This is a genomic window from Mesorhizobium sp. M1329 (assembly GCF_040318035.1).
Classification (GTDB): domain Bacteria; phylum Pseudomonadota; class Alphaproteobacteria; order Rhizobiales; family Rhizobiaceae; genus Mesorhizobium.
In genome coordinates this window covers 114,145-170,784 of record NZ_JAMYLN010000008.1, presented here as the reverse complement: position 1 = coordinate 170,784, position 56,640 = coordinate 114,145, and the positions used below count along the sequence as shown (strand labels likewise).

Sequence of the window (56,640 nt, the reverse complement as noted above, 5' to 3'; positions counted from 1 at the left end):
CAAGGTCAGATGATAGCGACTCTCGAAGTGCGCGACCTTGCCCTCGAAGGCCGCGCGCCGTTCCTCATCGACCAGCCATGAGGCAGCATCGGGAAAAGCCGAGCTCGGATAGCCCAGCGCTTCAACGCGCTCGGCCTCGAAAAACAACCCCCATCCGGAGCCCAACCTTCGTAGCGCATTGTTGGCTCGTGCGCAGATGCCGACCAACTCGGCTTCGGTCGCGCTTTCAAGGTCGGGGCCACGGAACCGGAAGGTTCGCTGGAAGCTACCGTCTTTATTGAGCACGATGCCGGGCGCCACCAAAGCGGCCCAGGGCAGATGATCGGCCAGCCGATCGGCTTTGCCGCGATACTCCGAAAGGTTCAGCATGCAAGCCACCCTTTCAGGCGAAGATGACGGACAAGCACGCTGGCGAAGTCCGGATCGCGGCGAGCGGCAAAGACCGCGAGCGTGTGGCCGGCGATCCAGAGCGCCAGTCCGGCGATCCACTGCTGCAGGCCAAGTCCGATGGCGGCGGCCACCGTGCCGTTGAGGATCGCCACCGCTCGCGGCGCGCCGCCCAGCAGGATCGGCTCAGTCAATGCCCTGTGAACGGGGACTTCGAAACCCTCGATATGCTGCTCTCCGGTGGCCATCAGACGAGTGCCCCGCCGCCGAAGGAGAAGAAGGAGAGAAAGAAGCTCGATGCCGCGAAGGCGATCGACAGGCCGAAGACAATCTGGATCAGCCGGCGAAAACCGCCTGCCGTGTCGCCGAAAGCAAGGGTCAGGCCGGTGGTGATGATGATGATCACCGCGACGATCTTGGCGACCGGTCCCTGGACCGACTCAAGGATCTGCTGCAGCGGCTGTTCCCAAGGCATGCCGGAGCCCGCTGCGTGGGCCGGGACGGTGAGAAGAAACGCGAGCGCGGTGGACGAAAGGAAGCGAAGCTTCTTGAGCATGAGGTGACCTTTCAAAACTGCTGGAGTTGCGGAAGCGTGAGCGGGGTGAGGGCGTAATCACCGCTGCTGTCGAGACCGGTGACCTCAGCGATCGCGTCAATGCGGCGCGAGGATCCGCGCCCAGCGATGAAGACGATCAGATCTACCGCATCAGCGATGAGGCGGCGGGGAACGGTGACGACGGCTTCCTGGGCGAGCTGCTCGATACGGTAGAGAGCGGAGCGCGCCGAATTGGCGTGAACCGTCGCGATGCCGCCGGGATGCCCGGTGTTCCATGCCTTCAGCATGTCCAGGGCTTCCGCGCCCCTGACTTCGCCCACGATGATGCGGTCGGGTCTGAGCCGCAGGGTCGAGCGCACGAGATCGGCGAGCGTGACCGACCCCCGCCTCGTCCTCAAGGCAACGCAATCCTTCGCCGCGCATTGCAGTTCGCGCGTGTCCTCGATCAGGATCACCCGCTCGTCGCAATCGGCGGCTTGTGCCAGCAGCGCATTGGCAAGTGTTGTCTTGCCCGACGACGTGCCGCCGGCGACCAGGATGTTGCGCCGCTCGCGGACCGCCTTCTTCAGCGCATCGGCCTGCAGCGGCAGCATGACCCGGTCGGCGACATAGTCGGCCAACGTGTAGAGTTTCGCCGCAGCCTTTCGGATGGCGAAGCATGGCCCCAGCACGACAGGCGGCAGCAGACCCTCGAAGCGCTCGCCCGATGGCAATTCGGCGCTGACAATCGGATTGTCCGCATGCGCCTCGGCGCGCACGTGGGAGGCGACCAGGCGGATGATGCGTTCGGCCTCAGAAGGATGCATGTGCACGCCGGTGTCGACCCGGCCTTCACCCAACCGGTCGAGCCGCAGCGCACCGTCGGGATTGACCATCACCTCAATGACGGTCGGATCGGCAAGGGCTTCGGTGATCGCCGGACCCATGGCGGTGCGCAGCATGGCGCGGCGGCGATGGTCGGCTTCCGGATGAGAACTCATCCTTCCCCTCCCCTGCGATCGTCGGTGCCAAGTGACCGTTTCCCGGAAGCGATTTGGCGGCCGACCTGTTCGACGAATTTCTCGAAGCGCTCCTGGGCAATCGCTTGCGTGGCCTTGTCCGGCACCGGCGTGTGAGCATGAAGCGTGATCGAAAAGCGGATGAAGAGCGCCAGGCTCTCCAGGATCATCTCGACATCGCGCCTGACATGTCCGAGGTCACGGGAAAGACGGTCGAGCCTCTTGCCGTAGCGGTGGTCGAGTTCATTCTCCCCACGCCGCTCGATAAAGGCCTCGACCGCGTGCGCCACAATGGCCGATTTGGTGGTCGATGGATTGCGGCTGAGGTTCTCCAGCTTCTCGCTCAACTCGGGTCCAAGCAAAAACTGGTGACGAATGCGGTGGGGCTTCATGCTGCTTGTTCCCTCTGACCGGCGCTGATGCACCGGCGACGGGAACGAGCATCGTCGAGATCCTCGAAATCGCTTACGGCCGTTATCTACGCTGAGATGCGCCCGCGTATGGCGCGCCGTTCAGAAGCCGGGCACGATGTCCTTGTCGTCGCCCATTCCCTCATTGAGGCCGTACGCACGTGCTGCGGTGGAAATCCGATCCATGACGCGCTTGTCGGCGAGCGTCTCGCAGTCATCGTCTGCGGGCGTGAACAGATCGCCATGATCAGGCTCCTGGGCGACGAGGGTCCGTTCTTCGGGCAGGCCCGGATGGCGCTGCTGCTGGACACCTCCGTCTTCGATTGCCGCGCCGGCACTGTCGTCGTCGCCAGCAAGACGCCGATCCAGGCCGCGCACCTGTCCGCTCCAATCGTCCGGGCGCGACGTGGGCCGATCCGCGTAGGCACCGTCGCGCAGCACCGGCGAAGGCAGCACTCGCTCCGTGAAATTCGGATCCTGGTAATAACGCAACTTCTTGGCGCGAATCGGCGGCAATCCCGAAACCAGGATTAGTTCGTCAGCCTGCGGCAACTGCATCACCTCACCCGGCGTCAGCAGGGGGCGAGCGGTCTCTTGGCGGCTTACCATGACGTGGGACAACCAGGGCGCCAACCGATGGCCGGCATAGTTGCGCATCGATCTGAGTTCCGTCGCGGTACCGAGCGCGTCCGAGATGCGTTTGGCCGTGCGCTCGTCATTTGAGGAAAAGGCAATCCGCACATGGCAATTGTCGAGAATGGCGTTGTTCTCGCCATAGGCCTTGGAGATTTGGTTCAACGATTGCGCTATCAGATAAGCGCGGATGCCGTAGCCTGCCATGAAGGCGAGCGCAGTCTCGAAGAAGTCGAGCCGACCGAGCGCCGGAAATTCATCCAGCATCATCAGGAGCTGATGCTTGCGGCTCTTCTTTGGATCGCCCTCCAGGCGCTCGGTCAGCCGCCGGCCGATTTGATTGAGCACCAATCGCACCAGGGGCTTAGTGCGCGAGATATCCGACGGCGGCACGACAAGATACAGCGACATCGGTCGCTCGGCATCCACAAGGTCGGCAATGCGCCAGTCGCAGGCCGATGTTGCCGCGGCCACCGTTGGATCACGATAGAGCCCGAGAAACGACATGGCGGTCGAGAGAACGCCTGAGCGCTCGTTCTCTGACTTGTTCAGCACCTCACGAGCCGCCGAGGCCACGACCGGATGGACCTGGGGCTTGTCCACCGTGCCGAGGTGGTTTGTGGTCATCATCCGCTGCAGTGTCGCAGCGAATGAGCGTTGCGGGTCCGACAGGAAGGTGGCGACACGGGCCAGTGTCTTTTCCTCTTCGGCGTAGAGCACGTGCAAGATGGCGCCAACTAGGAGTGAATGACTGGTCTTCTCCCAATGGTTCCGCCGCTCCAGCGCGCCTTCCGGATCGACGAGAATGTCGGCGATATTCTGAACGTCGCGGACCTCATCTGGACCTTTGCGCACTTCCAGCAGCGGGTTGTACCGCGCCGATCTCGGATCGGTCGGATTGAACAAGAGACAGTGCGAGAACTTCGACCTCCAGCCAGAGGTCAGCTGCCAGTTCTCGCCTTTGATGTCGTGAATGACGGCCGAGCCGGTCCAGGAAAGAAGGGTTGGAACAACGAGTCCGACGCCCTTGCCCGAACGTGTCGGCGCAAAGGCCATGACGTGTTCTGGTCCGTCATGGCGCAGATAGCGATAATTCAGTCCGCCAAGGAAAACGCCGGCCGGCTGAAACAGCCCCGCCTTCTCGATTTCCAGCTTCATGGCCCATCGTGAGGACCCATAGGTGGTGACCAACCCCCGCTGCCGTGCGCGCCAGAGGGACCCAGCTATCGCGGCGGCACAGCCCAGGAACCCGCTGGCTCCGGCAAGTATGCCAGCCTTGTCGAAGACTTCAGGCGCATAGGCGTCAAATTGGAACCACCATTCGAACAGTTTCCACGGCTGGTAGATCGGCCAGCCGACTGTCACAAACCATGGCGCGCCCAGTGGCGGCTGATAGGAGAGCATGTGGGCGCACCATTGGGTTGCAGTCCACACGCCAAGAATGACAATTGCGAATACGACAGCGATCTGCCCAATCAGCAACTTCGTGGGTGTCAATGGCTTGCTCCGCTCTTCTGGCCAGACGGACCAAACATCGCGCCGAGCGATGAGAATTCGAACGGCCGCTACGTGCGACTAGGTGCGATGACAAGGTTGATAGGCATTGTTCAGCTGCGAACAGCGAAAATCCGCCGCAGCAACCGACCGGCGGTGCCAGGTACGCGGGTTGGTCGCAGAAGATGTTGGGGCTTCAGGCGCGGGCACATTGAAGATGTGCTGACAGACAAACCTTTGGAGCCGACACGTTTGTGCGAGTAGCGAGCTGAAGGGCTCGGCGAGAAGTCGTCGTTCTCAATCGGGCGACGGGGATACATCGGCGAAGACGGCATAAGGGAGGATGCGCCAGACCGAGCCGACGGCAAGGTCGTAGCCAAGGCCTTGGAGCGCATAGCGCCTGGCCGGGAGGCCGCCGCCAGTCAGGCTTACGCGGCGCGTCGTTGAGCGAGGTGAAGACCCGAACGGGCTCGACGAGGGTCCACGGCGGTCACAATGTTGTGGTGGTGATCGCAGTAGACGCGATCCGGCGAAGTTGGCCCAGCACAAAAACGATAACCGCCAGGTACAGAAGCGTCTTCGCTCACCGGGAAGCGGCACTGATAGAGGCCTAGCTGAATGAGGGGGACGTCTCTCGAAGTTGGTCTGATATTTTCAGGATTTTCAGGCATGATGGTTTCCTAGTTCGTAGCAATTACCAGCTGACGGCCGCAGTGCGACCCGTCGGGACGAGCTTCTCTCGTTTTGGAGGGCTATGGATCACCATATGGTGTTGGTAGCACCGTCAATGAAGCCCGACGCCCTGCTTCTGAAGCCAATAGTTTGCGACTTAAGGCCACACGCGCGAACGCATTGGCAATCTACCATCGTGTCCCCGAGGCACCCGGCCGCCGGGGTTTGTCGGCGGCGGGGTCGCACTGGCTTGTGGGCCCTAGGCCCACTCGCGGCGCTCGCACTCGATCTCGGTGCGGGTTTCCCGTGTCTCATCGCCCTGTCAGCGCCTTGCAAATGAGCGAAACCAAGCTGTCGCGCGCTCGCTCGTGGAGTGCGCCTTTCGGCCGCCATGCAAGGAAATCATCAACGCTCATCCAATCAGCCGGGTTTGTGTCGGCGTCTGGCTGGCTGAATTCCACATACAAATGCAGTTCGTCCGGCACGAAGACGACCCTCCATAATCCTTTGATGTCATTGGCAAGGTTGTAGGCGAGGACGGTCATGGCGGGGCACTCCTTTCGCCGTGGAGCGTGCCTATCTCACGGGAAAATTCCATCACCAGAAGTTAGTATTGACGCTCGCGCTTTCTCAGAAATCCAACGTCCGCATGATGCCGAAAGGTGCAGCCAGCTTTTTGTGTATCTCGATTCGGAACACGGGAGCGCCACGAAAGTTCGGTGCACGCAGCGAATCCTCCCCCTCCAGGTATTGCTGCAGATCGGTATCCCGATCGGCCCGCGCTCCCCGCAAGGCGCGGGCCTCGGGCTGTGGTGCTCATGCCGTCCACCTCGATACGCAAAACGGAATACGATCCTGACAGAAGAATCCTCTCTGTCTGGTTTGTGGCCAGCCGTAAACGGTACGAGTTTGAGGGGGTACCGCCGGAAACCTTTGCCGCGTTCCGGGCCGCGTTCGCCAAGGGCCGCTATTTCAACGACCACATCCGCAACAATTTCCGCTACCGTCTGGTTGCGAGCGATAGCGACCCGGGATGACCTGACCTGCCGGCGGGTCAGTCGTCCTATCGCTCCAACCGGCGGTTGGTGGACGCGTTGCCGCTGTGGCGCTTAGGGTTGGTTACGGTCCGCGCTCACCTGGCAAGCCCAACCCCCCGCATCCCCCCGCCTGGTGCAAAGCGTTTGATCGGTCCCGCCGTTCTGGCAGTGCGGCGGGACTTTTTTGCGGTCCAGGTGGAGCATCGGCGCGCCGGGAAGGCGCGGTGCACGCAGCACCTTTTCTCATCCAACGTCGCTGGCGCGCTGAAGGGTTTCAGGGTCGATCTGCCGCCGGAGCTCAACTGCTGGACTATTGCTCGACCGGAAGCGGCTCGTGCTGCGGCTCAGCGTGGTGGAAGACCTGTCCAAGATCGCGCGCGTCGAACGTTTGGCCGCAGACTGGGCAGCAGACAAAGTGCTTCGACTCGTCCTCGACTGGCCCGTCATGCGGCCTGCCCTCATAGCCTGTTGCGATGTTGTCTGTTCTAATCCGCGGCATCTGCAAGTGCCTTTCGTCGTTTTGGCGGCCGATACTTCTGCACCAAGACCGGACCTTCTCACGGTCGACCCTGACCAATGGCCCGAGGTCGATCGTCACAGTGTCCTGGTCGATCCGCGTGACCTCGCCTTTCAGGTCGATTTGCCGGCTTCGGTTCACCTTGGTGTGGTCGATGATGGATGTGGGAAGTCGTCACCTGGGATAGAGACGGCTTACGCAGTCCTCTGTTATCCGCCTTCGAACCGTGGCAGCAATCGCCACCTGGTCACCAATGCCCATTTCGCGAGCCTTGGATTGAGTCTGGAGCGGGCAGTGTCTTCTTCAAGAGGCCTCTAATATACGCCCGTCATCCTGAGGCTGACCTAGAACCAGAGTTACAAAAGTTGAACTTCATCGGGGAACACTGCTTCTGTCTGCCTGTTCGATTTGCCAGGCGCATCCCGCGCATTCAGACAGGAGAAAGAAGATGAAACGCATCCTTTTGGCTTCGGCCGTGCTGGCGGTGTCGGCCGGGCTTTCCGTTGCCCAGACGACCAGTGGAACTTCGAGCGGAACGTCGACGAGCGGAACCTCGATGACCGGCACCTCGACCACGACAACCATGCCCAGCACGACGGATCAGGGCACCGGCACGACGAGCAGCGGCACCAACATGTCCGGCGATCAAGGCACCGACACGACCACCACCAGCGGCACCACAAATTCGAACTCGGCCAGAGACTGCGCGCCCGGCCAGCAGACTGGCAGCGCTCAGCAAGCGGCGCCAGGTCAGCAGGACACCACAGCCAAGACCGCCGCGCCGGGCCAGGTGAAAAAGACCGACGAAGGTTGCTGATTGGCACATCGGCTCAGGTTGGAATCACCAGCGTGTGGCTGGCTGGTCTCCCCCGACCACCGGCTAAGATAAACTCGGCTGGCGAGCAAGTTGCCGCCAGCCGAGCATCAGTCCAGGAACGTTTGCGCTTGCTTGTGCTTTCAGTGGGGCACGCCTAGCTTCTGTTTGCTTTCGATCAGATAGCGTCGCTGGCGTCTTCGGACTACCGGTGAAGCAAGTCCGATGTGCGCCTATCGCGACCCCGCTTCACCTGCCGTCCAGCCGTTCGCGCATTCGCGATCGTCGCTCTCGGCAACAGGCGGCGCGCGCGGCCAGGACGTGTCGCATGTGCGCGCTGTCGAAGGAGGCGCCCAGCAACATTGCGCGTGAAGGCACGCGGGCATCCGATCGATCGTTAACCTTTCTCTGCAATGAGCGCCTTGTCGCCTCCGGCTCTTACGCATTATGGAGATCACATGTTGGTCCCGGCACCCGATGCCGGGAGCAGGTCTGCTTCGGAGTGTCGTGACAGAACTGGGCGACATGGTTGCGGTGGAGTAGGCGCCGTCGCCCTGGATGAACAACAACTGTCGCATGCGGTGCATACGTTGTCGAAGCTTTCGGTCGGCCGCGGCCGCATCGACGACGACCACAACGGCATCAAGTCGTTGCTGAAAGCCCGCAAGGTATCGTCAAGACATAGCGTGCCGGCGAAGATCCGCCCTCGCGACAGGGATTCGTCAGGCCGATCGGTCGGCAACGCGACCGGCCAGATGAGCGAGAGCTTACCCTCGGTGCTGGTCTCGACCCGGCTCGTATAGAGGCCTGAAGGGACATCTCCCAAACGATCATCGACGGTCGTCGATCACTGCCGACTACGAGTCGAGGTCGTATGGCTCGTGGCCTAGCTCGTTGTGATGAAGCGCCTCTGCCATACACCTGATGTCGAACGCTGGCCGCACGCCGGCCAGAGGACGAAATACTCCTCCTCCCGAAGTGGCGATGCATCGTGGTTTTGGGGGATGACGATGTCATTGTATTCGTCGGGCATTGGGTCCTCCGGCAACGCCGCCCGCCATGCTGGAACGCCTGCCGGCAGGATTTGTTTCAAAGTTACTGCGCTTAAGAAGAGGGCCGGAACGGGTGAAGCACAATGTCGGTAAGCGCAAGGCGACGGCGCCCGAAACTCATCACGTGAGCTGAACGACTGCTTTTGCCAACTCGATGCTCGAAACCTGCCGATCTGCTTAGGCCGGTTCCGGACATTCGTGACCGGCCTCATAAGTCATAAGAAGCGCCCACCACCTACGGGACTCAAGCCGACATTCCCCGAGCCTTTCGCCAGGCACGGACTCTTTGCCAACCGCACATTTGAAGCCTATGCTTCCCACATCGGCCGCCAGCGCGTCGGACGCAGCCGACAGTAAGAGGTACGTGCTCTTGCCCGCATGGGAGAGAGAGCCATGCCCCAATCCCTTCTTCGCAACCATGTATTGAAAACCCTCTCCTCGGAGGATTTCGCGCTTTTGAGGCCGTCACTGCATCACGTCGAACTCAACATCAAAGACCAGCTGGAAGTCTCTTATCAGCCGATCGAGCGTGTGTATTTTCCAGAGATGGGCATCGCGTCGGTGGTCGCTACGATGACCGGAGGGCGGCAAAGCGAGGTCGGCATCGTCGGCCACGACGGCATGACAGGAGTTGCCGTTATTCTCGGCCAGGATAAGTCGCCCAATGAAACCTATATCCAAGTCGCAGGTAATGGCTGGATCCTCCCGGTTGAAGCTCTTCGCTCTGCGATTGCGGAGAGCCAATCCCTTCGCGAGTCACTGCTTCGCTATGCCCACGCGTTCCTCATCCAGTCGTCCCGGACGGCACTGGTCAACGGCCACTCCAAAATCGAGGAGCGCTTGGCCCGCTGGTTGCTGATGGTCCAAGACCGCGTCGAAGGAAATAAGATCTACCTGACGCATGAATTCCTGGCGACAATGCTTGGTGCCCAGCGCCCCGGCGTTACCACGGCCCTCCAAATGCTTGAATATCGGGGGCTGGTTCACGCCAAGCGCGGCGAGATCACGATTATCGACCGCGTTGGAATGATACGACTCACGCATGGTGCTTACGGGGAGGAGGAGCAAAGTCACTTCGGCCTAGCCTCCGCCTAACTGTCCTAAATCAGACAAACCCTTGCAAGCTACCGAATTCGTGCCGTAAATCGTGTGGGTCAGGGTTCAGGGAGGAATTCTCGATGACCACCACTTTTGACACAGTCACGGTTGAAAGAGCCGCCGAAGCCTATGTTCTCTCCAGAGGCAAGGCCCACTTCCTTTCGATAGCACAGGCAATCCGCGCCATCCGAACACTCATGCCCGCATGCAGGGCCACCGACCGCGAGCTGGAGGAGCTCTTGGCGGCAGCATCCATTATTCACGGTGTGCCAGTCGCGTTCGACTTAAAAACAGCCGTGGCCGCAGAACCACGGCTCCATTCATAGGGCCGGTGATGCCTGCGCTCGCGCAGACGCCTACCTTATCGGACGTTCGCCAAGCGATTGTCCGCCACCTGATCGACAACATCGGCAGCCCGAGCATTTCGATATCCGAGGTTAGCCACACCGTGAGGAGAATGCTTCCCTTTTGCGAACTCACGGACTGGCAACTTGGCGATCTCATTGCGCGAAGCGCGATCGATGCGGGATTCGCGATTGAATCCGACGGGGTGGGTCCCGAAAACGCATGTCGAGGCTCAATAGCGGAACAGCCGCTTTAGCCATGTGGCTCCCAATCACGGACGGTCAGGTTGTGGCCCACGTACAGCCGCCAGGCGGCAACGCGCCTGATATCGCACTTCGAGATCAACTCGGCCGCTTCCTGTTAGCCGAACTTGCAAGCGGCCCCGCTAACAATCGTGGTTGCGCCTTTAGGGCATCGTGGTTCAGACCGCTGGCGGATTAGAACTCATGTTGGCTTTGCGATCGGCTCATCGCTGCCGACAATCGGTGACCTATATAAAGAGGCATGTCCAAGCTCCGAAAAATCAATACAACAGCGAAGCTGATTGGAGAGTGGCCTTTAACGCCGGCTGCAACGTTTGGATCGTCCGTCAGAGCGAGGGGTATTTTTCTCGAAATACGCGCCCGCCTTCCCACGGAGTTCAGGAAACTGCTCCATATCGAGTCCCGCGTGCTTACCCTGCGCCTGTCTGAGGGCGCCGAGAATGATGTGCAGGTGGTATTCGGGATCGTATCCAAAGCACTGCAGAATGTCGAAGACCTGCCCGTAATCCCCCGTGAAATCGAGGACATTCTGACGATCTCGACGGCCGAACGGCACCGCTGGTTGAAAGATGGTCGCTTGCAGAGCGCTGGGACGAAAACCGTGAAACTCCGCGGGCGGGCAAGGAACATCACCTTTCACGTGTTCGACCCGCAGCACGTGGAGGATGTGCTTGACCGCGACCTGGTTACGGTCTGGCGCGAACAGGACGCAGCGACAGCTGCAGAGAATAGGCGGCGAGCCGCGGGGAAGGCCGCTATGAAACGTGCTCAAAGAAGCGGTCGCGGAACTGCAGCTTCAGCTGGCTATGGCCCCGATGAGAACTCGCACTCCAGTTTGCGCGGCTGGGAAGATTTTGAGAATGACGGACTCCTGCGCTGATAGGCCGGGCGCACAAGCAGGTTAGGACGTTTGCCTGCGCCGTGCGAGATGCGCAAGGAGGGCCGTCAAACGCATAGCGTTCAGGACCCGCTTCGCAGGGACACCGCCCTTGCGCGCCATCTCGACACCCCAATGCATGTGATCGAGCTCGCGGATCGAATGAGCGTCCGGATTGATGCTGAATATGCAGCCCTGATCGAGTGCCTTTTGATGCCAGCGCCAGTCGAGGTCGAGTCGCCAAGGATGTGCGTTGATTTCGACAGCGACGCCGTGTTTCGCACACGCTTTGAGGACTTTGTCGACGTCGAGATCATAACCGGGCCGGCGCAACAGCTGGCGACCAGTCATGTGCCCGATGATTGTCGTCCGAGGATTTCCGATCGCCTCAATGATACGCTCCGTCTGTTCCTTCTTTGGCAACTTGAAGCGGCTGTGCACGCTCGCGACGACGAAATCGAACTGCTCCAAGATATGATTCGGGTAATCGAGCGAGCCATCCGTCAGGATGTCCGCCTCGATGCCCTTCAGTATGCGAAATTTTCCATTGTATGCCTTGTTCAGCCGGTCAGCTTCGCGGTGCTGTTCAGCAATCTCCTGCAACGAAAGGCCGCCTGCGTAGTGAGCGGACTGCGAATGATCGGCGACACCATAGTATTCGAAACCGCGCTTGCGCGTGGCTTCAGCCATTGCCTCGAGCGTTTCGGTGCCATCGGATGCGGTCGTGTGAGAATGCAGGATGCCATGCAGATTTTCATCCCGAACGAGGGCGGGTAGCTTCTGCTTTGCCGCTCGCTCAATCTCGTCCCTGCCTTCGCGCAATTCAGGCTCGATAAACTGCAAGTCTAGAGCTTGGTAGATTTCTTCTTCTGTCGCTGACGCGATCAGCTTTCTCCCGCGATGAAGCCCGTCGGCGTTTAGGGTGAATCCCTTGTCGGCCGCGAACCTCTTCAGTTGCTCGAGGTGGTCTGCCGAACCGGTTGCTTCGAGCAGGCTCGCGCCAAAGTGCTTCCTGTCCGTGACAACAAGCCTGAGAGTCGTATCCTCGATTCCAGTCGATTTTCTGGCCTGCGCTACCAGGGCGAAGTCGGAAACGAGCTCGCAACCGCGTCGGAAGTCACCTGCAATTTCCACGCGCGAAAATTCTGGATGCTGTTGCTTTACCGATATGACCGCATGGTGGAGAAGAGCGGCGGCCTTGTGCAGGTGAAGTTGCGTTTCGCCGCTTCGCACGATGGCCAGGTTCTGCAGCAGCTTTGTCTGAAGCGCGGCGCCGAGGCCTTTGACTGGGCGGATGCGGTCTTCTCTTGCAGCGGCCTCGAGCTCCGCCAGCGAGTTCACGCCGAGCGCCTGATGAAGCTTCAGTATCTTATCGGGACGAAGCCCGGGTATGGCAAACAGCTCCAACACGCCCGCTGGGACATCCTCGCGCAGCTTCTCGAGGCTTGGGTGCGTGCCGGTTTGGTAAAGCTTGGTCACGATATCTGCGATCGCGTCACCGATCCCCGGGATCTTGGTGAGGGCGCCGGCGGCGATGATCCGATCAAGCGGCTGCGACAGCGCCGTCAGACTGTCTGCCGCGCGCAAGTATGCCTTTATGCGATAGGGATTGTCGCCGCGCATGGACGCCCGTTGCGCGTATTCCCTCAAAAGACTGGCGACGGTCCTCGGATCGCTTTTTGCCATAGCTTCAGCCCAACGAGGCCGATCTCCGCAGGTTCCAATCAGGCAAGACCATGAGCGCCGCGTTGTCCTTTAAATCCCGGCTTTACTGCCTCTTCCCGCGTCGGACGCTACAGATTGGGCAAGGATTGGTCAGCGCGACCCCGCCCCAGCGACTCAAGGATAGCGCGGAACTGAAAGGCAGCGGCCTAAGGCGGTGTTGATAATAGACACCTAGAAGCTTATGCCGCATCCAATTTAGCTAGTTATTATTGGGGGGAGTAATGTCCCCTCCTCTTTTGCAGCAGCCAGGAACGCCTTGCGAGCCTCCTCAGGTTCCATCTCGTCGAAAATCACGGCCATGCAAACACGCACCGCGAGGTCCCACCAAGCGCCACGCTTGGTCCCACTTCATCAGCTCCTCGCCGGCTGTCTCGGCGTTGTTGACATTGTGGATGATCCCGGGACGCTCGGTCTTGACCGGGACCGGAGGGTTGAACCAGTGGAGAGCCATACGTCACTCTTTGTCGGCCCGATCAAGTTTCTCCAGCAAATACCTTTGCTCAGCCGGGAGCTTCCGTTCTACAGGCAGATTTAGCAGCTTGCGACGGTAATTGCGGATTACCTCTGACTATTGAAAATGACGCAGGACTGCGCGCTTCCGTTGCGATGCCACAGTGACTGAAGTTGGCTGACAGCTACTCCTGGGCGTCGAAAGCCACGCAGAGGCCCATGGCAGTTGCTGCCTCGATGATTGCCTCGGTTAGTTCTTCGTCGGAGGCCACCAAATAAGGCGCAGCCTCCCGCGCTTCGCGTAGTGCCGCTTTGATCGAGACCGTATCGCGACGGTCCGCCCTGTTGAGGAGTACAGTAATTGCTTGCTCTAGAAGCGGACCGACCCTTTGCGCGACGCTCATCCAGCCCTCCCCAGGGACACGCCGAAGGGGAATCTACTCACTTCCTGACGGACATCAACGCCATGTACGAATCGTACAAATTGGCACGGTGCTAGGCCGCGACAGTCAGGAATCTTTGTAGAATTTCTGTGGTGGGAATCGGACACCAGCTCGCGAAGACCCTCATGCTCCTCCTCGATCCTATTGACGCGCCTCGAGCCGCCTTTCTCCCACAATCCCAGGTCGGTCTGTCCTGACGTACACCGCAGGCGAGAACCAATGGGTTGCCATGAGGCTATTCGCGAAGATCGAACCCGACGAACAGGCCAAAGGCTGGGGCAACATCGACAATAAACTCCACCAGCTCGCAGTCAGTTTCCGCCAGGTGTGGCCCGTCTCGGCGCACCGCTGCGATAGTCTCTTTGACGGAGATGATTTGGCCGCGACGGGCTTGTAGGATCAGCTCGTGAACAAGGTGTTTGGCAGTCACTTTGTCGGGTCGGCAGTTCGTCCAAACGTTCATACAAGGCCTCCCACCTCAGCGAGAACCCACGCGGAACATTCATGATCCTCTGTCGGGTAAAATCAAGAAGAAATGTTTGGCGGAATTTCTGAGCGGGAACCAGAGAAACAAGTACGGAGCGAGCCTCTGTACTCTTCCGCTTTGGCGCTCAGCCAGCCGGCTAGGGACCTTCTTCCGTCGGCCCCTGTTTGGCCCCATCAATAGCCGCAAGTAATGACTGTAGGGTTGGCGGCAGTTCTGGTTCGATCTCCAGATTTAAGAACGTTTGTACGTGATGACGATAGCCTTCGGAACGGATCAGTTTCCGAAACGCTTCGGAGACAGACTGATGGTCTGCTTTGTTGCTCGTTGTCATGTTCGGGAAGTCCGTCCCAATCAGCCGCAACTCGCTCGCGACGAATGGGTTCCATCAGGAGGTCGGAATATTTGGTAGAAATTTTTGAGCGGGAGATCGGATAACTGGCTCGCGCGAAGACCCCCCGTGCCCCCTTCGTTTGCCGCAGCATTAATCCTCGCTCTTTGAACTGAAATTCGTGTCTATCTAGCGTCGGCGTTGCACATCGTGAACGTTGAATGCTTCTGTCCAATGTTCGCTCACGCTGTGATGCCAACGGGTAGGCTCTTGCGGCAGGGTGCCGCAAGGCGAATGAAACGCCGGCCCAGTTCAACCCGCGCGACGTCCCTCAAAGCTGGGGGGATCGATCTTCATCAAGCGGTCTGCGGCCTCCACCGCAGTTCGTATCCTGCTGCACAGCGCGAGATTTTCGGCCAGCATTTCTTCAGTGCGTTGAAGCGCGAACCTCGGTCCGGTGGATGCGTTGCCTGGCGTTGGCAACTTCCGATGTCAGAACGTCGGCCACCATCCCGTGGCCATGGGGTTCCAGAGTGTCCATCGGCTTCTAATACATGGGGGGCGATATCGTTCCGTGATGTCGGGCGAAACGGCGGGCCGCAGAAAAGCGCGATGGGCCGAATGACCAATGCGCGCCCTGTCAAAACAGCGCCGGCAACAGGCGAACGGCTTCGGCCGCTCTACATCCCACGGGCAGAGGCGATCACGGTCCAGAGGGCCATTGATCTGTTCAGGTACGACTACAACCTAAGCGAAGACACACTCAGGCGGCTGGTGATCAAGCACCGTCTTCACAACCAGACAATGCCCGGTGCTCCGTGGAGAATAAACGCTCCCGGTTTGGCTATGGCGCTCGCCGGCGATGATGATGCGCTTGCGCGGTTGAGGCGGGACGATCGCGAGCATCCGGACGTAACTCGGTATTTCAAGCGGCTCGGCATCCCGCGACCCTGACCTGTTATCAAAAGTTATGGTCGCGGCGACTGTCTAGAGTAGACATTAAGTAGATGTCGCGGCCCGACAGGGCTCCACACAAGAGCGAACCGTTGCTGCCTTGCGCATCGCCCTCTAGGCCGCCGGCGTCGAGTTCATCCCGGAGAACGGCAGCCGCGCCGGCGTGAGGCTCCGCAAACCTTAGGCCGTAGACTCGTTACTGCGCAGCCACACACCTGCTTTTCGCCATCGGACGAAGCGGTTGCAACAGGTGGTGCGCGGGCCATAGCGCTGAGGCAGGTCGCGCCATGGAGCACCGGAGCGCAGCACCCAGAAGATGCCGTTCAGCACGCGCCGATCATCAACACGTGGCACACCTCTTGGCTTGTTGGGTAGACGCTCTATTCCATTGCTGACCATTGTCCAAAAGCGCTGTTAACCAAATTTTCTCACCCGCCAATGCTTATTCGCGCGACTGAAGGGGTGAGGTGATCGATGTGTGATTCAAACATAAGCGCGTTTCCGCTGCATCGGCGGCGGAAGTTGGTCGAAGGGATCGCCCGGGTCCTGGAATCCAAGAACGGGGAGGACGCGAACGCCTTCTGGCGCAACACCGCCAAGGCAATTCTCGTTCAACTGTCCGAATCAGGAATTGCACCCGGGGTCGCCGAACAGGAAGTTGGAACGCTTCTTCATGCTGTCTTGGGCGATATCGCCACCCGCAGTGCTGCGAAACTTGCACAATAGCATCGGCTCACGATGAAGGATTGCCGCATAGAGACGCCCCGGGGCTCCACAAGCGTAGCACCACTGCATCCGTCAAACGCAGGTTTCTCACTGCGGATGAAAAGATAGCCGCGTTCGTCGAAATCATGCGCGCGAATGTGCTCTCGGGCGAGATACGGTTCCGCCTCGCCTGTCCGGCGGTCATCGACCAAATCGAGGTAGGCGATGCGGAAACCCGCATTCATGGAAGGCCGACGGACCTTTTCCACGAGCTGAACCCGCAAAACCAATGAGCCACCGTTGAGTTCCACACTGCAAATTATGCGACTTTTTCATTTCAGCACAAATAGTGAACCGTGATGTCGCGCGATAGGGGCCACGGCAATAGAATAAATTGACGAGCATTGCTGCTATAAGCTTGAGGACAATATAGTTTATTGGGGGGAATCATGCTCAGGGCTTGCATCAATCGCGTGCAACACGCCGTCGGACACGGCGGATTTCATACAGGCCACATTCAGGTCTTCGAGCCCCTGGCGACCGGCACAGTGTCCGTCGGCTACACGGAGATCGAGAGCTCGCGCTACGTTTATGATTGCGGGTCCGAGCAAAGCAAGGCGTTCAAAAGCGCATTGAACGCGCACCGACTGAGTTGCGGCGGACGCACAGACATTTTGTTCGTGTCCCATCTCCATTCGGATCACATCAACGGCATCGAACGCTTGCAGGCCATGGCACCAGCAGAGACAGTGGTCGTACCGTATCTCGATGCCATCGAGCGATTGATCTTTATTCTGGCCGACACGGAGTCCGGCGCCCTTTCAACCTCGGCACGCGAATATTTCGCCAATCCAGCGAGGTGGTGGCTGAACCGCGGTGCGAGATATCTCATCTTTCTCGAGGCGGATGACGGTGATGCTCCACGGCCGGGCGGACCGATGGAGCCAGATAGTCCAATCGATGACGACGAGCGCGACGATCGGCGAGAGCCGGCGACATGGCCGGAAAAGAAAAATCCTGGTGCCCGGCTTGCCCATCACCTCCGCAAGCCAAGAGCAACGGTGCCGGAGGGTTTGACACCTGCGGACGAAGCGAAGCGAGATGCGGTCGAGGGCGCCATTCTTGCGGGAGCGGGCTCTTTGATGCGGCTCGAATGGCGCTATCACGAACATGCGGGTTGGCAGGTGGGCGACTGGATCCTGCTTCCTTATGTGCATCCTGTCGACAAGGCCGTTCGCTCCCGGTTCCAGCGCGCGGTCATAAAGGCCCTCAGGATCAGGGGCCGCAATGAGGGAAAACTCGCTGCGAAGCTAATCGAATTTCTTGGCTCCCGCGAGAAGACCAAGGTGCTACTTGATCTCTACAGTGAGCACTTCGGACACGGTCACAACGCCTTATCGATGTCGCTCTATTCGGGACCATATTGCCGAAGCATAGGAATAGTCGATGATGAAAATCGGTGGCATCAATACGGATGGCGCTACGAGGACTTTCCCCATCACTACGTCGGTTTCGCTGAACCAGTGGGCTGGCTCGGAACAGGGGATTCAGCGCTGAAGCAAAAGCTGCGACGCGATCCCTGGCTGAATTTCTATCAGCCCTACTCCCCCAATCTCGGCGTATTGACGCTGCCACACCACGGCTCCGCCCATAATTTTCATGACGAAATCCTGGCATTTGAAGGCCTGAGGATTGCTCTGGCCACCACGATCGAGCGCCGGGAACGGGTCGCGGGGATGCGCGACACCCTGGCTGCCGTGGAAGCCCGAGGGATTCACGGCCATGTCGTCGACGACCGACGCACCAGCACGTACCAATTCTGGTGCGGCCGCATCATGGGGAGATGAGGTTGGAAATTCTGGTCGCTGGATAGTCACGAAGTCCGTGCTGATTGTCCGCTTCTACGAAGCGGACAACGAACTGATATCGGTCGTGCGAGCATCCGCCGCACTAACGCGACTGGACGTCTGCACAAACGAGAGGCCCGCTCGATGCTGCGGCGGATCAAGTTCGAGCCTATTGGCTTTCATCCTGTGGTGTATACATGGCCAAAACGAACTTTGATCCTCAGTCTGAGTGGAGATATTTAAGCAGGAGCCTTAGGAATTCCATGCAATCGTTTGGGGACCGCGAAGCCAAACGCACAGCGGGCACCAACTTAGCATGGTTCGAAACATGGGCGCCGAGATGGGTGAACAGGCCAAACGTAGAGATATCTCGTAACAGTAATGATTGCATTTATACTATTCCGTGAGAGGAACCGCATTTTGATCATTGCCGATATCGACCTCGACATATTCCTCTCTGAAGTTTCTTCCTTCGATCACCGACCTCGGGCGCCATCCTCTGTCCACCCTTGGAGCGAAGCCCAGGTCAGGCATTTCCTTGAAGAGCAGTGCCAACTGTCGCGTGATCGCACTTCCAAGCGTCCGAAGGGATATTTCATTGTCCATCATGATGAAGCGTTCCCCATATTCGAAGCACTATCGCGCAACGGCGCGACGCCGCTGACCGTAGCACATATCGACGCCCATTCCGACTTTGGAACGGGGTTCGGCGACCAGTCATGGATTGACATCGGCCAGCGGGTACTCGGTTTCGATCCTGAACGCCGCGTTAAAGCTATTCCACGAAGCGGACCAGAGCGCATCTCTCCCGCGAACTACCTGTCGTTTGCACTCGCTTGTCGCTGGATCGCGTCGCTCACCTATGTGCACCATGCACAGAGTGGCCATGATCTGATGCCCTTTTTTTTTCGGAGTTTTGATACCGAATGCGAGATGGTGGAGTTGCGACACATCCCGCATGGCCTCTTCGATGCCGTGACCGCAGGCTCAAAGGACAAGCTTATTGCGCTACCGCATGTGCTTGAGCCACCGATCCTCTTTCGCAAAGTCGCGGTGGAAGACTATCGCGCCCTAGCCCCATTCGATTACGTCATACTATGCCAGTCTCCTGGCTACACCCCGACCGAGGCGGATGCTCTAATCCCGATCTTTGAAGAGTACGTCGACTTCGAAGTCAGATTCCATGAGACAATCGGGAAACAGACCTAAAGTGCGGGGAGAGCACAAGGAAATGACAACGTGACACTCGACGGGTTTTTAGGCCTTATTGCCCTCTTCATCGCCTTCTACGCGATCGTATCACCGGTTACACGTCTGCGTGTGCAGTTACATCTTGCGATACAGATGCCGTTGGCATTTCTATCGGTCACGCTTGTTCTCTACTTCGAATTCTTCTCTCTGTTGGGGCAGCCTTGCTGGCCAGCCAGCAAACAGCTCTGCTATTGGCTCACCTTCCCGGCCGACAACAGCTTTACCCCTCAGCAAGCAGCCTTCCTCGTCGTGTTCGCCTGGATGAGCTTGGCTCTGACGCTCAACCATCTCTTAAAGTCAGGACCTCGCGCATTGCCGACCATCGGCAAGATCGTTCAGACGCTATTATATGACCATCGGTTTGCCGAGTTGCTCGACTTTATCCGACCCCATCTGAGATTGATTGATGAAACGGCGCGACGGCAACGCCTGCTTCAGAAAGTCCACGATTGGCTGGCAAATGCGGACCGGTTCCGTCGTCAAAAATACCCGGCGATCGGACCAGTGGAAGAGGAAGTAGCGGCAGAGGCGAAATCTACCTTTGCGACCCGTGGCTACGAGGCGTTTCGGCGAAACATACGTTGGTTCGCGGTCTTTATTCCTGCCCAACGAAAGGTACAGGCAGGCGCGGAAAACATCGCTCGTATGCTGCTGCGGTCCGAGGAGTTCCGACGCTTCGTCGTAACGATGAGACCGGACATGGCAGCTGATCTGATGGCGATCAACCTACATCTCCGCTACGACTTTGCCGACAAAGTCTTTCGGGATCTGATCGCCGATAGTGGAAGCAGGCTCTATCAAGAAATCGAGCAGAACCAGAATCTCGCGGGAGATGGGGGCTATGTCATCCCCGAGCAGAACAAGCTGCTGCATTTTCTTTTTGACGATGCCAATGTCGCTCGCAGGCTCGGAGCCTGGAAACCGGTTGGCGACTACGTGATCAACAGCATTCGCGCCGGCGCTAAGAACGGCTACACTGAGTACCTCAACGACCGCTCGGACAATTTCGACGAGGAACGGTGGCGCGACAGTACTTTCGTCGGCATTCGCTATTTCGACATCATGGTTCATGCCGCCATGCGACAGGGCGTACCTGACCATATGTGGCTCTTCTATCTTCCGCTTTTCGTGAAGGAACTCGAAGAAGTTTACGATTCGTCCGGTCCGGAAATCGACACCACGGCCGAATTTCCGACTCGCAATGCCCGGCTGATCTATGAAGCCTTCCATGCCATGGGCAACTGGGTGCGGGCCATAGAATATCTGGACGCGGCATCGCCGCATGCGGCGATCGCCCCAATGGGAGAATTCTCGTCTTGTGCCATTCCAGTTGATGCAGGCGTCGTTCTGGGCAACGCCATGGTGACAGTGGTCCTGTCTCCTCGGATCGGCGACACATTCGCTGCCTACATACACGACTGTGTCCTGCACCATATCTCTGCACTTTCGCGGGATGGGCTAGAAGGACGCATGCGTGCCATTCTTATTCGAACGGTCGTGGCTGGCGGCAATCGAGGTCCAGACGCCAGATATGGCGAAAAGCTCAAAACCTTTCTGGCCATGACGGATCATGTCCTTCGCGGACAAATGCGGGATTATGTAGAGGCCGTCACGACCACATTTCCTGATCCAAGAACATCGGATTAGTTGTTTGGTCTTCACAGTCGGACGCTGGAGCCGCAAAAATGGTGACTCTTTCAAACTATGTTTTTCACAAGCGCCTTCCCACCCCAGTCGCCGCCGGTTTAGGGCCAATGGCGCTAGCGGCCCGCCATGGCGCGGACAATGATGCTGCATCGCAGCATACGAGGGCTTCACCCAACATCGAATGGCCCGTTCAGGATAGGAGATCGATATGATCCGCCTTCGGACGTTCCAGCTCCTGAATTTCAGACACTGTCAAGTGAGCGTCTCTTAGTATCCTCATCTCCTGAGCCGTGAATTCGCCAGCACGATAAGGATCGTATCCGGCCAAAAGTCGCGAACGAATAATCGCATTCTGCGCGATGGTCAAAGCGGGGAAGCGACGCACACCAACTCCAATGAGCTGGCCATTTCGGGTGGCTGAGTAGACTTCTCCGGTCTCGATCCATGTAATTGCGATATCCGGGATAAACGGGATATTTCTTTCGTCGCCTATTGATGGGGTTATGCATCTATAGTCCTTTCCATTACTCAGTACGCTGTGTAGAACAAAATTCAGACCTTGAACCCACCATCCCGTGACGGACTTAGCCTGCCGCGTTGGATCGTTCTTCTCGAACCAACGGGCATTGGCGTGGCATTCGTTCGATGGCATGCGCATATATTGTAACTCTTGATCAGAAAGGCGTTCGACGTGACGGAACTCTCGATCGAGCAATTCTGCAACCACGGCAGCTTCCCAGGGCGTTGGTGGAAAAGACCATTCATTAACTTGCGCCAACAAGTGCCCCCTAATCTCTTCTCGCCTTCTTCTAGCCTCGCCCATCTTGAGTCTCCAAAAAATGATACGAATCAATCTACCAGGTATCTCACCGTTCCAGTTGGCTGTGAGCAACCCTTGACACCCCTTCATGCGTTAGGCCGCGCTGACATCGAAATGGGCTTTGAACTCGGAGAAGCTTAAATGAGGAGGCAAACGGAACGTATATTCACCCATGAGGCGATGAATCGGCCGTTGTTCGAAGAACCAGGTGACCACATCCATCGCGAAGATCCATTCTCCGGTCCCCAAGGATTCATGGTGGGGGATGAGTTCATCCCGACCCGCTTTGAGATGGCGCAACAGTACTTTGACGCCGCACACATGCTTTTGGAAACGATAAAGCGTGGCGATTGGGAGGACTACAAACTGGTCAATCCGGCCCTTTACCTCTATCGCCATTCACTCGAATTGTTGGTGAAGGACATCACACGATCGTCGCGTAGGACGCACGATCTCTCGGAACTCGCCGGCGAACTTGAGGCAACGGTCATTGCCTCGTCTGGATTTTCGGCTCCGACTTGGATCATCAAGCGGCTTAAAGAGATTGCAGCAATAGACCCCACTTCCACTGCGTTTCGCTATGGGGAAAAATTTGACGTTGCCTCGAAGCAGGCGCTGCCGCCGGTACCTGAAGCTGTGTACGTAAGTGTCCCCCACCTTCAGCGTGCAATGCTCACGCTCAACTCGGCACTCCGAGGCGGTATTGCAGAAATCGCGAATGAGCACCCGGTATATTATTTCGACGGTGACGAATAATCGGGATTCGTCACCGAAGTGGTTTTAGCGTGTCCTCGATCGCCCTTATAGCGGCGATGATGTCCTCGAATGAAGGGAGCGAGCCGAAGATCATTCCGCCCATACTGTCGTAGTCTCGCTTGAGCGCGTCCATCATTCCGGCTGCGGGCGTCAGTGAGAAGTCCCCTGCTACCGCTGCGTCGAGATCGAGATCGGGTCGATTGAAAAACATGCGGGCGTGACGTGCGCAATCTAGACCCAACGCTCGATTCGCTAGCGCATCCTGCCCAATTTGAGCTGCGAGCAAGCGGTAAACGTCGTAGTAGTGACGCGTCACGCGTTGACCTTCTTGACGGACAATTCCTCTGCGGTCAAACCACCGGCGCAAACCATGTAGAATGATTATCTTGTCCCAAAAAGTGCGGCCGGCGGCAACTGTGGTTACATTCGAGACTACGAAATTCGTGTCGTCCAGTTCGGCGGCGACATAAGGGATGACGCTTGCGGACGCATTTGGGTCTAGAGCGGATTTGGCGCCAGATTCGATGCGAACTGCCGGTCGTATATACTCATCGGCTGTTACCGTGGCGCTTGGATACCAGAGCAGAAGGGTTTGGCCATCCGGATCATCCCTATCAGACACAACTCCCAGTCCGCTGTCCGAAACGTTAGCAGCACCCAATGTGCGCTTGAAAATTTCCGCGAGGTCACGGGCGAACGATCCGTTGATATACTCACTGCAGCTGTCGCGGATCGCGTTGAGTTGACGGGTTCGAACCTTGCGACCCATGGCTTCGAGCTCCTCGACGGAAGCCGCCTCCCCCAGATCGTCGCGAAACACCGTAATGTCGATGTCTTCCGAAAAGCGTTCGATGAGGCCATGCGCCTTCGACAAGGAAGTGCCGCCTTTGAATAGCAGACGTGGTTGACGGCCGGCAATTCGTTGAACAGAGCGTCGAGTACCCAGCAGACCCAGAAATCCTTCTCGACATTTCGTTCACTTGTACCCAGGCGTCGTCCGGTTTCCGCGAACAATCCGCGGCGATCCTCAATTGGGGCCGCTAATACACGTGCGAATGCGGGGTTCATCATGAGGTCTTCGTCGAAGCTCTGTAAGCGCCAAGCTGACCCCATCTGGCGCGGCTTGAGGTGATGAGCGAGACATACTGACACTGAAGCAAGGAGCCGAGGAGCTTGCAGTGTCAATTTCTATGTCGGCGCCTATGCCTGATGATAGAAGTTTCCATGTTCTTGAAGCGGTTGCCAACCGACTGGAAGCAAGCCCGCAGCGTCCGCGGCGGCGCTGGTCGGCGGAAGCGAAGTCGCGGCTGATCGAGGCGACACTGAAGCCGGGCGCGAATGTATCGGCCATTGCCAGACAAGCGGGGATGGCGCCGGCCCAGCTGTTCGGCTGGCGGAGCCAGGCGATCAAGAGCGGTGCGGTCACGCCACACAGGGATGCGGAGCGGCTCGGCTTTGTCGAGGTCACGCCGACAGCGTCTGCGTCGGTGGAGATCGAGCTGGGTGGCGTGGTCATTCGCGCCGGTGCCGATATCAATGAGGAGCAGCTGGTGCGGATTATCCGGGCGGTTCGCCAGGCATGATCCCGGCTGGCGTGAAGGTGTTGCTCGCCAGTCATCCCGTCGATTTTAGAAAAGGTCCCGACGGCCTTTTGGCACTGGTGCGCGATGCCGGCTCGGATCCATTCAACGGCGCACTTTATGTATTCCGCGCCAAAAGAGCGGACAGGATCAAGATCGTCTGGTGGGACGGCAGCGGCGTGTGTCTTTATGCCAAGCGGCTGGATGAGGCGAAGTTCTGCTGGCCGCGGATCGGCCACCACCGGGTCCAGCTCAATCATGCTCAGCTCATGGCTCTGGTTGACGGAATGGACTGGAAACGGGTTCGAACGGAGACCGTCAGGCGGCCGCAATCGGTTGGGTAAAACCCTGCGGCATGATGAATCAGGGAGCTGAAAACGCGGGAAAATTGCCGCGAATATGCTCTGATTTTGGCCATGTCGGCACCCGATCTCGCGCTCCCGGACGACGTTGACGCGCTCAAGGCGATGGTTGTTGCCATGGCCGAAAAAGCCGCCGGTCTGGAAGAGCGTAATGCCGATCTCGAAGCCCACAATACGCATCTCGAGTTGGTCAATCAAGAGCGCCGAGGAGCGGATCGCACGACTGACGGCGGTGGTGAAGATGCTGGAGCGGGCGCGCTTCGGCAGCCGCTCCGAAAGGTTGCGGGCCGGTGCGCTGAGCGAGGAGCAGTATGCGCTGGTCTTCGACGAGATCGAAACCGGCGTGGCGGCCATCCAAGCGCAGATGGAGTCTGCGGGCGGCTCGAAAGCGAAGCGCGCTCCGCGTCCTCGCAAAGGCTTTGCGGCCCATCTCGAACGGGTCGAGGTGGTCATCGAGCCCGAAACGCCTGCTGGCTGCGAAGCGCTGGAAAAGATCCTGATCGGCGAGGACGTCTCCGAACGGCTCGATGTCACCCCGGCGAAGTTCCGGGTGATCGTTACGCGTCGCCCCAAATATGCCTACAAGGGTTGGGACGGCGTCATCCAGGCAGCCGCGCCCGCCCGCATCATCGAAAGCGGCATTCCGACCGAAGCGCTGCTGGCGCAGATCGCGGTGTCGAAATACGCCGATGGCCTGCCGCTCTACCGCCAGGAAACGATTTATGCCCGCGATCAGGTCGAGATCGACCGGTCACAGATGGCGCAGTGGATGGGCAAGCTCGGCTTCGAGCTCGAGCCGCTCGCCGATTACGCACTGGCTCGCATCAAGCAGGGGGAGCGGGTCTTCGCCGATGAGACCACGCTGCCAACGCTGGCGCCGGGATCTGGCAAGGCCAAGACGGCCTACCTCTGGACCTATGTCCGCGATGATCGGCCCTTTGGCGGCAGTGGACCGCCCATTGTTGTCTATCGCTTCGAGGACAGCCGCGCCGGCGAATGTGTCGCCCGTCATCTGGACGGCTATCGCGGCATCCTGCAAGTCGACGGATACGCCGCCTATAACCGGCTGGCCCGATCCGATCGGGGCAATGACGGCGTGATGCTGGCGGCGTGCTGGTCGCACGTGCGGCGCAAGTTCTACGAACTGCATGCCGCAGGCTCCTCCGTTATCGCCTCGCAGACGGTGGCGCAGATGGCCCCGCTGTGGGCCGCCGAGGAGGCCGTACGCGGCCAGGACCCGGCAGTACGGATAACTGCGCGTCAGGAGAAATCCGCCGCCGTCGTTGCCGCTCTCTTTGCGCTGTGGGAAAAGGAGCTGCCGAAGCTGTCGGGAAAATCGAAGCCCGCCGAGGCGATCCGCTATGCGCTCGGCCGGCGTGCCGCGCTGGAGCGCTTCCTCACCGACGGCCGCATCGAAATCGACTCCAACACCGTCGAGCGCGCCATCAGGCCACAGACAATTACCCGAAAGAACAGCCTCTTCGCTGGCAGCGACGGCGGCGGACGGACATGGGCCACCATCGCCACGCTGCTGACCACGGCCAAGATGAACCAGGTCGATCCGCACGCCTGGCTCACCCAGACCCTCGAGCGCATCGCCAATGGCTGGCCAAACAGCGCTATCGAGGCGCTCATGCCTTGGAACTACCATCGCTGAACGGCATCAGCTACCCGCTTACGAAGCTCTGTTGTTCGGTTTTCTCCGGGTCTCTGGCAAATTATCGGACCCTGCGGTCTTTTCGATCGACCGCAAGCTTTCGCGCTTAACGCGAGGAGACTTGGACGAAACCGTGTGTCTCATCGCCCTTCCAAGAGGCAGTTCAGGAGATGGATCGGCATCCTGCAACACCTCCCGGAGATAAGATTGCATCCATATTGGCAAGGTCGGTAGGCCGTCGCGGAGATCGTCGCGGACCGCTTGTCCTCTTGCCGGATCACTGAGCAAATTCCGAAGCCGTGCCGTGCTGTCCGCTTCATTCCCGGACGTTATAACGTCTTGAAGCCAGTATAAGGCTTGGACCACCCGCATCGCAGGTCGTCCGGCCCAGAAAAGCCGACTTGGCGCAGCCTGCCTAAACTTGATAGTTTGGTTGCCCAGTTTTATTGGACGCAAACGCGCATCACTGTGTACAACTACTTGTGAGGGAACGGCGGTTGTGAGACCTAGATCATTCGCCGCAGTGACACCATCGACGACAAGGCGGGCCTGATCGCGTCGACTTACAGCGTCAATTACGGCGCGTGTCTCCGGGGCGCTCGAACGACCAGTCAGGCTATTTTTGCGCGGCATGTGGTACAAGCCCCGATCAAGACGCTGCAGCTCTTGGGTTTTCACGAGGCGTTGGAGTGCCTTGTCTATGGCAGCGCGAGGTCCAATGTCGAGAAAGTCCACGGGTGTCCAGACAGCACTTGGAGCCGCTGCAATGCGGTCGAGAATCTGTGGCTTGAGATCGAGCGAAGGGCCGCGCATGACTCACCTCTTTGTCCGAAAAATGCGGTATTTTTCGGACAAAGGCAACTCCGGGCTTTACGTTGTCCGAAAAATGCGGTAAGTTTCGGACAAAGATGTACCCGGGAGGCCGAACGTGATCCGCTCCATTCATCCCTTCCCGGCACGCATGGCACCGGAACTAGCTCTCGAAAAACTAAACGAGCTATCCTCCGCAGGCCTAGTGCTCGACCCGATGGCAGGTTCCGGAACCGTTCTTCGTCAGGCGACCGATCTCGGTCATCAGGCGATTGGCTTCGATATGGATCCTCTCGCAGTTCTCATGACCCGCGTGTTGACGGCCGCAGTCAACGATGCGTTGGTCCTCGATCTCGTTGAGCGCGTAAACAAACGAATCGATGCGATGTCTGTTGAAGAAGCCATCCTACCATGGATGGACAATGATCCCGAGACAGCGGTGTTTGCCGACTTCTGGTTCGCTGATCCGCAGAAACCCGAGTTGCGCCGAATCGCTTGTGCCTTGGATCAGCTTAGCGGGGAACTCTCCAGCCCGGATGAACACTTGGCGATCGACCTGTTGAAGATCGCGCTCAGCCGCCTCATCATCACTAAGGACAAAGGAGCTTCGCTGGCCCGCGACGTCTCGCACAGTCGACCGCACAAGGTCGCGGACGCCAACGACTTCGAGGTCAGACCAATGTTCGATCGCTCAATTAATGCTGTAAGGAAGCGCCTGAGCGAAGCCCCACCTGCCGGCGGCGCCGCCATTACGCTCGGCGATGCGAGAACCCTGACGTCCGTCGCGGACGCCAGCGTCGACGTGGTTCTGACGTCGCCACCCTATCTCAATGCTATTGACTACATGCGCGGACATCGTCTGTCTCTTATCTGGCTTGGCCATCGTCTTAGAGACCTTCGTGCGATCCGCTCCAACAGCATTGGTGCCGAGCGGGCGCCCGATAAGGTTGATGAGGCCATCGAGCTAGCAACGATACAAGCTGCCATGGGCGAGATCGATCAGCTTCCCACGAAATTCGCGTCGATGATCGCCCGCTATGTCCAGGACATCCGTCTTATGGTCAGCGAAATCGCGCGCGTGCTAAAGACTGGAGCACGCGCGACATTCGTCGTAGGCAATTCCTGTCTGCGCGACGTGTTCATCAGGAATTCTGAAGCGGTCGCTGCCGCTGCCCGCCTCGCTGGGCTGACATTGGTTAGCGAAACCGAGCGGCCTTTACCATTGCGCAGCCGCTATCTGCCAATGACGAGCGAGCCGCTCGGCAAGCGAATGCGCACCGAGACGATCCTCACATTCGCTCGCACCTGACGTCATGCGAGATTCTGGATGAACTGCAAGCTACCCTTGTACTTGTAGAACAGCTTTGCTCGTCCGTTCGCATTGTAGAAAATCTTCACATGATGGACGGCTGTTGGAAATTTCTTGGGCTCAAGCTGACTTTTGCCCATGAATCCCTTGTCGCGTGAGATCGCTGCCTGATTGGCGGTACTGCCGTAATTAGCGATCGTCGAGGCTGCGTGAATGGCTAGCGTGCCGCCCCCTCCGGCCATCACTGCCTTGATGTAGTCGATCAGAAATTGCGGCAGCGCGTCGTTGCCGAGTTTGGCGCGAAGCGCATCTAGCGTGACGATGCTCGATGGATCACCAAGCACGATCTGATCGAGTTCTACCGTGTAATCGAACATGCCGAACGACATCTCGCCCTTGTCGAGCGCGACGGTTGCCTTATCAATGCTGGGGTCCGACGCCACAGACACGCGACTATCTCCAATCCAGACTGGCGACCCCAGCTCGCTCCGAACTGTCGCGAGCGCCAGCCGATGAAACACGAAGCAACGATGCCAATCGGCATAGAGTTGGGTTGGGATTGTCAGTTCGAAATGTTCAAGATATGCGCCGCGCGCGCCGAACATGCGTGCCCGCTGGATGTAAGTATCCTGCTGCAACTTGTGCTGCACGTTACGCGTGAAAAACATCGACAGAAGGTTTGGGAAGGTGACGCCGCGCGAAACAATATTCCCGCCGATGATAATGGTGAACGGAGAGGAGGGCTCGGTGGCACTATCCCCTGCTGCTATTCGGTCTCGTTCGCTGTTCAGCACCACGAGGCTCGTGCGCGAAGCGTTTTCTACGACATAGCTGGTGAGTTCATCGGGATCAGCCGCTGGATATAGCTGCTGCGCCGTCGCATAGACGCTGGTGACAAGCCTATCGAAGTCCGTGCTGTCGGCCTCCGTCAATGCATGCACGGCCTCTTCGATCGTGATGCGGTCGGCCTCATGGTCGAGCTTCTTGCCGCTCGTGTGCACGAGCATAGTGTAGTTTTTCTCTTCGTCGTTCACAACCTTATTGAGGTAGGCGACCGTAACAAGAAATCGAACGAGCGCGTCCCGCGCTTCCTGCGGATTGCCGCCCTGCTGAAGATAGGTCAGGCGATAAGACACTTTCTTGTCGAGGGGAAAGAACACGTCCTGGCCCGTATATTTGGCGTGTGGTGGGAAACTCACCCACTTTTCAGTGTCGTTCTTAAAGGTGTTATTGAGGTCGAGCCGGGCGGGTGTCGCGGTAACGCCAATATAGAAGCCATCGCTGCCAATCAACTGCCCGACGAGGTCGTTAATGGTCGTCTTCGTACCCTTGTTAACCTTAGAGTTTGGCGTGGCATAATCCGCTTCGTCATCGATCACGGCGATCTTTCCTATGCCCTTGAGTCGATCGATTAGCTTCTCGAGATCTCGCGCGTTCTTTTTGCAGAAAACAACCAACTCGGCGGGCTTTTGGCCGTTCGACGTCTGAAGCGACTCGGAGGAGTTGCGAGGACCTGGCGCTAGGCCGGATGTCTTGAAGCGACGCAAATTCTGCGTGAGCAAATCGACACTGTCATTCATGAGATGAACGATGACCTTGTGCCCCTGATCGAGGAGCTTCGCCGTCAGACAGATCATCATCTCGGTCTTGCCGCTCTGAGGCTCACCATAGATCACGAGCGCCGATGTGCTGGCCTTTGCAAGGTTGGAGACCGCGCCGTTGACCGCCACCTCGATGCTCGTCGTAGGAATGTCGGCTGTCTGCAATCGCTTTAGTTGTTTGGCATACCGATCGTTGAGTTTTGCTTTTGCCTTGAATTTCGCAAGATCGAGTACGTTTGTCACTGAAAATCACCCTTCAATTTGTCGGCCGAACCTGTAGATAGAATAGATAATTAATTTTACTAATTCTTCTGGCAATTCTTCAGGTCAGAAAAATTCGCATCCAGCTTTTACAGCAGGCAAGACTCCTTTCCCGTCCGGTGTATCCTAACGCCAACTTATAGTGCACGCGAATCGAGACCAGTCTGACAGCTCAAACATCTGTCAGCTTTCCAGTCTCAACTTCGCGGTCGAGGGATGGATCTGTGTCATGATCGGGCGACGCATGTGCGCAAGGCTAACAACGGCCTGCCCCGGCTGCAGCGACGCCAGCGAGCGCCACATGCTCTGATCAATGGCGGGAATAGTCCGCCGTAACCTGCCGACGACGCTTTCGTCCTGAATCTTGTGCAGGATCCAGTTGTTGATCAAGGCCAACACCTCATCGGGCAGATTCTGCGGCAGCTGCGTGACGAAGGTCAAGCCCAGCCAACGCTTACGCCCGCGCTTAGCAATGCGGGCAACCTGCTCATACAACGTCGGCATCTGTCGGATTCGCGCCGTCGACAGAAATTCGTGTGCCTCCTCGATAATTAGATTAACTGGCGTCGGCGTCTGCCCCTTGACGCTTGCCAACTCGTACGCACGCTCCTGCTCGGTCTGCAGCTGCCGCAAAACCTGCGCGATTGCCAAGTTTCGCAGCACCGGGCTGTCGAGATCTGAAAGGTCGATGATGTTGACCCGACCTGGTTTGAGCATCGCCGGGACATCTAGGTGGGCGGCATCGGCACGATCGAAGATTTTCAACCGGTGCATGCGCCAGAGGAGCCCGGAAACCTTCATCCAGCTCGACGGGACTTTCTCGAGTTCAGTCTGATCAATGATTTCTTTGAGCTTGGCCTGCGCGTCCGACCGTTTGCGCATCAGGTCGCTGGCCCAAAATGTGACTTCACCTTTCTTGAGGTGCGCGATGCATGCAGAAACGACGTCGATTAGCAGCGCCAGGGTCAGGTGTGGATAGCCTGACTCCATTTCATCCCAATCTAGGGCCTGGCGTTCTGACTCGACGTCCTTCTTGACCGGAAAAATGTTGATGTCGCCCAGCAGGCGTCGACCGATATCATAGGCGGCGAGGAAACGACCTTGTTGTGCATCGTTCATCCCGAGTATTTCTATCGCGGTCCATGGTGATAGCACGCTGAATTCGAGCGTGAACTCGGTATGTGACGGGTGGTCAGGATTGCTGGGCTCACGGCCGACGAGCGTCAGAACATGTGTGTTGGGTACGCCCTTAACGGGGAGACCCTGCGCCTTGGCAAGCGCCAGCATATCGGCATCCGCGGTCACCTCGTGCATGGTGGTGTACTCGCCTTCGGTATCGAGCAGAATGACCGCAGCCCCCTCTGCCGCGATGCCGGCGGCGTAGTTGGTGATCGTAGTAGATTTGCCGCCGCCCGTTGTGCCCAGAACCCCCGTATGCCGATAGAGTACAGACTTCTTGTGAACCGGCACCGGTACGTCGACTGTTTCGTGGCCCATTACGCGGCCGATGGCAAAATCGCCCTCCAAGCCCAGAATCGAAGACATCTCTGCATCATCAACCAGGAAGACGGGCGAATTCGGAATCGGTCGCCGATTGGCAGGCCCGATGCGACCCCCTCTTTCCTCGCCGAGCAGCTGAAGCTGAAGACGGCCGTGGTGCCCGGGCATGCCGATTGCGCCATTGACCGCCGAGATCACCATGGCGGTCGAATCAGCGCTAATACCATCCGGATCATAGAATGGTCCGGCCGACACAGTTCCGACATAGCGGCGACCGTCGGGATGGCTTTCGATGCGAAGAAGCGCCTGCGACGTTACGTTCCGAATTTTGTCCGGCGGCATCACAACCGTCACCGATCCATCGGACGAGCCGGAGGTGTCGTACAGGGTTCGCCCGAAAGATCCATCGTAAACAGCCGGCAGCTTCTTCTGACCGCCGGCCTTTTCTGACGTCTCGATCAAATTCTTCACGGCCGCGCGGCTCGTTGACCCGCGGTCAGTCACCTCCGATGCATCGCTGGCCGTTTCGTCCTCTCGGTTCGCTTTGGGCATTTCACTCTCCTGAATGGGCGAGGCGCTTCACGCGCCATATTGGGTCATGACCGCCGCTGCCGGCTTGAAGATCGCGTCTGATGGAAACATCTCGCGGCAGATACCGCCGGCGAGATCGAGCAGCATCGGGTAGCCTCGCGCTTCAACAAGCACGGCATCCGCCATCGCGACGATAGCGGCTTCGCTGGCATGTGCGGTATGTGCATAGAACACTTGACTTGACGAGTGTGGCGAGACGCGAAAGACGCCGGCGACGAGCTTCCCACTGGCGTCCGCCTGAAAGCCCTCAAGCATCCGCAGCGCTTTCTGGAATCGGCCCGTTCCATAGTGACCTTGAGTGATGACGCCGTGCATGTAGGAGTTCAGATCGTCGACGATCGCATACTCAAGGGGGAGTAACGCATCGCCGATGGTCCGCAGCAGGCGGTCGTTCGATCCGCGCGGAACATAGACGAAGCGCTGGTGGTCGAGCAGCAACTCACGAAAAAGCGGAACGGACAACTCGATCAGTTCGGGCATCCCAGCCCCCGTGAGCAATTCCTTCGGCAGGGGATGGCCATGGCCCATCCGCCATGGCGCTTCTGCCTTGCGCGCCATGACCGCCAACTCGGCATTGGCCATCAATCCGCGTCGCAGCATGTCCGATAGGCCCGCTTCCTCGGCGTCCTCGGCTGCTTTGCGTTGGGCAAGCAAGGCGAGCGTTCGATCAAGCGCAGTGCGTCCTGAGACCTTGACGTCCTTCTGAAACACTCGGTGGCCCCAGGTCCCATGGTCGCCCAGATAGGTCGCAAGTGCTATGGCCGTCTGAAAGATCGTCATCGGAAGCGTCTGATGAACGACCGACGCCCCATCAACGGCTTGGACATGCCCGCTGAATAGCAAGTGCTGCTGAACTGTCCGCAACTCGCCAAGTTCGACTTCGTGAACTCCGGCATCACGGGGAGCACCTTCGCGGCGGGCGATCAAAGGGAAGGCTTGCTCGCGAATGTCGCGGCGGGTTTCCATTTCCCGGACTTGCGCCGCAATAATCTCCCTCTGCAGACGATCAAACTGCTCCGCCATCCGGTGGGCGGGGTCCCAGTTGTCGATGTCGAGCGTGTCCTCAATACGCTCGCCGGTAGCGTCCTCGTAGCTCCGCCCAGCTGCCGATCCCGCTGCGCGTGGCGCCGATTTAGCTTCATCTTGGTCGACAGCAGAATTAGCCATGCGCCGTTCCTTTTATCCTACATATGCCGTTCGCGCTCTATTTCGGACGCCGCCTTGCGAAGTTGTTCCACTAAGGAGGGGCGATTGCGGCCTGCGGCGTTCACAATGCGCGGCGCGTGACGATCGGCGTCGCCTGGTGACAGTCCAAAAGTTTCTATCAAGCAAGCGGTGGCCGCTGCCCGATCGATGCGCCCACTTCGACCAAGCGTGCGGGCAATGACAATGCCTATAGGGGCGAGGGCGAGGAAGGCAGCCTCGTCGGCTTCATATTCCATGACTTCCGCGGCGGCTGTCAGTGGGACACCGTCGTCCCGCTCCATCACGTCCGCGAACGCGCCGAGCGGGCATCCGGACAAAATGCCCGCAAGTCGTTCCGGTGCCGTTGGCGCTCGAAGGCCATCGAGTACGTCGATGATCGCTGGGCCAAGGCGAGCGATCGCGAGTTCGCGCCGTGTTAAATAATGACCTGCAAAATGGGCCAGTTCATGCGCGAGAGCGAACCGCACGAGCGCTGCATCATCTTCGTCGAGAAAAATCATACCGAAGCCTCGGTGGGCAACCAAGCAGCCTCGCAGGCGTCGTTTCCGTAGGGAAGCGGTTGCGCGACCGGTCGCGACAGACAGCGTCTGTGCGACGTCCGCGGTGGTAAGGCCAGCGCGGACAATGATCGACACAGGCAAGGTCAGCGGTGCGCTTTCGGCGAGATCACGCGGAAAGCCGGAGCCTATTTTTTCGGCTCCGGCGGTAATTCGCGCTGCAACTGCGGCGGCGTCAAACGCCATTAATCGGCATCCTGTTTTCCCTCGTCCATGTCGAGTGCGGCCATCAGCATTTCGCCGTCGCCATTGGCATTCGCAAAGGCCTTCGCGCTTTCAGCGAAACGTAGCATATTGACGAGTGCCAGTGGATTCACGCCCAACGAGGTGGCCAACTCCATTGCCGCCCGGGGTATTGCAGCGCCTTCCGGCCGCGGTGTTACCGCGAGCCGCCACAGCTGGTTCTCATCACAACGCAGCTCGACGGCGGCCGAGCGCCCTGGATTTGCACGTTCCCAAATCGCCAGAGCACTACCGACGAAATCGGATCGATCACGCGCCGCCTGGGCCATCGCGCGCCCCAGACGTTCGGTCTCTGCTGAATTTCGGTCCATTGTAATCTCCGTATTGTTCATGCCTTCGTCCCCTCCCCAAAGCGGCGAGCTCTGCCGCGGATACGCTCCAACCGTCTTCCCGCTTCCTCCAGCCCAGATTCGTCGGCGGCCAAGCCGAGAGCTTGAGCGACTACGGGCACCGAACTCGCTCCCACCTTTATGAGGTTGACGATTACTGCGTCGCCAGGATCCTTCACCAATTGGTCGCCAAATCGCTCCCAGTCGATCTGCCGGATCATTGAATCCTCGTCGTCGACTGCCGCTAACGGATCATCAGAAGAATTTTCGATCGCCGAATACGTACCCTCATGTTTTGTGCGGCGAGCCTGCGAGCGCCGAAGGGTCATAGCCTTGCCTTTGGCGATAGCGGCGAGGTACGTTGTCAGCTCAGCGAGCTGAGGATTGTAATTCTTCGGGGCAGCCAGATATTTGAACAAGGCGTCGAAGCAGGCCTCTTCGACATCCTGGTGGTCATGGAGACCAGCTATGTCGCGCTTGACGATGGCGACCAGCGACGCAATGACCAACTCAACGATCTTCGAGGCGGCACGCGTATCACCCGCCAAAAGCTGACCGTGTAGCGTCAGCAGTTCTTTCTGTTTCGACATTCTAGTCCTCTCACCGTCCGGTCGACGTCACCGGCTGATTCGGTGCCGATCTTGTTCGACGTCATATATCTGCCGCTCAACGGCAAATCTGGACGCGCGAAAGAGGAATTTTTGGCCGTTACAGATTATGTACGAAAGTCAGCTCAAGAACCGCTAGATTGGAAGGGCGCGCGTGAACGATTCCGCGGCACCGCGAAAGCTGCTGGATTCAGGGCAAGTGACGGCCATTTTCGCCCTAGAGCGGAAGCGCTCGAATTGATCACGACCCAGCAATTGCCAACCAAAATCGTCATCCGTGATGTCACGAAAGACAAAGCCGAGTACCTTTTCGTCTTGATCAGCCCACCATGAAAGCTCCTCTGCCATAACCCGAGCCAAGGACCTGCGCATGCCAAGGACGTGGAGATCGAAGCGCGTCCGCGAGATGCGCTTGCTGAGAAGATGGTCTCCTCGCGCTGTGCTCTTTTGCGTTTCGCCGCACCCATTTTATCCGACTCGAAACGGCGTCTTCGACATGAGGCGAATGGCGGTTGCGATGGCAAAATGTGCATCCTGGGCAAGAACATCTTCGGCGAGCTCTCCGCCGGTGACGGAACGCCTCACCAAATTGTCCGGGTCGTTTATGTTCCGGAAATGAGAGAGCGGGTTGCGGAGGTCCGCCAATCGTTTGAGATCAGTGACCTCTCCCGAAGAGAGAAAGCCGTTGGCTGAGCATCGCCTAAGGGTGTCATGAAAGCCCACCTTCGGCGGAAGGTCTTCTCCTGCCACATGCAGAAACCCGGCCAGAGTATTTTCCGCAAGCGATTGGCAAAGTAAAATGGTCGCGGCGAAGTTGCCGTGGACGAATGACGACCGTGCCTCAGTCAACGCCGTATGGGCTACAGTTCCTCCAAAGAGAAGCGTTCCGCCACTCCCCAACGAGCGTCCGTGATCGATTAAATAGTGATACCGGCCGAGTCGGCCTGCTAGGTCATCGTGCAGGTCGGCCAGTAGTAGTTGGAGAAGTGCGACATCCGACGGAGTTGAAAAGAGATCATCCCTGTGATCGTTTGGATCGATTTCGTTCATGTTCCGCTCGTGGGAACCGTGGAGACCGCACACGACCCGTGATGAAGCAATTTTTTCGCAGAAATCTGCATCCCGCCGATCGCTTCAAAATGGTGCCGGTCAAGTCTTTCCAATGCCATCGTTTGTGTCAGAACCATAGCCTGTTTCTGACAGCTTCAACAAAGGTGGATTTTAGTCGTGGTGGTTGAATTTGTGCGAGACATCCCCCTGCCCGTCATCTCGCGCAGCCCAAGCTCGTCAACGAGATCGAGCGTCTCCTGTTTTTTCACTTTCAACCTGTCCTGGATCAGGCCGGATCAAACGAGGGCCGGCTGATTTCGATCCATGTCCGAAATATGCCTACAAATTTCGGACAACAACGCGGCGCCGGTGGCACTATCTCGCGTTTATAGCTGATCGACTTTATTGATCAGGTGCGAGCACTGGTAAGGCGCTGCACTACTCCTGGCGTCAACGCAGAGCTATTCGTCCGCCTCTCCTTCGATGCCCTCTTGAAGACCGGCAAAGTCCGGCATGATGTCACCAGCCAGCAACTTCGCCTTCGACAGCAGGCCGGCGTCCTCGAGCGCCTCGATAGCCGGCAGGTCGCGTAGCGTGTCGAGTCCGAACTCCAGCAGGAATTCTTTGGCCGTCACGTAAGTGTAGGGCGCGCCGGGCGTCGGGCTGCGCGGACCCGACGAGATCAGGCCGGCGCCGCGCAGGTGGCCGATCAGGTCGCGGGAAACCTCTTTGCCAAAAAACGACGACAGTTCTCCGCGCGTGATCGGCTGGAAGTAGGCTATGCACATCAGCACCAACACGTCCGACTGCGTCAGGTCTGCGACACGCCCGTTCCCGCCGGCGGCCGTGCCAAATGCACTGCGGATGGCGTCTGCATAGGCAGGCCGGGTCAGGTGCTTCCAGCCACCGGCGACGGCCACGAGGTCATAGGGCCGACCGCGCAGCTCCTCGCGGATGTCGTCGATAAGCAGATCTATGCTACAGTTTTTGCCGACGACGCGGGCGAGCGTCTCGCGGCCGACCGGTTCGCTGGCCGCGAAGATCGTTGCTTCGACGCGATGCATCCATTCTCGCCAGCGCGCCTCCGGCGGCAGGTGATCCAGCTCCCGGTCAAACGGCTGGTCAGCCGATCGACGGTTATCTGACGGGCTCCCCCCTCGCCTGCCCACTGCCTCCACCATAGTCGTCACAACCCGTAAATACGGAACGTTGGTCGGCCGGACATCTCGCGGACGGCGCCGAACTCGACCAGCCGGTCGAACAGGCGGCGCAGACCGCGGTCGCTCATGCCTGCGATCTTTTCGGATGCCACGATCGCATCGTCGGACAGGAGCTTGCCGACAACAGCGTCCGCTGCTTTGGCTCTAAGCTTCGGCGTGACGGCAAGCAGCCGGTCCGCGCGGCGCCCGAGTTCGGCGTCAAGATCAATTGCGCGCAACGCAGCGCGTGCCCGCGGCAAGCAGGCCTTTCGCACGCTCGGGATCTGTCTCAATGCCTGTCGCGACAGAGCTGGCTGCCGATCGACGCGGGCGGGCGCTTGTGCCCAAGGCCGCATCGGCGCCCAGCAGCGGCACCGCATGCGCCCAACCCAGCCGTTGCGCCAGCAGGGCATCGGCGAGCCAGGCTCCGAGGACGCGGCCGAAGCCGTGTCGTTCGGCGGCCCTGAAGGCACCGTTCAGGATCCCGACCACATCGGTGCCGTCGCCGAGTTGCCGTAGCGCGGTCGACAGATCGCTAACGGCCTCGTCGTCACGGGCGTGACCGAGATCTTCCAGCACCGCAGCGAGGTTTTTCGCCGTCAGCAATTCCTCAGCCGGCCGGGCCGCCAGCCGACGCCAGGCGAGGAGCAAAAGACCGGCGGGCCCGACATTGTCGCCCGGCCGCGTGAGCAGCACGGCATCGCGCAGCGAGCTCTCATCCTCGACGCGGCCGGCCTGCTTCGCAGTTGCCGCAGCCGCCGAAAGCGCCAGCCTCTGCCGCCAGGCGCCGGCCCATCGCTCCTGCCGGCGGACCACCGCATCGAGCGCGCCGATGGTGGCGCCGGCGGCGAGCGCGACGTCCTCAACGCCTTTTCCCGCAAGGCTTTGCGCACCGGGAACCGCCCGACGTAGCCAAGCCGGCACCGTTGCCATCGGCGCGATCGAAGGGGCACCAACAAGCACTGGCGCGGATCGGCCATGGCCCTTTGTTCCGAAGGGTAATAGGGCAAGGCAAAAGAGTCGGCGCCGATCGGCTTAAGGACCAGGAAGTTGCGCGGCTGGTGAAGCGCACGGCGCTCGCAGCCGGCGTGCGTGGCGATCTGTCGGAGGGCGAACGCGGTCAAAAGTTTGCTGGCCATTCGCTGCGCGCCGGCCTCGCGTCCTCGGCCGAGGTCGACGAGCGCTATGTCCAAAAGCAGCTCGGTCACGCCTCGGCCGAGATGACGCGAAAGTATCAGCGCCGGCGCGATCGTTTCCGCGTCAATCTCACCAAGGCGTCCGGGCTCTGAAAAGCCTCCTCCCTGCCCCGTTTTGTCCGCTGGGATGAGGCGGTCAGATCTCAGGCGATAACATACCTCATCGAGCACAGCGAGCGCTGTATCCAGACTATCGGCGGCCGACGCTTCGTAGTCAGGCATGATCATCAACTGCGTTATGGCACGGCCCACAACAGGGCATCGCGATAAAAGTACGCCAAACAACGCTAAGGGAGAACAAACGGTGATCTGATTTCGTTCAACGCTCGTTTTCGAGAGCCGTTCTGGGTCGTTCGCAATCAACTGTGTAGGCCAGCGGAGCGAACAAGGAGCGCCAGATCCGGACAGGGCTGAGTGGGGTGTTTTTCCGGAAGGTGGGGCCATGCCCTAAGGGACACGAGATGTAGTGGACTCGTCGATCCGCGCGGTTTCGATTCGCGCACCCCGGGCACAACGCTGGGATAAGTCCCATCAGATGCTCTCCGGTGGCCGTCATCTGTTTAGCTGACATTGGGCCGAGGGCTTCCAGCACGAGCCACATGGCGGGGGTATCGGCCGTGACCATGGTGCGCCGCCCCTGCCGTCAATGCCAGCCGCCGTCACCGAGTCGCGAAGATGAAATTCAAGGTGACAAACTGGCCGGAATACGAGGCGGGCCTTCGGCGGCGCGGCAGTCTGACGCTGTGGTTGACAGAAGAAGCCTTGGCCAGGTGGCATGCGCCGCGAAGAACGACCCGCGGCGGCCAGCCCCGCTATTCCGATCTCGCCATCGAGGCGGTCGTGACACTGGGATGCGTCTTCGGGCTTCGTCTGCGCCAGAGCGAGGGATTGGCGACCTCGCTGCTCGATCTGATGGGGCTTGATCTACCGGTTCCCGATCACACGACGCTAAGCCGCCGGCCGCAGATATGGGAACCATCGGCCAAGCGGCAGCGGCATCCCGAGGACGGTCCGCTGCATGTGCTGATCGATAGCACCGGATTTGAAAGTCTACGGCGCCGGCCAATGGCTGGAAGACAAGCACGGTGCCAGATCACGCCGGACCTGGCGCAAGCTGCATTTGGTTCTCAATGCTGACAGCGGCGAGATCATCGCCCATTGTCTGACCGACCAGGACGGCGACGATCCCTCGCAGGTGAAGCCGCTGCTCGACCGGATCGACGCAGAGAGCGACCAATTCACGGCCGACGGAGCATATGATGGCGGTCCCACCTACTGCGCGGTGCTGCAACACAGCGTCACCGCAAGGATAGTCATCCCGCCACGTTCAACGGCCGTGGAGAGTGATGACACCGGACCACCCGGTCAAAGGGACGGTCACATCACGGCGATCGCCAATGATGGAAGGCTGAATTGGCAGGCGTCCACCGGCTATGGCAAGCGCGCCCTGATCGAGACCGCCGTCGGGCGCTACAAGGGGCTGATCGGACGTCGCCTGCGAGCCCGCTCCTTTTCGGCTCAGCAGACCGAGGTCGCCATCGGCTGCGCCGTTCTCAACCGCATGACGGCGTGCGCACGCCCGGAGTCCGTTCGCTGCCCGGCAAGGCCGACATAGCAGGCGGCATCAAAGAGCTGATTGTGCCTAATGCCACATTTGTCCACCAACGCCTTGTGGCGCGGGCAGCCGCAGGCACAGGCTACGCGGAAAATGAAAAGCGGGGCCAACCCATTCGCTTGCACACAGCCTGCGTTTTGCCAGCTCCTCAACCGCAACGTGCTGTCAATCTTCGTCTTGCCATGTCTTGAACGCCGAACTGTTCACGCCATTGGCGCCGCTTTGTCATCCCGTGCCCCGAAATGAGGCCGTCGTTCGAACGATATGCGCAGTTGCTTATCCGCCAGAAACCGGCGAGCCAGATCGGTGTCGCGCTTACCCACGCGTGACACCCAGTCCGAAAACAGGCGAACCGCGCGCCGGTTCATATGCCGCGAAGGACAGACCAGCCAGTATCCCGGAAACTCGATGACCTCGAACTCTATCGAGACCGGAACCAGAGAACCCGACACCAGGTCCTCGAATGCGATGGATGTGCTTTCCAGGACCACACCTGCACCGTCCTTCGCCAGTTGAACCGACATTGACGAACGGTCGAAACGATAGGGATACGTCATGCGGGCGCCCTGGATACCGTTGCACGGCAGCCAATAATCCCACCGGAAATAGGCCTTCACACTGTCGATCAACCGCGCATGGCGAAGCTGCTCGCGCGGATCCGGTGAGATCGCGCGCAGTTCGGCAAGATAGGAAGGCGAGCACATCGGCAGGATCAGATCGTTGACGACGCAATCCGAATAAAGGCCGGCCCAGCCGCCGTCGCCATAACGAAGATCGAGATCGATGACCTCCGTTTCGAAATCCGAGAAATTGGGCGTGGCGTCGACGCGCAAATTCCAGCTCGGATAGCCCTTGCTGAACTCGGCCAACCGCGGCGCCAGCCATTTCTCGCCGAAGGAAGGACTGACGCGCAGGCTAAGCTGGAAGCTTTCGCGCTGCCGCACAATGGCATTACGCACCTCGCGTATGGATTCGAAAGCCTGGGTCGTGGTCTGGAAGAGCCGCTCACCGTCGATCGTGAGCGAGAGATGGCGCTTTTCGCGCTGAAAAAGCCGCACCCCGAGTTGGTGTTCGAGCAGCCGCAGCTGCTGGCTAACCGCCGAAGGTGTCACCTGCAATTCCTGAGCGGCCTTTGCCACGCCGCCGAGCCGCGCGACTGCCTCGAAATGCGTCATCGAATTGAACTTGATGTCTGACCTCGTCCTCGTCAGTTAAGCTCAGCTACACAGAATGTTAAGAAACGAAAATTGAGCCGAATGTCAATCGGTCGCACAGTGGTCCCGGAAGGAGATACAGGATGGAGCCGAGTTCAACCCAAAGCTTGGGTAGCGCCGGCAACGTGCCGGGAGTTGGACAGGTATTGACCAGGAAGCCCCTGATCGAAGCTGCGAATATCGAGAAGAGTTATGACGCAACCCGTGTCCTGCGGGGTGTGAGTTTTCAGGTCCGGGCCGACGAAATCCACGCGCTCCTGGGCGGCAACGGCGCCGGCAAAAGCACTCTCATCCGCATCGTCACAGGGCTGACCTCACGCGAAGCCGGCGAGATTGGCTTCGCCTCGTCGAAGGCCGACCACAACAGCCCGATCATGGCGGTGGTGCATCAGGAGCTGGCGCTGTTGCCCGAGCTGTCCGGTCGCGGAAAACATCGGCATTGTGCATGCGAGGTCGGGCTGGTCGCAGATCAGCCGTCGCCGCACGCGCGAAACTGCGCTCGGAGCGCTCCAGCTGATCGACCCAGCGATCGGCGAAGCGATCGTCGATAATGCCGGCACGCAAATTGTCCCTCCACGAAGGCCAGATCGTCCAGATCGCTCGTGCCCTTTCCACCGGAGCCGAAGTGCTGCTTCTCGATCCCGGCGATCCGGTTGGGGAAACGCGCTGGCTGCAGGAGATCGCCAACAAGCGAGGCTTTCCGCATGGCATCGTCGGCTATGCCGACCTGTCCCAACCCGACGTCGGCGACCTCCTCGACCGCCACATGGAATATCCGAACTTCCGCGGCATGCGGCAGCCGATGAATTATCATCCCGACCCCGCCAAGACCTATCTGGCGCGGCCGGAGGTCAGTCGTACGCCCGAATGGCGGCGCGGCTTCCGGGAGCTGGCGAAGCGCGGGCTGAGCTTCGACCCGCAGCTCTACTATCCGCAGATGAGCGAGTTCCTCGAACTGGCGCGCGACTTTCCCGACGTGCAGATCATTCTCAATCACACCGGCATGCAGGTCGACGGCGCCGAGCATTTTGGCGCCTGGAAAAAAGGCATGCACCAGTTAGCGCAAGCGCCGAACGTCGCCTGGATCTCGGGCCTCGGCATGGGCGACTGGACTTGGACCACGTTCTCGATCCGTCCTTATGTCGAGGAGGCGATCGCAGTCTTCGGCGTCGGCCGCTCGATGTTCGCGACGAACTTCCCCGTCGACAAGCTGTTCTCGAGCTTCGACGCCATTTTGAACGCCTTCAAGGAAATTACGATCGCCCACCCGCACGAGGAGCGGCTCGCGCTGTTCCATGACAACGCCGCCCGGTTCTACCGACTTTAGATCGCCGGCAAACAGAAATAGCAGGAGAGTTCGACTTGTTGCTGAAGGGCAAGGCCGTGGTGATTTCGGGGGCCGCGGGCCCCCGGGGAATTGGCCGCTCCACGGCAGCGCTGATGGTACAGCACGGGGCTCGCGTTGCAATACTCGACCTCGATGACGGGCAAGCGCGTGACGCCGCTGCGTCGCTTGGACCCGACCATATCGGCCTTGCGTGCAACGTCGCGGACCTCGACGCCTGCAAGAGGGCGGCGGCGCAAGTGACAGAAACCTTGGGCAGGATCGATGTGCTCTGCAACAATGCGGGCGTCACGCAGCCCGCAAAGACACTGGATATCGGCCCGGCTGACTGGGACCGCATGCTCGATGTCAACCTACGCGGCGTGCTCTATCTCAGCCAGGCATTCATCCCGAACATGCGCGAAAATGGCGGCGGCTCGATCATCTGCATGTCGTCGGTTTCGGCCCAGCGCGGCGGCGGCATCTTCGGTGGCCCGCACTATTCGGCTGCCAAGGCGGGTGTTCTGGGGCTTGCCAAGGCCATGGCGCGCGAATTCGGGCCCGACCGCATCCGCGTCAACTGCGTCACACCGGGCCTGATCCAGACCGACATCACTGGGGGCAAACTGACCGACGCCATGCGCGCCGACATCATCAAGGGAATCCCGCTCAGCCGGCTGGGCGACGCACGCGACGTCGCCGGCGCCTATCTCTTTCTGGCGTCCGATCTGGCCAGCTACATCACCGGCGCCGTGATCGACGTCAACGGTGGGATGCTGATCCATGGCTGAGAGGACACCGGATCTTGAGATGCCTCGCGCTGGCAGCAATGTCAGCCTGGCCGAACGAGCCTATCGTATCCGCCGACATGCCGTCCGGATGGGTCAAGTCCAGGGCCAAGGTTACGTCGGACAGGCACTGGGTATCGCCGACGTGCTTGCCGTCGCCTATTTCCATGCGCTTCACTACCGGCCGGACGACACGCTGTGGGAGGGACGCGACCGCTTCCTGCTGTCGATCGGACACTACGCCATCGCGCTCTACGCGGCGCTGATCGAAGCGGGCGTGCTACCGGAGGAAGAGCTCGAGACCTATGGCAGCGACGATAGCCGCATGCCGATGTCCGGCATGGCGGCATACACGCCCGGCATGGAGATCACCGGCGGCTCGCTCGGTCACGGCCTTGGCATCGCTGTCGGTATGTGCATGGGGCTGAGGCGCAAGCAGAGCGACAGTTTCGTCTATAACCTCCTGTCCGACGGCGAACTCGGCGAGGGTTCGACCTGGGAAGCGGCGATGTCGGCGGCCCACCACAAGCTCGACAATCTCATTGCCATCGTCGACTTCAACAACCAGCAGGCCGACGGTCCATCGACGGCCATGCTTTCCTCCGAGCCGGTGACAGACAAGTTCGAGGCGTTCGGCTGGCACGCGCAGCGCGTCGACGGCAACGACATCGAAGCGGTCCGCGTGACCTTCGACCTGGCGCGCGGGCTGAAGGAGCCTCGTCCACGTGTGATCGTCTGCGATACCCGCATGGCCAAGGGCGTGCCGTTCCTGGAAACCCGCGACATCACGCATTTCATCCGCGTCGAACCGCATGAATGGGCGCTGGCGCTCGAAGCTTTGGAGAAGGGACGCCCACAGTGAGGCTGTCAAAATTCGCGCCGCGCCACGCCGCCAATGCCGGTGAGCGCAAGACCACCTCGGCGATGATCGCGTCGATCGCGCCCGATGGCGTACCGACACGCAATGCGCCGTTTGGACAGACACTGGCCAGACTGGCGCACCAGCGGCCCGGGATCGTCGGAATGACGGCAGACCTCGCGAAATACACCGATCTCCATGTCTTCGCACAGGAGCATCCGGACCGCTTCTATCAGATGGGCATGGCGGAGCAGGTGCTGATGAGCGCCGCCGCCGGCTTGGCGCGGGAGGGTTTTACGCCCTTCGCCACCACCTACGCCGTCTTCGCATCGCGACGTGCCTACGATTTCATCTGCATGGCGATCGCCGAGGAGAAACTCAATGTGAAGATCGTCTGCGCCTTACCGGGGCTGACGACCGGCTACGGCCCCAGCCACCAGGCGACGGAGGACATCGCGATCTTCCGCGGGATGCCGAACCTGACGATCATCGACCCTTGCGACGCGCTCGACATCGAACAGGCCACGGAGGCGATCGCGGACTACAACGGGCCGGTCTACATGCGGCTTTCGCGCGGTAAGGTTCCTGTCGTGCTCGACGAAGACGACTATACATTTGAAATCGGCAAGGCGCGAATGCTGCGCGAGGGCGCGGACGTATTGTTCATTTCCAGCGGCCTGATGACCATGCGCGCGCTGGAGGCCGCGAAGGCGCTTGAAGCCGACAGGATCGGCTGCGCCGTTCTGCACGTTCCGACGATCAAACCTCTGGATACGGAGGCGATACTCGCTGCCGCGCGCCGTTCGGGACGGCTGGTGGTGGCGGCGGAGAACCACACCATCATTGGTGGCCTTGGCGAAGGCGTTGCCGCGCTGCTGATGCGCGAGAGAGTGACCCCAGTCTTTCGCCAGATCGCCCTGCCCGACGAGTTCCTCGACGCTGGCGCGCTGCCGACGCTTCACGATCGCTACGGGATCTCAACTTCCGAGCTCGTGCGCCGCGTCCGCATTTGGAGCGAATGAGAAGTAAGAGCTCTCCCCACACAACAGTTGAGTCATCGACCTTGACCTTGCCCCTCTTATCTAATCCGGTTTGAAGTTCGTTCTGGCCCATCGAGAGGACCAGGACATGAAACGTAGCCGCTTCTCTGAAGAGCAGATCATCGGAATTTTGAAGGAACATGAGGCCGGGGTATCGGTTGCCGATCTGTGCCGCAAGCACGGGGTCAGCGACGCCTCGATTTACAACTGGAAGGCCCGCTTCGGCGGGATGGATGTCTGCGAGGCTCGGCGACTGAAGGCTCTGGAGGACGAGAACACGCGGCTGAAGCGGCTTTTGGCCGACGCCATGCTCGACAATGCCGCGTTGAAGGATCTTGTGGGAAAGAAATGGTGACGCCCGCGGCCAAGCGGAAACCTTTCCAGCGACCAGATCGATCAACTTCAACGCCGACTGCAACGGACCAGGCGATCAAGGAAAGGTGCATCATGAAGCATTCGCGGAGCCGACAATAGCCGACGCCATTCTCGACCGGATCATCCACAACGCCCATCGCATCACCCTCGAAGGCGACAGCATGAGAAAGCAAAAAACACCGCCGCCCTTGACCGGCGCCGAAAACGGCGAAATCAATCGCAAATGACTTCAACCAGGCAACCGAGCGCCGACCCCATCCTGCTGTCCGCGAATTAGTGAAACTGCTGTCCGCGATTTAGCGGAACGACTGTCCCGTTTTTGCGAAATACGCACGTCCGACGCAGCTTGCGTTGACAGAGGCGGTTTTACGCGCAGTTGCAATAGCACTTCCGCCGGCCTATTTTTGTGGAGTTCAATTGTGGTTCGGCCAAGGGCGCTTTGGGCGCCGGACCGGCCCCGTGTAAACCTCATTAAAGAGAGACGAACCCTGCCATGGAAGAATTCTTATCGCGCATCGCCACTGGTGCCGGCATCGGCCCGGCTCTCGCAGAGAAGGCCGTTGGGTTAATGCTGGGTTTCCTGCAACGCCACGCGGCCGACGGTCCCGTTGCGCGCATGATCGCGGCCATTCCCGGAGCTTCGGAATTAGTGGCGAAGTATCATGGCAACGACCCAGAGGGCGGAGGCGGCCTCATGGGGCTCGGCCAGCAATTGATGAGTGAGGGTCTCAGCATTCTAAAGATCGCCGCCATCGCCAACGAGACGATCGCCTTCGCCAAGGAACATGCCGGCGACGAACTCGTGGACGAGGTCCTCAATTCCGTTCCTGGCCTTCCCCAGTTCGTCTGATCAGCGGCAGCCGGGGGCGCATGACCTCGTGCGCCCGTGCCGGCCCGTCTGCGCAGGTGGGCATTCTCCGCCGAGCGCTCCGTACCGATCTCGCCAGACCACCAACCGCCGGGCACGCGAAGCGAGCGTTGGAGTACTTCATTCGTCTGTCCCAAAATCGACCGCAGGCGAACCGATGTGTATAACTTCCGGCGGTAAGGGTTTATCGTGAACGCTTTCGATGAAGCCCGCGAGATAAGCAAACGTATTGTATTTCTCAAGAACCAACCGCTTCGCCTCTTGTATTGCGCCGCGACGCTCCTTCCAGAGGTCCGAGTCGATGATTTCTTGAATTTTTTGGATTACGTTCTTGTCCTCTGGGTCAATCAGAACCATTGAGTCGGAAGGGAAGAACCTCGTGATTGCGGGGCTGCCGTAATAGATCGGCATTGTTTCAGCAACGAAGCAGTCCATAAGCTTCTCTGTAAAATAGTAATCAGCACGAGTATTCTCGAACGCTATACTGTAACGGTACGGTGCGAGTGCGTCCCATTTATCTCCAATCAGCCGAAAACCTCGGCCGAACAGGTCAAAATCGAGCTCCTCTCTCAGCCGTTCCAGAAACGCCAGCCGATATCGATGCCCTTTAAGCAGGGCGATGTTACTGGTAATCCATGAGAGCCGAAGCGGCTTGTCCACGACTTCGCTGACCAGAAGTTGGTCATATGTCTTTGTTACAGACCAAGACCGAGTGATAGGTGGAGACAAAACGAATCGGCGCTCTGCATTCTGCCGAGCAGCCAGCTCTGCGTCAGACGTCAGGACGATGGTATTTTTCCCCTGCCCTTCATGAAATGCGCGATGAGCTTTCGTCGGCGGTTCGCCGATTGCAAAAATTGTCCTGTTTGGACTCGCCTCGATATCAACAGGGAGCCCAAAAATAGAAGCAGAGTTAAAGACAATATGCCAATCGGGCGCGAAGGATGTCCTGCGTACAAAAGCGACATTGTTCCAGATTCCACTGCCCTTTGGAGTGAGATGGTGGATTGCATCATCCAAAACGCCCCAAGAATCCAGACATGTAGCAACAATGGGCGCCGGACGTTCCGTCAACAATTTGGTCGACAAAGCAGTTCCACCCCATTCACTTCCGTTGGACCGGGAGCAACTCGTGCATCGGGCGCAAGACCTCTCTGCGCCTGAAATAGCTCGCGATCCTGATCGGTATCAAACACACGATTCTGTGCGACTTCGCGATTCTGTGCGACTTCGCGCCATTCGACAACTCATCTCTAAGACCGCGGGAATCCCTTCACTCGTGAAGGTACTCAATCGCCATTTCGGATTGCGGTAAGATTGGGCAGCGTAAACCTTCCGGGACCCGCTGTCGAGGCAATTGTCGCTTTGCACCTAACCAGGTTCTTCGTCACTTTGTGTGGTGATCAGGCCGGTTGAGTGGCAGCATGCGTGCCCTCTAAAATATGGAAGTTGACTACATTCTTATTATTAATCGGGATATACGACCAGTTTAGAGGCGGCTCGGCTCTCACAGGCGACGTTTGCAGCTGCGACGGCAGATCGAGATATTGGCGGGTTGATGCCGGGGCTTGTCCGAAATCTGTGGTCCGATTTCGGACGAAGTGACGGTCAAGATGTCCGAAATATGCTACGAATTTCGGACAAGCTTCACACACAAAGCGCCGCGGCTTTGCCCGACATGATCGACATCGTCATGCAGATGGGCGATGCCGACCTAGCCTCGTCCCCCTCCCCTTCCAGCCATTGCCAATCCCAGCCTGCCTGCGCAGCTTGAGGCGCTCGCCGGCCGCGCGCGCGATTATATCGAGGCGGCGAGTTCGGCCAACACGCGCCGCGCCTACGCAGCCGACTGGAAGCATTTTTCGAGCTGGTGCCGGCGCCAAGGCATCGAGATGTTCCCGCCCGATCCTCAGGTCGTCGGGCTCTATATCGCCGCCTGCGCGTCAGGTACGGCCACTGGCGACAAAAAGCCCAACACCGTTTCAACCATCGAGCGCCGGCTTTCGTCGCTCTCCTGGAATTTTGCCCAGCGCGGCCAGCCGCTGGACCGCAAGGATCGGCATATCGCCACGGTGATGGCTGGCGTTCGCAACACCCACGCCTCCCCTCCCCGGCAGAAGGAAGCGATCCTGCCTGAGGATCTGATCGCCATGCTGGAAACCCTCGACCGCGGCACGCTGCGCGGGCTGCGCGACCGCGCCATGCTGCTTCTGGGTTTTGCCGGTGGGCTGCGGCGCTCGGAAATCGTCGGGCTCGACGTTGGTCGCGACCAGACCGAGGATTCTTCTGGCTGGATTGAGTTTTTTCCTGACAAGGGCGTGCTGGTGACCCTGCGCGGCAAAACCGGTTGGCGCGAGGTCGAGGTCGGCCGCGGCTCCTCCGACGCCACCTGCCCGGTGGTCGCGCTGCAAACCTGGCTGAAGCTGGCGCGGATCGGCCATGGCCCTTTGTTCCGAAGGGTAATAGGGCAAGGCAAAAGAGTCGGTGCCGATCGCTTGAACGACCAGGAGGTCGCACGCCTGGTCAAGCGCACGGCGCTCGCCGCCGGCGTGCGCGGCGATCTGTCGGAGGGCGAACGGGCCAAGAAATTCGCCGGCCACTCACTGCGCGCCGGCCTCGCCTCGTCGGCCGAGGTCGACGAACGCTATGTGCAAAAACAGCTCGGCCATGCCTCCGCGGAGATGACGCGAAATTATCAGCGCCGGCGCGATCGTTTCCGCGTAAATCTCACCAAGGCGTCCGGGCTCTGAAAAGCCCCCCTCCCCTGCCCCCGTTTTGTCCGCTGGGATGAGGCGGTCAGATCTCAGGCGATAACAATACCTCATCGAGCACAGCGAGCGCTATATCTAGACTATCGGCGGCCGACGCTTCGTAGTCAGGCATGATCATCAACTGCGTTATGGCACGGCCCACAAATTCCGGGTTTAGCTTTTCCAACCGATCCTTGGTCCGGGAGACCTGTTCCGGGAATGCGCGCAGATTGAAGCGAACAAATGACGAGGTCTCTTATCCCCGACACGAATAGCTCGCGATCTCATCGGGATTTCCCTTACCGCCATAGGCAGCTTGAGTGGGATAAGCGCAGATCGGCTGGTGCTTGCCGGGGAATGCCTTGCTGCCAGCCGCGAGAGAATCCGGAGCCTTGTCTTGGTTTATCCAGCCCTCGATGGCGGCCAAAGGATCAAAGTCGTCGAAGGCTTGGCCATCGCCGCAGTGGGTCATCCCCGGGATTATGAACATGCGCACGAAACGGCGAGTCGCTTCCAAATCGCCGCCGCTTGTGACCTCGACGACTTGCTTGTACCAGCGCACCAGATCGTTGGCCGAGAAGACCGGATCGGAAAGTCCCTGAAACAAGAGCAGCTTTCCACCGTGGGCAGCGAAGCTGGCGAGATACGTGCCGGTCGCATCATTGAGCTTGGCCGTATCCGCAACGCGTGCCGGATCCTTGTCGAAGTCGAACTTCAGGGGGTCAAAATTCGGCGCCGGGGGCGTCATGAAGTAGTATTGAAGCGAGCGGGCTCCCAGAACGATGTTATTTGCATCCGACTGGGAAGTGGGGGAATTGCCCAGCTTCCACATTCTCCAGTCCGCGCCCGCAACGCCCGTATCATATGGCCAATCGCTGTAAAGCTTTTCGCCATCGGAGCTTTCCGGACCCGCGAACGCGCGGCTCATGGCCTGCACTTGACCAGCCGTGAGGCAGCTGTCCGTCTTATCGCCTTGGCAGGACAGGACCTTTGGGTCGAACCGGCACTGCTGCCAGGCGTTGATGACGCCATCCTCAATGCCATCGCGGGCATCACAGGCAGCGAGAACCGCCTTGGCGACGATGTTCAGATCCTGCTGGGAGAAGGCGCGGGATAGAATGGGATGGCCGGCCTCATCCTTGGGAGCGATGCTCATGTACTGGCGAGTATCCCAGGCTTCGGCAATGTTGGCGGCACTGAGACGAAAACCCGGGCTACCTGCAACAATGCCGTCGAACTCGAGCGGATATCGCTGAGCCGCTATCAACGCCTCACGACCGCCATTCGAGCATCCCATGAACACCGACTTTTTCGGAGCCGCCCCATAGAACTTGGCAATCACCTGCTTCGAGACCGAAGTGACTTTGCCAATGGAGGCGTACGCAAAATCAATGCGTGCGGCTTGATCGACCCCGAAAGCCGGATCGGGGCTTGGGTGCCCGCCATCCATGCTTACAACAGCGTAGCCGCGCAAGAGCCCGGGAGCCGCGGTCGAGTTCCGGCAAGGAATGGTCCCGACGGCCGGCGCCAGGAAGCCATCAACTGCGCCGCCGCCCTGGAAAAGGAACATGTCGTTCCAGGTCGTCGGAAGACGCACCTCAAACCGGGTGCCATATGATTGACCATCGACCCCCTGGCGTTTCCCGATAACACCTCGGACAAGGCAGTGCCCGCCCACTTTTATCGCCTGAGGCGAGGCGCCGGTGAATGCAGTGAAGGGATCTGCGGGGATCTCCTGCGGCTTTTGAAGGCTAGCCTCGGTAAAGATCACGCTTGGAATTTTGAGCTTGGCGATGGACCGGCACGCCTGATCCGACGCGTTTGCCGCCAGTGCAGGCGCACATACACATATGATCGCCAACATCAGTGCCAGCGTGCACCCGCGGTCCCGCAGCTTGAGCCCGTTAGCCAAGAACATACCCATCCTCCCTGGATGCGCCCGATAGCCCGAAAGCTGATCGCATTGGTAGCTAGTTGTGAGCTTTCAGTAGGTTGTCCATCCGGTCCGAACCGGGAAAGCTGAGATTGTCGAAGCTTCAGTGACTCCAGGGGGACCGGATGAACATCCATAAGAATACCGGTCTGACGCCGCTCGGTCGAGAGCGGATTTTTTGCGCCTGGGCGCGCCGGCAGCACCTCGAGGTGTTGCCGCCTGATCCGCAGACCGTCGGCCTCTACATCACGGCCTGTGCATCCAGAAAGGTTACAGGAGACAAGAAACCAAACTCTGTGGCGACGATCGAGCGCCGTCTCTCCTCCCTGGCGTGGAATTATACGCAGCGTGGCGAGCCGCTCGATCGAAAGGACCGCCATATCGCCACCGTGCCCGCCGGCATCCGTAACAGCCACGCAAAACCGTCTGTGCAGAATGAGGCCATACTTCCCGAAGACCTGATCGCCATGCTGGAGACGGTGCTCCGCAAGACCCATCAGGTCGCCCCAGGCCAGAGCAACCGGCTCGTCCCCGGGGAGGACGAAACGGTCGACCACTCCGCTTGTTCGACTTGTGTTCGGGCGACTATCCCGGCTTCTATGCATCGCGCTTCGGCGCGGTGAGCTTTGTCCAACGCGCCAAGCCTTTGAACCGAATCGCTGTAGACGGAAGTCGCGGCGAGCTTCGCGTTGTTGATCGGAGCATCGAACCAGGCGTCGTATCCGCGGTATCCACCCCATCGTCTGTCGCGCAATCTGTTGGTAGCGCGTCCTCAGCCGTTCGATCGCGGCCGTCTTTGCCGCAAACTATTATATGGCGGCCGCCGATGCCATTCGGGCGCGCAATATCTCAGGGGTTGAAGGATCGTCGCAGTTTTCCGATGTCTTGGCGGGCCGCGATGATCTGCACATGACCCTGCAAAGATTGCGCGTAGTAGGAAATACTGGTGCAACTGGTCACCCCAGGCGTCAGGATAATCGTAGAACCAATCGAACGAATGCACGCATCGCGGTTTGCCTACAGCACTGCTCTCCTGTCCCGATAGCGCAAATTTGCGGTTACCTCCGGCCACGAACAGTCGGACCAATTTTATTTGTAGGTTAGACCTTCGTCCTCGGCAAGATTGGCCAAGCGATGACTCGCTGCTGAATTGCCGGCCCGCGCGTGATGAGCGCGAAGGCGTCAGGTGCCCCCGCCGTCAAGACTCAAGCCGCAACGTAATCAGGCGGGAGTGCCTTCCGCTAGGTGGGGATGGACTGGCCGCCGAAGTCAGAAGCAGCAAGCCTGGAGCATAATGGAAGACCTCGACCATGTGAAGCAGGCCGTGAAGGGCGACCTAGCCTATTTGCAGCCACCTGCTCAAAGCCGCGACATGAAGCCAGCCGCCAGCCTGCTAGTTCGACAGCAACCGTTCAGCTTGCTGCCGCCGACCGCTTGAAAACGATGGTCACCTTCGTCCCTTTGTTGGCGCTGGACTCGACGGCTAGCTGCGCCTTGGCGTTCTCGGTCAGCGATCGCGCGATCAGCGCTCCGAGCTTGCCTGGCTTGGGCCACATCTCGCCTTCCGGCAGGCCGATTCCGTCGTCCGCCACCGTAACCCGGCAGCCATCGCCATCGACGACACTGTGCAGCATTATCGTGCCGCCGTCGCGCCCCCGGAAGGCATGCTTTAGTGAATTGGTCAGCAATTCGTTCACGACCAGCCCCGCGGGCATGGCGACGTTTATTGACACCGGATATGTATCCACCTTCATATCCAGCCGGATCCCCTCGACTGCATGCGAGCTCATCACCGCGGACGCTATCTGGCTGAGATACACACCAAGATCGACCTCCTCCTTCGGCTGGTCGGCAGTTAGCGTCTGGTAGAGGATCGCCAATGCATCGACGCGACCGGCGAGCCGCTCAAACCGTCTCCGGTCGGCCTCGGTAGCGTTGCGGCTTTCCAGCCGGATGAGTGCGGTGATCATCTGCAGGTTGTTCTTCACCCTGTGCTGCAGTTCGCGCAGCAGTGTGTCTTTCTCGCTGACAAGCTCCTCCACCGAGCGCTGATCTCCGGCCTCGCCGTGAGCCGATACGTCGACCAGAGCCACCAGTCGAAAGCAAACCCTGCCGTTGTCGTCCTCTATCTCGTTGGAATAAACGTCGACGATCGTCGGCTTATCCTCGTTGCGTTCCAGCCTGTAGGTGCCGACAAAATCGGTTCCCTCGAGCACGGCCTCGGCTAGCGGCCTGTCCTTTTGCTGATGGAGGCCCGTGCCTAAAAGGGCCGCCCAGTTTTCTTGGGTGAGCCTGGCGGCTGTCAGGCCTGACAGTTTCTCGAATTCCGGATTGGCGTAGACCACGCGCTCTTCACCGGCAAGGTCCGAAACGGCTATGGCGATCGGCACCTGGTCGAGGAATTTCTTGAACTGTTCGCTTTCCAGTGCGGTTGCAAGGTCAGGTGTATCAAGCAACTGCTCGACCGCCTCAGCCTTCTCTGAATCCGATGTCATTTGCGCGCCTGTTTTGTGCGGATATTATCAACAATGCGGCGAGCCTGCCATCGCCAAAACTGGAGCTGCATCTCACATTTCGCATCACGCATCTGACAACAAGCTCTGCATCGCGTAACGGCCGCACGTCCAGCATTGCGACCGGCCGAAGGAGAGCGGCACGGATCGGCTACAATCCAGGTGCCTGGAATGTCGAAGCGACCGGTCAAGTGGGTACGCTGCGGAAGATCGATAGAGCAGGCATTCAGGGAGAATGAGTTCGCGTGCCGGCCTCGGCGATACGTGCCGACACTGTCAACCTCATGACCGCATGCGGGCTGAAAGAGCAGCGCTTCGCTCCAGCGGTAATTCAGGCCGCTAGCTGCCTAACTGCGGCAAGCCCATCGATCGTGTATGTTGAGACGCTATTGCCGATGCCTAAATATCGAACCCGTCATGGCAATCGTTGTGACGGGAAGCGCTCGCTTATGGGCTGTGCTGGAATGCGCATGAAGTATGCGCCTGTGCGCCGCTTCGTTGATCTCTTGGCCTTCGAGGAAGTCGTCAATCTCATCGTATGTGAGACCGGGACGAGGTTCTCCAGGTCGGCGGTCGGGATCTTTTCAACAAGATCAGACGGAGCGCCCAGATACACTGCCAAGGCGCGAACTCTGCGCTTGTTCAGCCCGGAAAGAGGAAGAATGTCTGCGGCACCATCGCCGAACTTGGTGAAGAAGCCCATCAAGGCCTCGGCTGCTTCGAAGCGACTTCTGAAAAAGAAGTGTGGGTTTGCTCTCATACCCTTTGCTGAAAAATGTTGTCATAGAGCGCATGGAATGCCACGCGCTTCGAATCGGAGTAGCCGTCCGGGAAGCCTGAAGCCCCTTTGAAGCGCATGTCCGGCAGCTATTCATAGCGTGGATGACTTTGATCGAAACAAACGATTTCATAACTCTTCGGAAATCTTGCATGGACAAAAGCACGTCCGCACCGATCACCCATCCAAAGGAGAAAATCTTCCATGCGCCCTGACGTGCAGTGGAGGTCGTGCCGAGAAGTGAGTTGCAACTGGCCGATCATGTCGGCGGTTCGACGCTAGTCGTCCCCATGTTCCTGAGCTGCGAAGTCTTGCAGGCGAGCCAGCTGCCCAGCGCGATTCTGCTTGTGGCGGGCTTTTTGCCGCAGGCAGTCCGCTCGTTTGGGCAGCGGATTGGAGACCCGGCCGGCAGCGCTACCATACAACATCAGCGCACTTTACATCTACGCGGTATTGCCGGGCTTCCAGTCGGTGCCATGTTTGGCCGACGAATGACGCGATGCGGCCTCCTGCACAAGCGAAGGCGTTATCGGATGTGCGACCGGGAAGCAGGCGGACAGTGCAGCACATGTCACTCGCCTGTGCGACGGTCTTTCGGGGAATGAAATCGGGCCAGTTCACGGCGCGGCATTATTCGTCAACAGCCGCCCCTTCGCAAGGATATAGGCAGCCCGCGTCACAAGTTCGTGCTGCAGATGAAAACGGCATCGCCGGCATGCAAGTCAGCAGCCGCTCAAGATTCGATGATCCAGCCAAGCTCTCGGCGTCATGGAACGGCAGGCGCCACGATCGAAGCATCTCATGTTGATTCAGGCGGACCCTTATGAGGCGTTCTTTGATGCCGGTGATGCCTGACAGGCGGTTGCAGCTGCAAGCGACAACGCGGCCTATTTAGTTGGAAACGGTCTGAGGCAGGCCAATTTGGCTTGCCCGTCACTATGTGGAGAAAGAAATGCTGTGTCTAGGAATTAGCGGCGGACTTGACCAAGTCCATGAAAACCGATTCGAGCTTCGGAACGCCTTTATGCACGATGGCGCCGCGGTGCTCGTCCGAGACGGACGGGTGATAGCAGCCGTCGAAGAGGAACGCCTCAATCGGATGAAACACTCCAACAAGCTCCCAATTCGTTCGATTCAATACTGTCTGTCAGCGGCGGGGGTTCAGCTCAACGACATTGATCGTGTCGCGCTCTACGCCAGCGAGCCCTATGCCAACGCCATGCTTGAAGGTATGTCCGCATCCCACCCCGACATTCTCTCCATTCCGCTGGATGCTAAAACGTTGGTGCAGGATCTGTTAACGCGTGAGTTCGGCACTAAGTTGGACAGTTCGCGTATTTCATTCGTAAGTCATCATCAGGCGCACGCCGTGAGCGCCTTTGCAATGTCGGGCTTCGAACAAAGTCTCATTCTAGCGATTGATGGCTCTGGTGATTTCCTATCGGGCCTCTTGGCGGTAGGGTCTGGCACAGAAATTACGCAACTCGAGGCTTTCCCCGAGAACAATTCTCTTGGGCTGTTTTATCTCGAGACGATCCGCTATCTCGGCTACGGCTTGTTCGACGAGTATAAGGTAATGGGACTCGCGCCCTACGGCGACCCCGCTCCCTATCGCGAGCTCTTCGAGCAGTTCTACGAGCTCTCCGCCAACGGCGGTGGCTACCGTGTTCACCTCGACCGCATCGGTCCGGCGTTGCTCCGCAATATCGAGGTCAGGCGAAAGGGAATGCCCTTCACCCAGCAGCATCGAGATGTGAGTGCGTCACTGCAGGAAGCGCTTGAGCGGATCGTGTTCCACATTCTCCGGCATCACCGTGAGGCCACCGGCATGAAGCGGTTGTGCCTGGCGGGGGGGGTGGCCCACAACTGCACGATGAACGGTAAGCTGCTGTATTCAGGGCTTTTCGAAGACATTTTCGTGCAACCCGCGTCTCACGACGCTGGCTGCGCATTGGGAG

At 59.2% G+C, this 56,640-nt stretch carries 53 protein-coding genes and 11 pseudogenes (2 of these 64 cut by a window edge); 31 read left to right on the top strand and 33 right to left on the bottom strand.

Annotated elements, in window-relative coordinates:
- From trbE to NKH21_RS10830, 8 genes are all read right to left on the bottom strand, one after another.
- Positions 1 to 369, bottom strand: the beginning of a protein-coding gene (gene trbE, locus NKH21_RS10865; protein WP_352473680.1) for a conjugal transfer protein TrbE. 2,082 nt of this gene lie to the left of the window's left edge; the window shows 369 of its 2,451 coding nt (coding positions 1–369); its start codon is at positions 367 to 369; its stop codon lies off the left edge, out of view.
- Positions 363 to 635 carry a VirB3 family type IV secretion system protein gene (locus NKH21_RS10860; RefSeq protein WP_023680309.1) on the bottom strand — a complete coding sequence of 91 codons (273 nt, stop codon included), beginning with the start codon at positions 633 to 635 and terminating at the stop codon, positions 363 to 365. The genes trbE and NKH21_RS10860 overlap by 7 nt, the downstream gene beginning before the upstream one ends.
- Positions 635 to 943: a TrbC/VirB2 family type IV secretion system protein gene (locus NKH21_RS10855; protein ID WP_023680310.1), complete on the bottom strand. Its 309-nt coding sequence runs from the start codon at positions 941 to 943 to the stop codon at positions 635 to 637. Before NKH21_RS10855 ends, NKH21_RS10860 begins: the two co-directional genes overlap by 1 nt.
- Positions 944 to 954: 11 nt before the next feature.
- Positions 955 to 1,923 carry a P-type conjugative transfer ATPase TrbB gene (gene trbB / locus NKH21_RS10850; RefSeq protein ID WP_352473682.1) on the bottom strand — a complete coding sequence of 323 codons (969 nt, stop codon included), beginning with the start codon at positions 1,921 to 1,923 and terminating at the stop codon, positions 955 to 957.
- Positions 1,920 to 2,333 (bottom strand): CopG family transcriptional regulator, encoded by a 414-nt coding sequence (locus NKH21_RS10845; RefSeq protein WP_352458763.1) that lies wholly within the window; start codon positions 2,331 to 2,333, stop codon positions 1,920 to 1,922. Before NKH21_RS10845 ends, trbB begins: the two co-directional genes overlap by 4 nt.
- A 120-nt stretch (positions 2,334 to 2,453) precedes the next feature.
- A complete protein-coding gene (locus NKH21_RS10840) occupies positions 2,454 to 4,481 on the bottom strand; it encodes a conjugal transfer protein TraG (protein WP_352864841.1) in 2,028 nt (675 codons plus the stop codon).
- Positions 4,482 to 4,906: 425 nt separating this feature from the next.
- On the bottom strand, positions 4,907 to 5,149 hold the full coding sequence (locus NKH21_RS10835; RefSeq protein WP_352473685.1) for a GcrA family cell cycle regulator: 243 nt from the start codon (positions 5,147 to 5,149) through the stop codon (positions 4,907 to 4,909).
- A gap of 312 nt (positions 5,150 to 5,461) precedes the next feature.
- Positions 5,462 to 5,695, bottom strand: a complete 234-nt coding sequence (locus tag NKH21_RS10830) for a hypothetical protein (RefSeq protein ID WP_352467844.1) — start codon at positions 5,693 to 5,695, stop codon at positions 5,462 to 5,464.
- 273 nt (positions 5,696 to 5,968) lie between these two features.
- On the opposite strand from NKH21_RS10830, the gene NKH21_RS10825 reads away from it, so the two are divergent.
- The 7 genes from NKH21_RS10825 (at position 5,969) to NKH21_RS10795 (ending at position 11,156) form a co-directional block, all read left to right on the top strand.
- Positions 5,969 to 6,187 carry a KTSC domain-containing protein gene (locus tag NKH21_RS10825; protein ID WP_352864838.1) on the top strand — a complete coding sequence of 73 codons (219 nt, stop codon included), beginning with the start codon at positions 5,969 to 5,971 and terminating at the stop codon, positions 6,185 to 6,187.
- 334 nt (positions 6,188 to 6,521) lie between these two features.
- Positions 6,522 to 7,022: a hypothetical protein gene (locus tag NKH21_RS10820; protein ID WP_352864836.1), complete on the top strand. Its 501-nt coding sequence runs from the start codon at positions 6,522 to 6,524 to the stop codon at positions 7,020 to 7,022.
- Between the two features lie 130 nt (positions 7,023 to 7,152).
- Positions 7,153 to 7,521: a hypothetical protein gene (locus tag NKH21_RS10815; RefSeq protein ID WP_352771258.1), complete on the top strand. Its 369-nt coding sequence runs from the start codon at positions 7,153 to 7,155 to the stop codon at positions 7,519 to 7,521.
- Between the two features lie 587 nt (positions 7,522 to 8,108).
- The gene (locus NKH21_RS10810; protein WP_352571680.1) at positions 8,109 to 8,321 is read left to right on the top strand and encodes a hypothetical protein; all 213 of its coding nucleotides are present in this window, start codon (positions 8,109 to 8,111) and stop codon (positions 8,319 to 8,321) included.
- 642 nt (positions 8,322 to 8,963) lie between these two features.
- The gene (locus tag NKH21_RS10805) at positions 8,964 to 9,665 is read left to right on the top strand and encodes a Crp/Fnr family transcriptional regulator (RefSeq protein ID WP_352449750.1); all 702 of its coding nucleotides are present in this window, start codon (positions 8,964 to 8,966) and stop codon (positions 9,663 to 9,665) included.
- An 83-nt stretch (positions 9,666 to 9,748) separates the two neighbouring features.
- The gene (locus NKH21_RS10800) at positions 9,749 to 9,994 is read left to right on the top strand and encodes a hypothetical protein (protein ID WP_352479079.1); all 246 of its coding nucleotides are present in this window, start codon (positions 9,749 to 9,751) and stop codon (positions 9,992 to 9,994) included.
- 523 nt (positions 9,995 to 10,517) lie between these two features.
- On the top strand, positions 10,518 to 11,156 hold the full coding sequence (locus NKH21_RS10795; protein ID WP_352864833.1) for a hypothetical protein: 639 nt from the start codon (positions 10,518 to 10,520) through the stop codon (positions 11,154 to 11,156).
- A gap of 21 nt (positions 11,157 to 11,177) precedes the next feature.
- Here NKH21_RS10795 and NKH21_RS10790 read toward each other — a convergent pair whose 3' ends face one another.
- From NKH21_RS10790 to NKH21_RS10770, 5 genes and pseudogenes are all read right to left on the bottom strand, one after another.
- Positions 11,178 to 12,839: a DNA polymerase/3'-5' exonuclease PolX gene (locus NKH21_RS10790; RefSeq protein WP_352864831.1), complete on the bottom strand. Its 1,662-nt coding sequence runs from the start codon at positions 12,837 to 12,839 to the stop codon at positions 11,178 to 11,180.
- Positions 12,840 to 13,073: 234 nt separating this feature from the next.
- Positions 13,074 to 13,202: pseudogene (locus NKH21_RS10785) on the bottom strand (DUF982 domain-containing protein); the annotation flags it as partial.
- A gap of 311 nt (positions 13,203 to 13,513) precedes the next feature.
- Positions 13,514 to 13,732 carry a hypothetical protein gene (locus NKH21_RS10780; RefSeq protein WP_352864826.1) on the bottom strand — a complete coding sequence of 73 codons (219 nt, stop codon included), beginning with the start codon at positions 13,730 to 13,732 and terminating at the stop codon, positions 13,514 to 13,516.
- 274 nt (positions 13,733 to 14,006) lie between these two features.
- A complete protein-coding gene (locus NKH21_RS10775; RefSeq protein ID WP_352864823.1) occupies positions 14,007 to 14,234 on the bottom strand; it encodes a hypothetical protein in 228 nt (75 codons plus the stop codon).
- A gap of 160 nt (positions 14,235 to 14,394) precedes the next feature.
- On the bottom strand, positions 14,395 to 14,589 hold the full coding sequence (locus tag NKH21_RS10770) for a hypothetical protein (protein WP_352864820.1): 195 nt from the start codon (positions 14,587 to 14,589) through the stop codon (positions 14,395 to 14,397).
- Positions 14,590 to 15,207: 618 nt separating this feature from the next.
- Here NKH21_RS10770 and NKH21_RS10765 point away from each other — a divergent pair.
- Positions 15,208 to 15,540 carry a hypothetical protein gene (locus NKH21_RS10765; RefSeq protein ID WP_352864817.1) on the top strand — a complete coding sequence of 111 codons (333 nt, stop codon included), beginning with the start codon at positions 15,208 to 15,210 and terminating at the stop codon, positions 15,538 to 15,540.
- Positions 15,541 to 15,741: 201 nt separating this feature from the next.
- On the opposite strand, the pseudogene NKH21_RS10760 reads toward NKH21_RS10765, so the two are convergent.
- Positions 15,742 to 15,939, bottom strand: a pseudogene (locus NKH21_RS10760) (transposase); the annotation flags it as partial.
- Positions 15,940 to 16,014: 75 nt separating this feature from the next.
- Here NKH21_RS10760 and NKH21_RS10755 point away from each other — a divergent pair.
- From NKH21_RS10755 to NKH21_RS10745, 4 genes are all read left to right on the top strand, one after another.
- On the top strand, positions 16,015 to 16,266 hold the full coding sequence (locus tag NKH21_RS10755) for a DUF6074 family protein (RefSeq protein ID WP_352449758.1): 252 nt from the start codon (positions 16,015 to 16,017) through the stop codon (positions 16,264 to 16,266).
- A 428-nt stretch (positions 16,267 to 16,694) separates the two neighbouring features.
- Complete coding sequence (locus NKH21_RS32790) at positions 16,695 to 18,092, top strand: hypothetical protein (RefSeq protein ID WP_502911891.1); 1,398 nt, start codon at positions 16,695 to 16,697, stop codon at positions 18,090 to 18,092.
- Between the two features lie 420 nt (positions 18,093 to 18,512).
- Positions 18,513 to 19,301: a UPF0489 family protein gene (locus NKH21_RS10750; RefSeq protein WP_352864814.1), complete on the top strand. Its 789-nt coding sequence runs from the start codon at positions 18,513 to 18,515 to the stop codon at positions 19,299 to 19,301.
- Positions 19,302 to 19,331: 30 nt separating this feature from the next.
- Positions 19,332 to 20,990, top strand: coding sequence for a hypothetical protein (locus NKH21_RS10745; protein WP_352864813.1), 1,659 nt, complete (start codon positions 19,332 to 19,334; stop codon positions 20,988 to 20,990).
- Between the two features lie 190 nt (positions 20,991 to 21,180).
- Here NKH21_RS10745 and NKH21_RS10740 read toward each other — a convergent pair whose 3' ends face one another.
- Entirely contained in the window at positions 21,181 to 21,813 is a 633-nt protein-coding gene (locus NKH21_RS10740) for a hypothetical protein (RefSeq protein WP_352864811.1), read from the bottom strand.
- A gap of 138 nt (positions 21,814 to 21,951) precedes the next feature.
- Here NKH21_RS10740 and NKH21_RS10735 point away from each other — a divergent pair, with 138 nt between their 5' ends.
- Entirely contained in the window at positions 21,952 to 22,566 is a 615-nt protein-coding gene (locus tag NKH21_RS10735; protein WP_352541509.1) for a hypothetical protein, read from the top strand.
- Positions 22,567 to 22,576: 10 nt separating this feature from the next.
- Here NKH21_RS10735 and NKH21_RS10730 read toward each other — a convergent pair whose 3' ends face one another.
- A complete protein-coding gene (locus NKH21_RS10730) occupies positions 22,577 to 23,440 on the bottom strand; it encodes a nucleotidyl transferase AbiEii/AbiGii toxin family protein (protein WP_352864808.1) in 864 nt (287 codons plus the stop codon).
- Between the two features lie 328 nt (positions 23,441 to 23,768).
- Here NKH21_RS10730 and NKH21_RS10725 point away from each other — a divergent pair, with 328 nt between their 5' ends.
- From NKH21_RS10725 to tnpC, 3 genes and pseudogenes are all read left to right on the top strand, one after another.
- Positions 23,769 to 24,149 (top strand): transposase, encoded by a 381-nt coding sequence (locus NKH21_RS10725; protein WP_352864806.1) that lies wholly within the window; start codon positions 23,769 to 23,771, stop codon positions 24,147 to 24,149.
- The gene (gene tnpB, locus NKH21_RS10720; RefSeq protein WP_352642448.1) at positions 24,146 to 24,490 is read left to right on the top strand and encodes an IS66 family insertion sequence element accessory protein TnpB; all 345 of its coding nucleotides are present in this window, start codon (positions 24,146 to 24,148) and stop codon (positions 24,488 to 24,490) included. The genes NKH21_RS10725 and tnpB overlap by 4 nt, the downstream gene beginning before the upstream one ends.
- 72 nt (positions 24,491 to 24,562) lie before the next feature.
- Positions 24,563 to 26,165: pseudogene (tnpC, locus tag NKH21_RS10715) on the top strand (IS66 family transposase).
- 18 nt (positions 26,166 to 26,183) lie between these two features.
- Here tnpC and NKH21_RS10710 read toward each other — a convergent pair.
- A complete protein-coding gene (locus NKH21_RS10710; protein WP_352864802.1) occupies positions 26,184 to 26,978 on the bottom strand; it encodes a DUF6088 family protein in 795 nt (264 codons plus the stop codon).
- A gap of 115 nt (positions 26,979 to 27,093) precedes the next feature.
- Between NKH21_RS10710 and NKH21_RS10705 the strand changes: the two genes are divergently transcribed.
- Positions 27,094 to 28,284, top strand: coding sequence for a hypothetical protein (locus NKH21_RS10705; protein ID WP_352864800.1), 1,191 nt, complete (start codon positions 27,094 to 27,096; stop codon positions 28,282 to 28,284).
- Positions 28,285 to 28,286: 2 nt separating this feature from the next.
- Here NKH21_RS10705 and NKH21_RS10700 read toward each other — a convergent pair whose 3' ends face one another.
- From NKH21_RS10700 to NKH21_RS10675, 6 genes are all read right to left on the bottom strand, one after another.
- Complete coding sequence (locus NKH21_RS10700) at positions 28,287 to 30,128, bottom strand: Z1 domain-containing protein (protein ID WP_352864798.1); 1,842 nt, start codon at positions 30,126 to 30,128, stop codon at positions 28,287 to 28,289.
- Between the two features lie 201 nt (positions 30,129 to 30,329).
- Positions 30,330 to 32,198, bottom strand: a complete 1,869-nt coding sequence (locus tag NKH21_RS10695; protein ID WP_352864796.1) for an ATP-binding protein — start codon at positions 32,196 to 32,198, stop codon at positions 30,330 to 30,332.
- Positions 32,199 to 32,225: 27 nt separating this feature from the next.
- Positions 32,226 to 33,404, bottom strand: a complete 1,179-nt coding sequence (locus tag NKH21_RS10690) for a hypothetical protein (RefSeq protein ID WP_352541515.1) — start codon at positions 33,402 to 33,404, stop codon at positions 32,226 to 32,228.
- 17 nt (positions 33,405 to 33,421) lie between these two features.
- A complete protein-coding gene (locus NKH21_RS10685) occupies positions 33,422 to 34,186 on the bottom strand; it encodes a hypothetical protein (RefSeq protein ID WP_352864792.1) in 765 nt (254 codons plus the stop codon).
- Complete coding sequence (locus tag NKH21_RS10680) at positions 34,186 to 34,575, bottom strand: hypothetical protein (RefSeq protein ID WP_352864790.1); 390 nt, start codon at positions 34,573 to 34,575, stop codon at positions 34,186 to 34,188. Before NKH21_RS10680 ends, NKH21_RS10685 begins: the two co-directional genes overlap by 1 nt.
- Positions 34,572 to 35,162: an RNA polymerase sigma factor gene (locus NKH21_RS10675; protein ID WP_352864787.1), complete on the bottom strand. Its 591-nt coding sequence runs from the start codon at positions 35,160 to 35,162 to the stop codon at positions 34,572 to 34,574. Before NKH21_RS10675 ends, NKH21_RS10680 begins: the two co-directional genes overlap by 4 nt.
- Before the next feature lie 51 nt (positions 35,163 to 35,213).
- Between NKH21_RS10675 and NKH21_RS10670 the strand changes: the two genes are divergently transcribed.
- Positions 35,214 to 35,513: a hypothetical protein gene (locus tag NKH21_RS10670; protein WP_352864784.1), complete on the top strand. Its 300-nt coding sequence runs from the start codon at positions 35,214 to 35,216 to the stop codon at positions 35,511 to 35,513.
- A gap of 135 nt (positions 35,514 to 35,648) precedes the next feature.
- Here NKH21_RS10670 and NKH21_RS10665 read toward each other — a convergent pair whose 3' ends face one another.
- From NKH21_RS10665 to NKH21_RS10650, 4 genes and pseudogenes are all read right to left on the bottom strand, one after another.
- Positions 35,649 to 36,230 (bottom strand): hypothetical protein, encoded by a 582-nt coding sequence (locus tag NKH21_RS10665; RefSeq protein WP_352864782.1) that lies wholly within the window; start codon positions 36,228 to 36,230, stop codon positions 35,649 to 35,651.
- Between the two features lie 155 nt (positions 36,231 to 36,385).
- On the bottom strand, positions 36,386 to 36,517 hold the full coding sequence (locus NKH21_RS10660; protein WP_352864938.1) for a helix-turn-helix domain-containing protein: 132 nt from the start codon (positions 36,515 to 36,517) through the stop codon (positions 36,386 to 36,388).
- A 174-nt stretch (positions 36,518 to 36,691) separates the two neighbouring features.
- Positions 36,692 to 37,411 (bottom strand): SMC-Scp complex subunit ScpB, encoded by a 720-nt coding sequence (scpB, locus tag NKH21_RS10655; protein WP_352864779.1) that lies wholly within the window; start codon positions 37,409 to 37,411, stop codon positions 36,692 to 36,694.
- A gap of 5 nt (positions 37,412 to 37,416) precedes the next feature.
- Positions 37,417 to 38,362: pseudogene (locus tag NKH21_RS10650) on the bottom strand (DUF1403 family protein).
- A 29-nt stretch (positions 38,363 to 38,391) separates the two neighbouring features.
- On the opposite strand from NKH21_RS10650, the pseudogene NKH21_RS10645 reads away from it, so the two are divergent.
- Together NKH21_RS10645 and NKH21_RS10640 are read left to right on the top strand one after the other, a co-directional pair.
- Positions 38,392 to 38,718: pseudogene (locus tag NKH21_RS10645) on the top strand (tyrosine-type recombinase/integrase); the annotation flags it as partial.
- Between the two features lie 582 nt (positions 38,719 to 39,300).
- A pseudogene (locus tag NKH21_RS10640) lies at positions 39,301 to 40,240 on the top strand (IS5 family transposase).
- A 203-nt stretch (positions 40,241 to 40,443) separates the two neighbouring features.
- On the opposite strand, the gene NKH21_RS10635 reads toward NKH21_RS10640, so the two are convergent.
- Complete coding sequence (locus NKH21_RS10635; RefSeq protein ID WP_352457357.1) at positions 40,444 to 41,415, bottom strand: LysR substrate-binding domain-containing protein; 972 nt, start codon at positions 41,413 to 41,415, stop codon at positions 40,444 to 40,446.
- A gap of 122 nt (positions 41,416 to 41,537) precedes the next feature.
- Between NKH21_RS10635 and NKH21_RS10630 the strand changes: the two genes are divergently transcribed.
- From NKH21_RS10630 to NKH21_RS10595, 8 genes and pseudogenes are all read left to right on the top strand, one after another.
- Positions 41,538 to 42,005, top strand: a complete 468-nt coding sequence (locus tag NKH21_RS10630) for an ATP-binding cassette domain-containing protein (RefSeq protein ID WP_352541522.1) — start codon at positions 41,538 to 41,540, stop codon at positions 42,003 to 42,005.
- Positions 42,005 to 42,781 carry an amidohydrolase family protein gene (locus tag NKH21_RS10625; RefSeq protein ID WP_352541523.1) on the top strand — a complete coding sequence of 259 codons (777 nt, stop codon included), beginning with the start codon at positions 42,005 to 42,007 and terminating at the stop codon, positions 42,779 to 42,781. The genes NKH21_RS10630 and NKH21_RS10625 overlap by 1 nt, the downstream gene beginning before the upstream one ends.
- Before the next feature lie 35 nt (positions 42,782 to 42,816).
- A complete protein-coding gene (locus NKH21_RS10620) occupies positions 42,817 to 43,569 on the top strand; it encodes an SDR family NAD(P)-dependent oxidoreductase (protein WP_352541524.1) in 753 nt (250 codons plus the stop codon).
- A gap of 19 nt (positions 43,570 to 43,588) precedes the next feature.
- Positions 43,589 to 44,428 carry a transketolase gene (locus tag NKH21_RS10615; protein WP_502894354.1) on the top strand — a complete coding sequence of 280 codons (840 nt, stop codon included), beginning with the start codon at positions 43,589 to 43,591 and terminating at the stop codon, positions 44,426 to 44,428.
- Positions 44,425 to 45,447, top strand: a complete 1,023-nt coding sequence (locus NKH21_RS10610) for a transketolase family protein (protein WP_502894352.1) — start codon at positions 44,425 to 44,427, stop codon at positions 45,445 to 45,447. The genes NKH21_RS10615 and NKH21_RS10610 overlap by 4 nt, the downstream gene beginning before the upstream one ends.
- 106 nt (positions 45,448 to 45,553) lie before the next feature.
- Positions 45,554 to 45,840, top strand: a pseudogene (locus NKH21_RS10605) (transposase); the annotation flags it as partial.
- Positions 45,841 to 45,911: 71 nt separating this feature from the next.
- Positions 45,912 to 46,067, top strand: a pseudogene (locus NKH21_RS10600) (ATP-binding protein); the annotation flags it as partial.
- Between the two features lie 266 nt (positions 46,068 to 46,333).
- On the top strand, positions 46,334 to 46,690 hold the full coding sequence (locus tag NKH21_RS10595) for a hypothetical protein (RefSeq protein WP_352453730.1): 357 nt from the start codon (positions 46,334 to 46,336) through the stop codon (positions 46,688 to 46,690).
- A gap of 138 nt (positions 46,691 to 46,828) precedes the next feature.
- Here the strand turns inward: NKH21_RS10595 and NKH21_RS10590 are convergent, their stop codons facing one another.
- A complete protein-coding gene (locus NKH21_RS10590; protein ID WP_352453731.1) occupies positions 46,829 to 47,797 on the bottom strand; it encodes a glycosyltransferase family 10 domain-containing protein in 969 nt (322 codons plus the stop codon).
- A 535-nt stretch (positions 47,798 to 48,332) separates the two neighbouring features.
- Here NKH21_RS10590 and NKH21_RS10585 point away from each other — a divergent pair.
- Positions 48,333 to 49,458, top strand: a pseudogene (locus NKH21_RS10585) (site-specific integrase).
- Between the two features lie 256 nt (positions 49,459 to 49,714).
- Here NKH21_RS10585 and NKH21_RS10580 read toward each other — a convergent pair.
- Complete coding sequence (locus NKH21_RS10580; RefSeq protein WP_352864772.1) at positions 49,715 to 51,376, bottom strand: tannase/feruloyl esterase family alpha/beta hydrolase; 1,662 nt, start codon at positions 51,374 to 51,376, stop codon at positions 49,715 to 49,717.
- Positions 51,377 to 51,567: 191 nt separating this feature from the next.
- On the opposite strand from NKH21_RS10580, the pseudogene NKH21_RS10575 reads away from it, so the two are divergent.
- Positions 51,568 to 51,885 (top strand): annotated as a pseudogene (locus NKH21_RS10575) (integrase); the annotation flags it as partial.
- A gap of 2 nt (positions 51,886 to 51,887) precedes the next feature.
- Here NKH21_RS10575 and NKH21_RS10570 read toward each other — a convergent pair.
- From NKH21_RS10570 to nadE, 3 genes and pseudogenes are all read right to left on the bottom strand, one after another.
- Entirely contained in the window at positions 51,888 to 52,145 is a 258-nt protein-coding gene (locus NKH21_RS10570) for an aminopeptidase (protein WP_352864770.1), read from the bottom strand.
- Positions 52,146 to 52,803: 658 nt separating this feature from the next.
- A complete protein-coding gene (locus NKH21_RS10565; protein ID WP_352864768.1) occupies positions 52,804 to 53,886 on the bottom strand; it encodes a histidine kinase dimerization/phosphoacceptor domain -containing protein in 1,083 nt (360 codons plus the stop codon).
- 404 nt (positions 53,887 to 54,290) lie between these two features.
- Positions 54,291 to 54,622 (bottom strand): annotated as a pseudogene (nadE, locus tag NKH21_RS10560) (NAD(+) synthase); the annotation flags it as partial.
- Positions 54,623 to 55,634: 1,012 nt separating this feature from the next.
- On the opposite strand from nadE, the gene NKH21_RS10555 reads away from it, so the two are divergent.
- On the top strand, positions 55,635 to 56,640 hold the 5' portion of the coding sequence (locus NKH21_RS10555) for a carbamoyltransferase family protein (RefSeq protein WP_352864934.1). 1,061 nt of this gene lie beyond the right edge of the window; 1,006 of the gene's 2,067 nt are visible here — the first part of the coding sequence; the start codon lies at positions 55,635 to 55,637; its stop codon lies beyond the right edge, outside the window.

Coding starts and splice junctions, on each gene's coding strand:
- NKH21_RS10835 (WP_352473685.1), bottom strand. CDS start 5,149: ATGCCTGAAAATCCTGAAAATATCAGACCAACTTCGAGAGACGTCCCC.
- NKH21_RS10580 (WP_352864772.1), bottom strand. CDS start 51,376: ATGTTCTTGGCTAACGGGCTCAAGCTGCGGGACCGCGGGTGCACGCTG.
- NKH21_RS10625 (WP_352541523.1), top strand. CDS start 42,005: ATGCCGGCACGCAAATTGTCCCTCCACGAAGGCCAGATCGTCCAGATC.
- NKH21_RS10740 (WP_352864811.1), bottom strand. CDS start 21,813: ATGGGCGAGGCTAGAAGAAGGCGAGAAGAGATTAGGGGGCACTTGTTG.
- NKH21_RS32790 (WP_502911891.1), top strand. CDS start 16,695: ATGCTCAGGGCTTGCATCAATCGCGTGCAACACGCCGTCGGACACGGC.
- NKH21_RS10695 (WP_352864796.1), bottom strand. CDS start 32,198: ATGCCCAAAGCGAACCGAGAGGACGAAACGGCCAGCGATGCATCGGAG.
- NKH21_RS10770 (WP_352864820.1), bottom strand. CDS start 14,589: ATGACAACGAGCAACAAAGCAGACCATCAGTCTGTCTCCGAAGCGTTT.
- NKH21_RS10685 (WP_352864792.1), bottom strand. CDS start 34,186: ATGGCGTTTGACGCCGCCGCAGTTGCAGCGCGAATTACCGCCGGAGCC.
- NKH21_RS10795 (WP_352864833.1), top strand. CDS start 10,518: ATGTCCAAGCTCCGAAAAATCAATACAACAGCGAAGCTGATTGGAGAG.
- NKH21_RS10615 (WP_502894354.1), top strand. CDS start 43,589: ATGCCTCGCGCTGGCAGCAATGTCAGCCTGGCCGAACGAGCCTATCGT.
- NKH21_RS10665 (WP_352864782.1), bottom strand. CDS start 36,230: ATGAACGAAATCGATCCAAACGATCACAGGGATGATCTCTTTTCAACT.
- NKH21_RS10790 (WP_352864831.1), bottom strand. CDS start 12,839: ATGGCAAAAAGCGATCCGAGGACCGTCGCCAGTCTTTTGAGGGAATAC.
- NKH21_RS10800 (WP_352479079.1), top strand. CDS start 9,749: ATGACCACCACTTTTGACACAGTCACGGTTGAAAGAGCCGCCGAAGCC.
- NKH21_RS10630 (WP_352541522.1), top strand. CDS start 41,538: ATGGAGCCGAGTTCAACCCAAAGCTTGGGTAGCGCCGGCAACGTGCCG.
- NKH21_RS10825 (WP_352864838.1), top strand. CDS start 5,969: ATGCCGTCCACCTCGATACGCAAAACGGAATACGATCCTGACAGAAGA.
- NKH21_RS10690 (WP_352541515.1), bottom strand. CDS start 33,404: ATGGCTAATTCTGCTGTCGACCAAGATGAAGCTAAATCGGCGCCACGC.
- tnpB (WP_352642448.1), top strand. CDS start 24,146: ATGATCCCGGCTGGCGTGAAGGTGTTGCTCGCCAGTCATCCCGTCGAT.
- NKH21_RS10845 (WP_352458763.1), bottom strand. CDS start 2,333: ATGAAGCCCCACCGCATTCGTCACCAGTTTTTGCTTGGACCCGAGTTG.
- NKH21_RS10780 (WP_352864826.1), bottom strand. CDS start 13,732: ATGAGCGTCGCGCAAAGGGTCGGTCCGCTTCTAGAGCAAGCAATTACT.
- trbB (WP_352473682.1), bottom strand. CDS start 1,923: ATGAGTTCTCATCCGGAAGCCGACCATCGCCGCCGCGCCATGCTGCGC.
- NKH21_RS10725 (WP_352864806.1), top strand. CDS start 23,769: ATGCCTGATGATAGAAGTTTCCATGTTCTTGAAGCGGTTGCCAACCGA.
- NKH21_RS10815 (WP_352771258.1), top strand. CDS start 7,153: ATGAAACGCATCCTTTTGGCTTCGGCCGTGCTGGCGGTGTCGGCCGGG.
- NKH21_RS10565 (WP_352864768.1), bottom strand. CDS start 53,886: ATGACATCGGATTCAGAGAAGGCTGAGGCGGTCGAGCAGTTGCTTGAT.
- NKH21_RS10855 (WP_023680310.1), bottom strand. CDS start 943: ATGCTCAAGAAGCTTCGCTTCCTTTCGTCCACCGCGCTCGCGTTTCTT.
- NKH21_RS10775 (WP_352864823.1), bottom strand. CDS start 14,234: ATGAACGTTTGGACGAACTGCCGACCCGACAAAGTGACTGCCAAACAC.
- scpB (WP_352864779.1), bottom strand. CDS start 37,411: ATGGTGGAGGCAGTGGGCAGGCGAGGGGGGAGCCCGTCAGATAACCGT.
- NKH21_RS10765 (WP_352864817.1), top strand. CDS start 15,208: ATGACCAATGCGCGCCCTGTCAAAACAGCGCCGGCAACAGGCGAACGG.
- NKH21_RS10755 (WP_352449758.1), top strand. CDS start 16,015: ATGTGTGATTCAAACATAAGCGCGTTTCCGCTGCATCGGCGGCGGAAG.
- NKH21_RS10710 (WP_352864802.1), bottom strand. CDS start 26,978: ATGCGCGGCCCTTCGCTCGATCTCAAGCCACAGATTCTCGACCGCATT.
- NKH21_RS10735 (WP_352541509.1), top strand. CDS start 21,952: ATGAGGAGGCAAACGGAACGTATATTCACCCATGAGGCGATGAATCGG.
- NKH21_RS10595 (WP_352453730.1), top strand. CDS start 46,334: ATGGAAGAATTCTTATCGCGCATCGCCACTGGTGCCGGCATCGGCCCG.
- NKH21_RS10680 (WP_352864790.1), bottom strand. CDS start 34,575: ATGAACAATACGGAGATTACAATGGACCGAAATTCAGCAGAGACCGAA.
- NKH21_RS10830 (WP_352467844.1), bottom strand. CDS start 5,695: ATGACCGTCCTCGCCTACAACCTTGCCAATGACATCAAAGGATTATGG.
- NKH21_RS10860 (WP_023680309.1), bottom strand. CDS start 635: ATGGCCACCGGAGAGCAGCATATCGAGGGTTTCGAAGTCCCCGTTCAC.
- NKH21_RS10675 (WP_352864787.1), bottom strand. CDS start 35,162: ATGTCGAAACAGAAAGAACTGCTGACGCTACACGGTCAGCTTTTGGCG.
- NKH21_RS10635 (WP_352457357.1), bottom strand. CDS start 41,415: ATGACGCATTTCGAGGCAGTCGCGCGGCTCGGCGGCGTGGCAAAGGCC.
- NKH21_RS10805 (WP_352449750.1), top strand. CDS start 8,964: ATGCCCCAATCCCTTCTTCGCAACCATGTATTGAAAACCCTCTCCTCG.